This window comes from Agathobacter rectalis ATCC 33656, from assembly GCF_000020605.1.
GTDB classification, from domain to species: domain Bacteria; phylum Bacillota; class Clostridia; order Lachnospirales; family Lachnospiraceae; genus Roseburia; species Roseburia rectalis.
The window spans coordinates 2,175,171-2,232,841 of the sequence record NC_012781.1 but is presented as its reverse complement, the minus strand read 5'-3'; the positions used below and the strand labels follow the sequence as shown (position 1 = coordinate 2,232,841).

The 57,671-nt window shown below is 43.8% G+C and carries 48 protein-coding genes, 2 tRNA genes, 1 other RNA gene and 1 pseudogene (1 of these 52 only partly in view); 47 read left to right on the top strand and 5 right to left on the bottom strand.

Annotated features, from left to right (window positions below):
* The first annotated feature begins 73 nt into the window (after positions 1-73).
* The 14 genes from EUBREC_RS10690 (at position 74) to EUBREC_RS10620 (ending at position 14,008) form a co-directional block, all read left to right on the top strand.
* Complete coding sequence (locus EUBREC_RS10690) at positions 74-643, top strand: NYN domain-containing protein (protein ID WP_015517414.1); 570 nt, start codon at positions 74-76, stop codon at positions 641-643.
* Between the two features lie 194 nt (positions 644-837).
* On the top strand, positions 838-1,143 hold the full coding sequence (locus tag EUBREC_RS10685) for a helix-turn-helix domain-containing protein (protein WP_012743193.1): 306 nt from the start codon (positions 838-840) through the stop codon (positions 1,141-1,143).
* Positions 1,144-1,308: 165 nt separating this feature from the next.
* The gene (locus EUBREC_RS10680) at positions 1,309-2,286 is read left to right on the top strand and encodes an Abi family protein (protein WP_012743192.1); all 978 of its coding nucleotides are present in this window, start codon (positions 1,309-1,311) and stop codon (positions 2,284-2,286) included.
* Between the two features lie 180 nt (positions 2,287-2,466).
* Entirely contained in the window at positions 2,467-3,075 is a 609-nt protein-coding gene (locus EUBREC_RS10675) for a GNAT family N-acetyltransferase (protein ID WP_012743191.1), read from the top strand.
* A 97-nt stretch (positions 3,076-3,172) separates the two neighbouring features.
* Positions 3,173-3,257, top strand: a tRNA-Leu gene (locus EUBREC_RS10670).
* Positions 3,258-3,685: 428 nt separating this feature from the next.
* Positions 3,686-4,720 (top strand): threonine aldolase family protein, encoded by a 1,035-nt coding sequence (locus EUBREC_RS10660; RefSeq protein WP_012743189.1) that lies wholly within the window; start codon positions 3,686-3,688, stop codon positions 4,718-4,720.
* 91 nt (positions 4,721-4,811) lie between these two features.
* Positions 4,812-4,895: transfer RNA gene (locus EUBREC_RS10655), tRNA-Leu, on the top strand.
* A gap of 155 nt (positions 4,896-5,050) precedes the next feature.
* Entirely contained in the window at positions 5,051-6,424 is a 1,374-nt protein-coding gene (locus EUBREC_RS10650; protein ID WP_148207804.1) for a hypothetical protein, read from the top strand.
* A gap of 197 nt (positions 6,425-6,621) precedes the next feature.
* Positions 6,622-7,635, top strand: coding sequence for a deoxyguanosinetriphosphate triphosphohydrolase (locus tag EUBREC_RS10645; protein WP_012743187.1), 1,014 nt, complete (start codon positions 6,622-6,624; stop codon positions 7,633-7,635).
* 54 nt (positions 7,636-7,689) lie between these two features.
* Positions 7,690-9,462: a DNA primase gene (dnaG, locus tag EUBREC_RS10640; RefSeq protein ID WP_012743186.1), complete on the top strand. Its 1,773-nt coding sequence runs from the start codon at positions 7,690-7,692 to the stop codon at positions 9,460-9,462.
* Positions 9,463-9,475: 13 nt separating this feature from the next.
* Positions 9,476-10,732, top strand: coding sequence for an RNA polymerase sigma factor RpoD (gene rpoD, locus EUBREC_RS10635; RefSeq protein WP_015517421.1), 1,257 nt, complete (start codon positions 9,476-9,478; stop codon positions 10,730-10,732).
* A 1-nt stretch (position 10,733) separates the two neighbouring features.
* Positions 10,734-11,477, top strand: a complete 744-nt coding sequence (locus EUBREC_RS10630) for a tRNA (adenine(22)-N(1))-methyltransferase (protein WP_306769610.1) — start codon at positions 10,734-10,736, stop codon at positions 11,475-11,477.
* A complete protein-coding gene (locus EUBREC_RS10625) occupies positions 11,464-13,203 on the top strand; it encodes a nucleoside kinase (RefSeq protein ID WP_012743183.1) in 1,740 nt (579 codons plus the stop codon). The genes EUBREC_RS10630 and EUBREC_RS10625 overlap by 14 nt, the downstream gene beginning before the upstream one ends.
* Positions 13,196-14,008 (top strand): alpha/beta hydrolase, encoded by an 813-nt coding sequence (locus EUBREC_RS10620; protein WP_012743182.1) that lies wholly within the window; start codon positions 13,196-13,198, stop codon positions 14,006-14,008. The genes EUBREC_RS10625 and EUBREC_RS10620 overlap by 8 nt, the downstream gene beginning before the upstream one ends.
* A 159-nt stretch (positions 14,009-14,167) precedes the next feature.
* Here the strand turns inward: EUBREC_RS10620 and rnpB are convergent.
* Positions 14,168-14,513: RNase P RNA component class A (gene rnpB / locus EUBREC_RS16765), an RNA gene on the bottom strand.
* A 224-nt stretch (positions 14,514-14,737) separates the two neighbouring features.
* Between rnpB and EUBREC_RS10615 the strand changes: the two genes are divergently transcribed.
* Genes EUBREC_RS10615 through EUBREC_RS10605 form a run of 3 tightly spaced genes read left to right on the top strand, consistent with a single transcriptional unit; the run spans position 14,738 to position 16,748 of the window.
* Positions 14,738-15,133, top strand: a complete 396-nt coding sequence (locus tag EUBREC_RS10615; protein ID WP_012743181.1) for a hypothetical protein — start codon at positions 14,738-14,740, stop codon at positions 15,131-15,133.
* A 44-nt stretch (positions 15,134-15,177) separates the two neighbouring features.
* Positions 15,178-16,029, top strand: coding sequence for a DUF5685 family protein (locus EUBREC_RS10610; RefSeq protein WP_015517425.1), 852 nt, complete (start codon positions 15,178-15,180; stop codon positions 16,027-16,029).
* A complete protein-coding gene (locus EUBREC_RS10605) occupies positions 16,026-16,748 on the top strand; it encodes a DnaJ domain-containing protein (RefSeq protein WP_012743179.1) in 723 nt (240 codons plus the stop codon). Before EUBREC_RS10610 ends, EUBREC_RS10605 begins: the two co-directional genes overlap by 4 nt.
* A gap of 296 nt (positions 16,749-17,044) precedes the next feature.
* Here the strand turns inward: EUBREC_RS10605 and EUBREC_RS10600 are convergent, their stop codons facing one another.
* Positions 17,045-17,506, bottom strand: coding sequence for a PH domain-containing protein (locus EUBREC_RS10600; RefSeq protein WP_041254140.1), 462 nt, complete (start codon positions 17,504-17,506; stop codon positions 17,045-17,047).
* Positions 17,507-17,706: 200 nt separating this feature from the next.
* On the opposite strand from EUBREC_RS10600, the gene pyrB reads away from it, so the two are divergent.
* The 26 genes from pyrB (at position 17,707) to EUBREC_RS10465 (ending at position 51,268) form a co-directional block, all read left to right on the top strand.
* Entirely contained in the window at positions 17,707-18,627 is a 921-nt protein-coding gene (gene pyrB, locus EUBREC_RS10595; protein ID WP_015517428.1) for an aspartate carbamoyltransferase, read from the top strand.
* An 11-nt stretch (positions 18,628-18,638) separates the two neighbouring features.
* On the top strand, positions 18,639-19,070 hold the full coding sequence (locus tag EUBREC_RS10590) for an aspartate carbamoyltransferase regulatory subunit (RefSeq protein WP_012743176.1): 432 nt from the start codon (positions 18,639-18,641) through the stop codon (positions 19,068-19,070).
* Between the two features lie 8 nt (positions 19,071-19,078).
* Positions 19,079-21,340 (top strand): replication restart helicase PriA, encoded by a 2,262-nt coding sequence (gene priA, locus EUBREC_RS10585; RefSeq protein WP_012743175.1) that lies wholly within the window; start codon positions 19,079-19,081, stop codon positions 21,338-21,340.
* A gap of 21 nt (positions 21,341-21,361) precedes the next feature.
* On the top strand, positions 21,362-21,838 hold the full coding sequence (gene def, locus EUBREC_RS10580) for a peptide deformylase (protein ID WP_012743174.1): 477 nt from the start codon (positions 21,362-21,364) through the stop codon (positions 21,836-21,838).
* 54 nt (positions 21,839-21,892) lie between these two features.
* Positions 21,893-22,825 (top strand): methionyl-tRNA formyltransferase, encoded by a 933-nt coding sequence (fmt, locus tag EUBREC_RS10575; RefSeq protein ID WP_012743173.1) that lies wholly within the window; start codon positions 21,893-21,895, stop codon positions 22,823-22,825.
* A 465-nt stretch (positions 22,826-23,290) separates the two neighbouring features.
* Positions 23,291-23,995 (top strand): zinc metallopeptidase, encoded by a 705-nt coding sequence (locus EUBREC_RS10570; protein ID WP_012743172.1) that lies wholly within the window; start codon positions 23,291-23,293, stop codon positions 23,993-23,995.
* A gap of 105 nt (positions 23,996-24,100) precedes the next feature.
* Positions 24,101-25,510, top strand: coding sequence for a 16S rRNA (cytosine(967)-C(5))-methyltransferase RsmB (gene rsmB, locus EUBREC_RS10565; protein ID WP_012743171.1), 1,410 nt, complete (start codon positions 24,101-24,103; stop codon positions 25,508-25,510).
* Positions 25,511-25,587: 77 nt separating this feature from the next.
* Entirely contained in the window at positions 25,588-26,652 is a 1,065-nt protein-coding gene (gene rlmN / locus EUBREC_RS10560; protein WP_012743170.1) for a dual-specificity RNA methyltransferase RlmN, read from the top strand.
* Positions 26,653-27,381 (top strand): Stp1/IreP family PP2C-type Ser/Thr phosphatase, encoded by a 729-nt coding sequence (locus EUBREC_RS10555; RefSeq protein ID WP_012743169.1) that lies wholly within the window; start codon positions 26,653-26,655, stop codon positions 27,379-27,381. It abuts the gene before it with no gap.
* Between the two features lie 16 nt (positions 27,382-27,397).
* Complete coding sequence (gene pknB, locus EUBREC_RS10550; protein WP_012743168.1) at positions 27,398-29,548, top strand: Stk1 family PASTA domain-containing Ser/Thr kinase; 2,151 nt, start codon at positions 27,398-27,400, stop codon at positions 29,546-29,548.
* Between the two features lie 484 nt (positions 29,549-30,032).
* On the top strand, positions 30,033-30,941 hold the full coding sequence (gene rsgA, locus EUBREC_RS10545; RefSeq protein ID WP_012743166.1) for a ribosome small subunit-dependent GTPase A: 909 nt from the start codon (positions 30,033-30,035) through the stop codon (positions 30,939-30,941).
* 28 nt (positions 30,942-30,969) lie between these two features.
* On the top strand, positions 30,970-31,620 hold the full coding sequence (gene rpe / locus EUBREC_RS10540; protein ID WP_012743165.1) for a ribulose-phosphate 3-epimerase: 651 nt from the start codon (positions 30,970-30,972) through the stop codon (positions 31,618-31,620).
* A gap of 76 nt (positions 31,621-31,696) precedes the next feature.
* Positions 31,697-32,341 (top strand): thiamine diphosphokinase, encoded by a 645-nt coding sequence (locus EUBREC_RS10535; protein WP_012743164.1) that lies wholly within the window; start codon positions 31,697-31,699, stop codon positions 32,339-32,341.
* A 109-nt stretch (positions 32,342-32,450) separates the two neighbouring features.
* The gene (locus EUBREC_RS10530) at positions 32,451-35,771 is read left to right on the top strand and encodes a GGDEF domain-containing protein (protein WP_012743163.1); all 3,321 of its coding nucleotides are present in this window, start codon (positions 32,451-32,453) and stop codon (positions 35,769-35,771) included.
* Positions 35,758-36,984, top strand: a complete 1,227-nt coding sequence (locus tag EUBREC_RS10525; protein WP_012743162.1) for a GNAT family N-acetyltransferase — start codon at positions 35,758-35,760, stop codon at positions 36,982-36,984. Before EUBREC_RS10530 ends, EUBREC_RS10525 begins: the two co-directional genes overlap by 14 nt.
* Positions 36,984-37,904: a DegV family protein gene (locus EUBREC_RS10520; protein WP_012743161.1), complete on the top strand. Its 921-nt coding sequence runs from the start codon at positions 36,984-36,986 to the stop codon at positions 37,902-37,904. Before EUBREC_RS10525 ends, EUBREC_RS10520 begins: the two co-directional genes overlap by 1 nt.
* 168 nt (positions 37,905-38,072) lie before the next feature.
* Positions 38,073-40,067: a 2-isopropylmalate synthase gene (locus EUBREC_RS10515; RefSeq protein WP_012743160.1), complete on the top strand. Its 1,995-nt coding sequence runs from the start codon at positions 38,073-38,075 to the stop codon at positions 40,065-40,067.
* 335 nt (positions 40,068-40,402) lie between these two features.
* Complete coding sequence (locus EUBREC_RS10510; protein ID WP_012743159.1) at positions 40,403-41,374, top strand: L-lactate dehydrogenase; 972 nt, start codon at positions 40,403-40,405, stop codon at positions 41,372-41,374.
* A gap of 174 nt (positions 41,375-41,548) precedes the next feature.
* Positions 41,549-42,400, top strand: a complete 852-nt coding sequence (locus EUBREC_RS10505; protein WP_012743158.1) for a DUF3737 family protein — start codon at positions 41,549-41,551, stop codon at positions 42,398-42,400.
* Between the two features lie 3 nt (positions 42,401-42,403).
* Positions 42,404-43,552, top strand: a complete 1,149-nt coding sequence (locus EUBREC_RS10500) for a MalY/PatB family protein (RefSeq protein WP_012743157.1) — start codon at positions 42,404-42,406, stop codon at positions 43,550-43,552.
* A 305-nt stretch (positions 43,553-43,857) separates the two neighbouring features.
* Positions 43,858-44,223, top strand: coding sequence for a metal-dependent transcriptional regulator (locus tag EUBREC_RS10495; protein WP_012743156.1), 366 nt, complete (start codon positions 43,858-43,860; stop codon positions 44,221-44,223).
* 122 nt (positions 44,224-44,345) lie between these two features.
* Positions 44,346-46,094, top strand: a complete 1,749-nt coding sequence (locus EUBREC_RS10490) for an ABC transporter ATP-binding protein (RefSeq protein ID WP_012743154.1) — start codon at positions 44,346-44,348, stop codon at positions 46,092-46,094.
* 3 nt (positions 46,095-46,097) lie between these two features.
* A complete protein-coding gene (locus EUBREC_RS10485; protein ID WP_012743153.1) occupies positions 46,098-47,852 on the top strand; it encodes an ABC transporter ATP-binding protein in 1,755 nt (584 codons plus the stop codon).
* Between the two features lie 646 nt (positions 47,853-48,498).
* Positions 48,499-49,893: a group II intron reverse transcriptase/maturase gene (gene ltrA, locus EUBREC_RS10475; RefSeq protein ID WP_012743033.1), complete on the top strand. Its 1,395-nt coding sequence runs from the start codon at positions 48,499-48,501 to the stop codon at positions 49,891-49,893.
* A 377-nt stretch (positions 49,894-50,270) separates the two neighbouring features.
* Complete coding sequence (locus EUBREC_RS10470; protein WP_012743149.1) at positions 50,271-50,501, top strand: response regulator; 231 nt, start codon at positions 50,271-50,273, stop codon at positions 50,499-50,501.
* Positions 50,502-50,530: 29 nt separating this feature from the next.
* Positions 50,531-51,268 (top strand): hypothetical protein, encoded by a 738-nt coding sequence (locus EUBREC_RS10465; RefSeq protein WP_012743148.1) that lies wholly within the window; start codon positions 50,531-50,533, stop codon positions 51,266-51,268.
* A 41-nt stretch (positions 51,269-51,309) separates the two neighbouring features.
* Here EUBREC_RS10465 and EUBREC_RS10460 read toward each other — a convergent pair whose 3' ends face one another.
* A complete protein-coding gene (locus tag EUBREC_RS10460; RefSeq protein ID WP_012743147.1) occupies positions 51,310-51,699 on the bottom strand; it encodes a hypothetical protein in 390 nt (129 codons plus the stop codon).
* On the opposite strand from EUBREC_RS10460, the pseudogene EUBREC_RS17015 reads away from it, so the two are divergent.
* A pseudogene (locus EUBREC_RS17015) lies at positions 51,678-51,851 on the top strand (tyrosine-type recombinase/integrase); the annotation flags it as partial. The gene EUBREC_RS10460 and the pseudogene EUBREC_RS17015 sit on opposite strands and share 22 nt — an antisense overlap.
* A 641-nt stretch (positions 51,852-52,492) precedes the next feature.
* Here the strand turns inward: EUBREC_RS17015 and EUBREC_RS10455 are convergent.
* On the bottom strand, positions 52,493-53,935 hold the full coding sequence (locus EUBREC_RS10455) for a L,D-transpeptidase family protein (RefSeq protein WP_012743144.1): 1,443 nt from the start codon (positions 53,933-53,935) through the stop codon (positions 52,493-52,495).
* Positions 53,936-53,999: 64 nt separating this feature from the next.
* Positions 54,000-55,238 (bottom strand): 6-phosphofructokinase, encoded by a 1,239-nt coding sequence (locus EUBREC_RS10450; protein ID WP_012743143.1) that lies wholly within the window; start codon positions 55,236-55,238, stop codon positions 54,000-54,002.
* Between the two features lie 288 nt (positions 55,239-55,526).
* Between EUBREC_RS10450 and EUBREC_RS10445 the strand changes: the two genes are divergently transcribed.
* The 3 genes from EUBREC_RS10445 to EUBREC_RS10435 all read left to right on the top strand — a co-directional run.
* A complete protein-coding gene (locus EUBREC_RS10445; RefSeq protein WP_012743142.1) occupies positions 55,527-56,432 on the top strand; it encodes a radical SAM protein in 906 nt (301 codons plus the stop codon).
* Between the two features lie 210 nt (positions 56,433-56,642).
* Positions 56,643-56,942 (top strand): hypothetical protein, encoded by a 300-nt coding sequence (locus EUBREC_RS10440; RefSeq protein WP_012743141.1) that lies wholly within the window; start codon positions 56,643-56,645, stop codon positions 56,940-56,942.
* Positions 56,939-57,671 carry the 5' portion of a S66 family peptidase gene (locus tag EUBREC_RS10435; protein ID WP_012743140.1) on the top strand. The gene runs 305 nt beyond the window's last position, so 733 of the gene's 1,038 nt are visible here — the first part of the coding sequence; its start codon is at positions 56,939-56,941; its stop codon lies off the right edge, out of view. The genes EUBREC_RS10440 and EUBREC_RS10435 overlap by 4 nt, the downstream gene beginning before the upstream one ends.

Below are 57,671 nucleotides of genomic sequence, written 5' to 3'. Positions count from 1 at the left end.
AAATGTCATAAGGAAAACAAGGATGGATGTGATAAAGAAGTAAATAAATGTTTTGTATTTAGGAGGTATGGACATGGGAGACGATGCTGAATTATATTGGGAAATGGAACATAATCCTTATTTTTGGGATGAAGTAGAAAGCTGTAGCAGAAATAATTCATTCACTGAAAATAAGAGTAAGAAAAAGAAGAAAACCATTCAAACGAAAAGTAATAGTACGAGAAAAAAGGTGAATGCAGCGTTATTTATTGATGGAGAAAATATTAGTTCAAAAAAGGCAGAACAAATTCAGAAAATTGCAAATAAACAAGGAGTATTAGGAACAGAAAAAGTGTATGGATTGCAAAAAGATGAGTGTACAAAATCTTGGTCAGATAAGGCAAAAAAACTGGATATTAAAGATATTAGATTGTGTGGTAATCCAGAAAAAGATAAAGTTGATAATAAAATAAAAAAAGATGTAAACCAAGAAATAAAAAATAATAAATCGGTCGATGTGGTTTGCATTGCGACATCTGACAAAGGTTATACGGATACTGTTAAAGAATTAAGAAGACAAGGTAAGAAAGTTGTTGGAATTGGTGAAAAGAAAGCTCCAAAAGAATTAAGGGATGCTTGTAGTGAATTTTTTGAGATTAAGTAATATTACTTATTGGCGTTAGTAGAGAAAATCGGAAGTAATGGAGGGATGGCATATATAAAGATGAATTGTGTTGACACCCTATAATATAGTTGAAAAGAGAAGGGAAAATCTTACAGAGGAAGAAAAAAGCGTTTTAAAGAAATTAGTTAAATCGTTGAGAGAGGAAGCTGCTAAAAATAGGAGGTGATTTTTCTATGAGTTCATTATTTGAGGATTTAAAAGAAGGACTCGAGGAAGCTATAGCTTATGAGAAAGGATATGGAGCGGGTAGAGTAAAAACATATATGATTTTGCCGGTCAAAGAGTATAGTGGAAAAGAAATACGTGATATTAGGACAAAGGCGGGGATGACTCAAAGTGTATTTGCTTCATATATGGGGGTTTCAATTAAAACAGTGGAAGCATGGGAAGGCGGTAGAACTCATCCAACAGGACCGGTGTTCAGGCTTTTAGATATTCTTTCTAAAAACGAAGAAATGGAATATATTGTTGCTAAATGAGCATAGAAATGGGGAGTAGATTATCTGTCTGTTTTTTATAACATTACATGCAGGAGATGAAAAAAGCTTCTAACGAAGTGTAAATAATAGTTGCTATTGGTAAAATTCATTGTTATGATATTTATGGAAATGGTATAAATAATGGAAAAGGGTTGAACTTTTACGATGAAAAAGAAACTTACAATAGATGAGCAAATCGAAGATCTCAAGAAAAAAGGAGTTACTTTTGAAATAATGAGTGAAGAGGAGGCAAAAAAATTTCTTCGCTACAATAATTATTATTTTAAATTGAAATCATATGCCAAAAATTATCCTATTAATCCGAAAAATGGTAAGTATGTAAATTTAGAATTTGCATATTTAGTGGAATTGTCGAAGCTGGATATGTATCTTCGAAAAATAATTTTGGGTATGTGTTTGGACGTAGAGCATATACTAAAAACAAGGATGTTATATGATCTTAGTCGAAATGAGAAAGAAGACGGATATAATATTGTCAAAAAATATTTTTGGGCGTATCCTAATACAAAGATAGAAATACTACAGAAAGCAGATTCATATAATTTTACATCTGATTTAGCAGAAAAGCATTCGCTGGATGAGGAATATTCAGTTTGGAATTTGGTTGAATTATTATCATTTGGAAAATTTGTGGAGTTATATACCTTATATTATCAAGAGTATAATTTATCAAACTACAGTGACTATTTACAATCTATTAAATTTTTAAGAAATGCGGCAGCTCATAGCAATTGTTTGATGAGTTCAATTATGAAACCAAAGGGAGAGAAAAAATTTCGAAAGACCATCAAGTTGACAAATGCATTATCTAAGGCTCAAAAGGAAATTAGTTTACATGCTCGTAGTAAATATATGTCTTATCCTGCATTTCATGATTTTGTGGCACTTCTATTTGTTTATAATGATCTTTTAAAGGAAGCGGCTAATCGTAATATGCGTGATAAAACAATGGATGAATTGTACCATTTTTTCTGTGAAAAAGGTGGAAGAGTTTTGAAGTGCAAAGAGTATTTTGAAAAAAATCAGGTTATTGCTGAAGCGTATAGATTCATTAGTGGGGTAATACAATATATTAAGGGGCAAAATAGTAATCCAAAACATAAATGGTATTTGAAAATTTAGCAGAAAATATATTGACTTTGTGAATGAAATTAGGTAATATATGCACATAGAACAAAAACTTTCGAGGTTTTTATCAGAAATGGTGCTTGCACCAAGTCTGGGTTTGAAAAAAGTCCGTTACAATATACAGAGATGTTATGTGTATTGTAATGGACTTTTTAGTTGCGGAAGTAAGAAACGATGGGCTATGTTGCAAAGATAGTCTATGATAAAGATAATCGTGTAACAGAAGAGAATGATGCACATGGGAAAATAAAGGAAATGAGAAACAGAATGAGAAGAATAGTAGCAGCTACAGAAGAAAATAAAGAAGAAATTTTAAAATTGTATAAGATACAGCTAGGCAGGGAGTTTTGTCCATGGGACGATTCTTATCCGGGAATGAAGGAGATTGAGTTTGATCTTGGTAGAGAATCTTTGTTTGTAATGATTGATGGGCAGGAGATTAATGCTGATGCCGGAAGCAAAGAGGACAGAATTATCGCTGCAATTTCAATTGATGATGATCCACAGGTGGAGAGGCTTGATTGCTGGAGCCATAAACTGGCACCCGGGGCTGAGCTTTCAAGACTTGCGGTTCATCCGGATTTTCAGAATCAGAAAATCGCCAGACAAATGCTGGTATTTGGGATGGAAGAACTCGCAAGGAGAGGATACAAAAGTGTGCATTTTTTAGTCAACAAGCTCAATGTGAAGGCTCTGCGCTCGTATGCAGTGTTTGGATTTGATACAGTGGGTGAATGCAGCCTGTTTGGGCAGCCGTTTTTGTGCTATGAAAAGAGTCTGTAAAAAAATATGATTTTTTTGAAAAAAGTGCTTGCATTTTTGAAAACAATCTGATATTATATACGAGTCGCGTGAGACAAGCGGCGAAAACAAAATACATGCGGAAGTGTCGGAACTGGCAGACGAGCAAGACTAAGGATCTTGTGATTATTGCAATCGTGTGGGTTCAAGTCCCATCTTCCGCATTATAAAACTAAAAAGGGTTAAGCCTTAGGGCTTAGCCCTTTTTAATTTTAGAAGCGGAAGCGGACCTTGTCCCCATGGGTCCAAGGTCTCCGCTCCGCTTCGGTCGTTGCAGGACAGACGTCCCCCCGGACGTCTTGCGGTCTCCGCTCCGCTACGGTCGGCGCAGAGCAGACATCCCCCGGATGTCTTGCGCCCCATCTTCCGCATGGCTTCGGTTGTTGTGGGGCAGGCACCCATGGTTCAAGGTCTCGCCTCCGGCTCGGTCGGCTCGTGGCATGAGGTCCCCCGGACCTCACTCGGTCTCCGCTCCGCTTCGGTCGTTGCAGAACAGACGTCCCCCGGACGTCTTGCAACCCATCTTCCGCAAGGCTCCGGTTGTTGTGGGGCAGGCTCTCTATAATGATAAGACAGGAAAGGTAGGATTTTTATGATTAGATTTAATAACGATTATAACCGCGGTGCATTTGATTGCATTTTGAAGGCACTGGCGGATACAAATACAACCAGCTATCCGGGATATGGTGAGGATGAGTGGTGCGATAAGGCTGAGCAGATTATTAAGGGGCTTATTGGCAGAGATGATTCCATGATTAAATTTATTCCGGGTGCGACACAGGCCAATTATGTTGTGGTTGCGGCGGCGCTTTCACCGGTGCAGAGCGTGATTGCAGCGGATACGGGACATATCAATTGCCACGAGGCCGCTTCTATTGAGAATACAGGTCATAAGATTCTTGCACTTCCTAACACGGATGGTAAAATCAGTGCTGCGCAGATTGAGGCGTGTGCCGCAGAGTATTATGACAATGCAAAGCCTGAGTATCTGACAGAGCCAAAGATGGTTTATATTTCATTTCCTACTGAGCAGGGTACTCTTTACACGAAAAGAGAGCTTTGCGATATCAGTGCTGTCTGCAAGAAATACGGCATGTACCTGTTTGTTGATGGTGCGAGAATGGGCTATGGACTGGGCTCAGATAAAAATGACCTTACACTTTGTGATTTTGCCATGCTTTCGGATGTTTTTTATATCGGTGGCACAAAGTGTGGTGCGCTCTTTGGCGAAGCGCTGGTTATAAATGCTGAGGATATCAAGTATCGTTTTAAGGCTTATATGAAGCAAAACGGTGCAGTGCTTGCAAAGGGCTGGCTGATGGGCTTGCAGTTTGCCACTATGCTTGAGAATGGCGATTATTTTGAAAAGACAAAGCGTGCTGATGAGCTTGCCATGCAGATTAAAGAGGCATTTGAACAGAAGAAGGTACCGTTTTGGGTTGAGAGCTTTACAAATCAGCAGTTTGTGATTTTATCGGATGAGCAGAAGAAGACACTTGCCGAGAAGTACTATTTTGAAGAGATGGAAAGAGAAAAAGAGGGCACTGTAGTGCGATTCTGCACCAGCTGGGCCACAAAACAGGAGGAGGTTGATGCACTGGTTTTAGATATATCAAAGCTGGTGTAGTAACAGATTTATAGTTTTTCGTACATTTCGTATAGTTTTTTAAATTTATGCTTGCATTATTCTAAACTTTTTGGTAGAATAATGCTTGTTCGCAGGAGTGGCGGAATTGGCAGACGCGCAGGCTTCAGGTGCCTGTGGTAGCAATATCGTGTGGGTTCAAGTCCCATCTCCTGCATTAACAGGGAAGTCGGTGAACGGCTTCCTATTTTATTTTGTGCAGATAATTTTGAAAGCCTATTGGCTATTAATGGTCTGTAACCGTTGCCTGCCACACTGAGGGGTACAGCTGTCACAGGAATTTGATTATTATATTGGAGATGGGATTGCAGCGTGAAGAGATTGAATCTATCTTATATTAATGTAATATGTGTGTTTGTTTTGTCCTTTGCTGTTATGGAGTATGTAAATCTTTTGATTGGCAGAGTGGGCGGATTTCCTGTGCTTGCAGGGGTGCTTGTGTCATATTCCGTTATGAGATATGGCAGCTTTGCAAGGAAAAATATGGCATGCTACATGGGCATCTATATACTGACATGGTTTATCGGCACGGTAGTGCTCTTTATCTCAAAATACTCAGGCTGGGGCAATATCAAAAAGCTTGGTCCGGCGCAGTATTTCAAGGCACTGTACGGCTCAACCCTGTCAGAGATATGGGGATATTTTTTTGCAATTGTGCTCATGCTGACAGTGATTGTTTCACTTTTTCCGCTTACCGTAATAAAAAGCAGGAAAATATATGCACGGTATGTGTTGGGAAATACGCTTTTTTGGACGATAATACTCATACCGCTTAGGTTTATAGATAAGAAATTTGTCAATCACAAGGTGATGTGGCAGGCCGGCTGTATGATGGCCTTTGCTGTGCTTTTGCTTGTGCTGGAGCTTTTCGTTGTATACAGACTGGTAAAATACAGGTATTGCGATGAACATGCAGACAGGAAAGTGCGCATTCACAGACGCAGGGTTCGAAGGAAAACATTAAAAGCTGTAATAGTCATTGTGCCGGTCGTTGTTATTGCAATTATTGTTGTTTACACATATTTCATGTCGCCTTCAAACGAGCCGGCTGAGTATGAAAAGGTCGCAAGCTGTATCACAAATGATGACAGGCTTGGGCCTATGGTTTATGACAGTCAGGTGTATATTCCGATAACCATAGAGCTTGACTATGCAGGGACCGGCAGTCCGCTTGGCTATATTGTATACAAGGATCAGGATTATAGCAGCAGGTACTATGAGGTTGCAGCATCAAACCTCTTATATATGAATAAGAACGGTGACGATACATATTTACAGATGGCGGGCAACGCATCAAATTCATACAAGAAGCTGTCTGTAGTTGAAAAAAGCAATTCATGGAAGGACTGCAGCGTTTTTCTCATGTGGGATGAGGAGTGGCAGTCAGAGTCGCGCTACAGCAAGGATGTCACAGGCTATACGGAGTGCGATGAGGATTTCATAAAAAGTCTTGAGGATACCTTTGGTGCAGTGAAAATAAATCCGGCAGACTTCAAGGGCTATGATGCTTATTTTACAATAGAGGGCTACAAATCCATGAAGGATGCCATAGAGAGTGACAGTCATGTGGGCACCTGGGTGGGCTGCATACTGGCAAAAGACGATAAATTTTACTATGGCAGTTACGACAATGAAATCACAGGCGGACAGCTTCAGATGCTGCGCCATGTGCTCGGCGGTAATTGATATAGCATTTAATTTTTGCCGAAAGAAAATTAAAGTAAAAAGAAATAAAAAAAGGATTTTTAAAAATCACGTCGAATAATAACTAGTGTAGAGCATAATTAGTGTAGAGCACTATTAGTGGAATGTAACGCTATTTGTTACATTTGTGTGTGAATAGCAGCAGAACATAACGACTGTGACAGCGAGGAGGCAGATAAATGACTATTCGCGAGCAGATAGAAAAACGTGAGCAGGAAATACTTAGTCCGTTCGCATGCCTGAGCATAAACTCAAGAGGCAGGGACTATGATGAGCCGCAGTGCGATATCAGGCCTGTTTTTCAGCGGGACAGGGACCGGATACTGCATAGCAAGGCATTCAGGCGTCTGAAAAATAAGACACAGGTGTTTCTTACGCCAAAGGGCGACCATTACCGCACACGTATGTCGCATACGCTTGAGGTGTCGCAGAATGCCAGGACAATAGCCAAGGCACTGAGACTGAATGAGGATCTGGTGGAGGCTATAGCGCTGGGACACGACCTGGGGCATACACCGTTTGGACATGCGGGTGAGCGCATCCTCAATGAGATATACGAGGGGGGCTTTAAGCATAATGAGCAGAGTGTGCGCATAGTGGAGAAGCTCGAAAAGGACGGAGCAGGACTCAATCTGACATGGGAGGTCAGAGATGGTATGCTAAATCACCAGACCTCGCTCATGCCACACACATTAGAGGGCAAAATAGTCAGGCTTTCAGACAAGATAGCCTACATAAATTCAGACTTTGATGATGCAATCCGCGCACAGCTGCTGTGCGAGGATGATATACCGCTTGAGATAAGAAACACGCTTGGACACAGCACCAAGGCCAGGCTCAATCATATGGTGCACAATATCATCACAAACAGCATGGGAAAGGACGATATATGCATGTCAAAAGAGTCCGCGCAGGCAATGCAGGATTTGCGTAAATTCATGTTCGCAAACCTCTACAACAATCCAGTCGCAAAAAGCGAGGAGAAAAAGGCCAAGGCGATGCTCAAGCAGCTTTATTTCTATTATATGGAGCATATAGAGGAGCTGCCGCAGAAGTATCTCGTCATGCTAGAGCAGGGGGATGACAAGGGGCGTATCATATGCGACTATATATCAGGCATGACAGACCAGTATGCCACCACGAAGTTCCACGAGTATTTCGTACCGGTAGCCTGGGAAATAGATGGATATTGATTTTCGCCGGGCGACGCAAATGACAACAAAGATGAACAGTAAGGGGATGATAAAATGCCGTACTACTCTGACGAGCTTATAGAGGAGGTACGTTCGCGAAATGACATAGTCGATGTTATAGGAAGCTACGTGCATCTTCAGAAAAAGGGAAGTACCTATTTTGGATTATGCCCATTCCATAACGAAAAGACAGGATCCTTTTCCGTCTCACCGAATAAGCAGATGTACTATTGCTTCGGCTGTGGAGCCGGAGGCAATGTATTTACATTTCTCATGCAGTATGAGAACTTTACCTTCCCTGAGGCCATGCAGGAGCTTGCAGACCGTGTGGGAATTGAGCTTCCCAAGCAGGAGATGACCTCAGCACAAAGGAGGGAGGCAGACAGGCGTACACAGCTGCTTGAGATAAATAAAGAGGCTGCAAAGTATTTTTATATGCTGCTTCGTGGACCGAGAGGACAAAGGGCACATGAGTATTTCAAAAAGAGAGAGCTTTCTGATGAGACAATGCAGAAGTTCGGGCTTGGTTACTCGGACCAGTACAGTGATGATCTGTACAAGTATCTGCGCAGCAAGGGCTATGATGATGAGATACTTAAGGAGACAGGTCTTGTGACGATAGATGAGGTCAGAGGCGGGCACGATAAGTTCTGGAATCGTGCGATGTTTCCGATTATGGATGTGCACAACCGCGTCATAGGCTTTGGAGGCCGAGTGATGGGTGACGGAGAGCCAAAGTATTTAAACTCTCCGGAGACAAAGATATTTGATAAGAGCCGTAATCTTTACGGGCTTAATATAGCAAGGAGCACGAGGAAAAATCAGCTCCTTTTGTGTGAGGGCTACATGGATGTCATAGCACTGCATCAGGCGGGCTTTGACAATGCGGTGGCGTCGCTTGGCACGGCGCTCACGAGCGGACATGCCTCACTATTAAAGAGATATACCAATGAAGTGTATCTGACATATGACAGTGATGGCGCCGGGGTAAAGGCAGCGCTGCGTGCGATTCCGATACTCAAGGAGGTAGGCATCACAACAAAGGTCATTAACATGCGGCCGTACAAGGACCCGGATGAGTTTATCAAGGCGCTTGGCGCACAGGAGTATGAGGAGCGTATCAAAAAGGCTGAAAACAGCTTTATGTTTCAGATACGGATCATGCAGGCAGGCTATGATATGGACGATCCCGAGTCAAAAACCGCATTTTATAATGAAATCGCAAAGAAGCTGCTTGGGTTTACCGAGGAGCTTGAGCGGACAAACTATACGCAGGCAGTGTCCAGAGAGTACAGCATACCATACGACGACTTAAGAAAGCTCGTAAACAGTATGGCAATGAAGGGCGGTATCGTAAAGCCCCAGACAAAGCTTAAAAGTGGAATCAATGAGAAAAATAAAAAGGAGGATGGCATGAAGCAGTCGCAGAAGCTTCTCCTCACATGGCTCATAGAGGATAATTCACTTTTTGACAGGATAAAGGGGCGTATCAGTGCAGATGACTTTACCGAAGAGCTGTACCACAAGGTGGCTAAGGAGGTTTTTTCACAGTACGAGACCACGCATACAGTAAATCCGGCCAGGATAGTAAGCATGTTTACCGATGAGGACGAACAGCGCGAGGTGGCAGGGCTTTTCAATGCCACAATCCATCAGGTGGAGGGCAAAAATGACAAGGCAACCGCACTCAGGGAAACCGTTGTCCGTATCAAGCAAAACAGCATAGACTACCGCTCAAAGCATCTGGCACCTACAGATATGGAGGGCATGATGAGGATTATTGAGGATAAGCGTGCACTCGAAGAATTGCAAAAAATACCAGAATAAAGAGGAAAATAAAATGGCAAAGAAAAAGGAACAAAAAGACATGGCACAGGAGCAGGAGCAGAGACTGAATTTCCAGCAGAAGCTTATTGAGATTCTTGAGCTTGGAAAAAAGAAAAAGAATATGCTCGAATATCAGGAAATTGCAGATTTTTTCAAGGACTTAAATCTGGATCCGGAGAAGTTTGAGATGGTAATTGATTATCTCGAGCAAAACGGCATAGACGTGCTTAAAATCAGCAATGATGATGACGTGGATGATGATATCATACTCGATGATGAGGACGAGGTAGAGGTTGAAAAGATTGATCTCTCAGTACCGGAGGGAGTCAGCGTCGAGGATCCTGTCCGTATGTATCTTAAGGAAATAGGTAAGGTACCTCTTCTCTCAGCAGATGAGGAGATTGAGCTCGCTCAGAATATGGAGGACGGAGCGGTAGCAACCGAGAAGATTAATGTACTAAAGGGCCGCATTGATGGTGCATCGGAAGAGGAAAAGGCTGAGATAAAGGAAGAAATAAAGACACTGCAGAGGGATGTGGACAAGGGAGCAGATGCCAAAAAGCGTCTTGCAGAAGCAAACCTGCGTCTTGTTGTCAGCATCGCAAAGAGATATGTGGGAAGAGGAATGCTTTTCCTTGACCTGATTCAGGAGGGAAACTTAGGTCTTATCAAGGCAGTTGAGAAGTTCGACTACAAGAAGGGCTACAAATTCTCTACATATGCCACATGGTGGATTCGCCAGGCTATCACAAGAGCCATAGCTGATCAGGCCAGAACAATCCGTATTCCTGTGCATATGGTTGAGACAATCAACAAGCTCATCCGTGTGTCAAGACAGCTCCTTCAGGAGCTTGGCAGAGAGCCTTCACCGGAGGAAATTGCCAAGGAGATGAACATGCCGGTAGAGCGTGTGCGTGAGATACTCAAGATATCGCAGGAGCCTGTTTCACTTGAGACTCCAATCGGTGAGGAGGAGGATTCACATCTTGGTGATTTCATCAAGGATGATAATGTACCGGTTCCTGCTGATGCGGCAGCATTCACACTTCTTAAGGAGCAGCTTGAGGAGGTGCTTGGCACTCTTACAGAGAGAGAGCAGAAGGTACTCACACTCCGCTTTGGCTTAGAGGACGGCAGAGCCAGAACACTTGAAGAAGTAGGTAAGGAGTTCAACGTCACTCGTGAGCGTATCCGCCAGATTGAGGCAAAGGCGCTAAGAAAGCTTCGTCATCCAAGCAGAAGTAGAAAGCTTAAGGACTACTTAGAGTAAGATGATTAGGCTATCCAGAAGAATGAAGGCAGTGGCATCAATGGTCACGGCCGGCTACACGCTGTGTGATGTGGGAACCGACCATGGCTATGTGCCTATTGCCCTGGTGCAGAGTAATATAATACCGAAAGCAATTGCTGTTGATATAAATAAGGGACCGCTTGAGCGCGCCAATGAGCATATACGGGCAAACGGTCTGACAGAGCAGATTACCACAAGGCTTTCCAATGGGCTTGAAGCGATACACGACGGAGAGGTTGACTCTATTGTCATAGCAGGAATGGGAGGAGAGCTTGTTATTCACATTTTAACCGCAGGGGAGACAGTGTGCAGGTCGGCAAAGGAGCTGATTCTGCAGCCACAGTCGGAAGTGAGCAAAGTCCGTGAATATGTAAGGAACACAGGCTATAAGATAGTTGATGAGGATATGATTTTGGAGGACGGAAAATACTATCCGATGTTCAGATGTGTGCCGTGTGCGGACAATTCCGCATGGGACAATATGGACGAGACGACGGTTACTGTATGCGATTTGTACGGACCGGTACTTATCAAAAACGGTAATCCGGTGCTTCGTAAGTTCCTTGTCAGGGAACACCACAAGCTGGCTGCCATCATGCAGCAGCTAAGGACACAGGATATGAGTGATTCCATCATGGACAGAATCGAGCAGATAAACGAGATGATGGCATACAATGAGGCAGCATATTCGACTATGGGGGCAATAAGAAATGCAGGAATATAGTGTGAAGGTGACCTTGCCGGATGGACAGGTCATGGCAGTGACAGCATCAGAAAGTGATACTTTAGAAGCCGTAGCAGACAGATTCAAGGATTATTATGAGGATGACATAATCCTTGGAATTGTAAACGGCAGGCTTCGTGAACTGAATAAGAAAATAAAAAGTGACTGTGAGCTTAGCTTTGTGACGACAGCTGACAGGGATGGCAGGCGTACATACAGAAGAAGTGTTGTGCTGCTTTTGCAGAGGGCTATATACGATGTATATGGCAGCATGACACAGCTTCATGTGATGCATTCGCTCGGAGAAGGCTATTATTGTCAGCTTGAGAAAGCAGTGGAGTGTGCGGACAGCCAACAGGAAAAATATAATGAAGATACAGACCAAGGCAGCAGAGAAAACAGTGAGAAAAGCGTGACAGAGCATGATATCGACAGGATAGTATGCAGCATGTACACATTTGTGGAAAAAGACCTCACGATTACCAAGCACAGTGCAAAAACACAGTATGCGGAGCAGCTTTTCAAGGAAAAAGGGCTGCATGATAAGGAGAGGCTATTGCACTACAGGAGAAGCTCCAGAGTCAATCTCTATGAGCTGGATGGTGTGGTGGATTATTTCTACGGATTTATGGCACCCTCGACAGGCATGCTCAAATACTTTGATATAGTGCCGTATGAGAGTGGCTTCGTGCTTCTTTTTCCGGGTGCTCACAGCAGGAGTGTTGAGCCGCTTGTGACATCAAATAAGCTGTTTCACACGCTGGATGATTCCAGGGAATGGAGCAAGATGCTTGGAATAGGCACGATAGGCTCACTAAATGATGCGATTGCAGCAGGCAGGGGACAGGAAATCATGCTGCTTCAGGAGGCACTGATGGAGCAGAAGATAGGAAATCTTGCAGCGCAGATTGCTTCGGATGACAAAAAGAAATTTGTCATGATAGCAGGTCCTTCATCATCAGGCAAGACATCGTTTGCCAACAGACTGTCAATCCAGCTTATCGCAAAGGGCAGAAAGCCACATCCGTTAAGTCTGGATGACTACTATGTGGACAGGGAGTTTTGCCCGAAGCATCCGGACGGAAGCTTTGATTTTGAGTGCCTTGAATCTATTGATGTGAAGCTGTTCAATGAGGATATGAACAGGCTTCTTAAAGGAGAGGCTGTTGATATGCCTTCCTTCAATTTCAAGACAGGAAAGAGAGAGTACCGCGGAAGAAAGCTGACGCTGGGAGTTGATGATATACTTGTCATAGAAGGAATCCACGGCCTAAATGACAGGCTTTCACAGCTTATCCCGCCTGAGCACAAGTTCAAAATCTATATTTCAGCGCTTACACAGCTCAATATTGACGAGCACAATCCTCTTTCCACCACAGATGAAAGACTTATACGCCGGATTGTGCGTGATGCGCGTACACGAGGTACCAATGCCATGGAGACAATCGCTATGTGGCCGTCTGTCAGAAAGGGTGAAAGGGAGAATATCTTTCCTTTCCAGGAACAGGCGGATGTGATGTTCAACTCTGCACTTGTGTATGAGCTTGCGGTACTCAAGGTGTATGCGGAGCCGTTGCTTTTTGGCATAGAAAGAGACTGCCCGGAGTATCTCGAGGCAAAGAGGCTGCTTAAGCTCTTAGACTACTTTCTTCCGATGCCGGCTGACGGCATACCAAACAATTCACTGCTTCGTGAGTTTGTAGGAGGAAGCTGCTTTAATGTTTAAAACTAAAAAATCCCGCATTCCGGCTGTGTATAGAATACTGCTTGTGGCAATTGCAGTCATGGCTATTGGCGGTATTGCCGTAAATTGTTATGTGGGAAATTATTATCGCGCAGATTCAATTGCGGAGGCTGCAATCGATTCAGACAGAGAGGTTGCTGTTACCATAGAAAAGAAGGACAAGCGTATACAGGCCACCCAGTACGACTTAAAGCTTAAGAATTATACGATAACCTTTGCACCGCAGGATAAGGAAAAAGCCACAAAGGCATTGATTTTTTATCCGGGAGGCAGGGTACAGTATACGGCGTATGCGCCGCTGATGCATGAGCTTGCAAAGAATAATTTCGTGTGCATACTTGTACATATGCCGGGCAACCTAGCAGTATTGGACCAGAATGCAGCAGACGGTATCATTGAAAAATACAAGGAAATATACCCATCCATACAGGAATGGTACATGGGAGGCCACTCCTTAGGCGGAGCCATGGCTGCGGAATATGTGGCAAAGCATGTAGATGAGTTTGACGGACTATATCTTTTTGCAGCATATTCGACCGCTGACCTGTCGGATTCAGATCTGAGGGTTTTTAGTGTGTATGGCTCAGAGGATGGAGTGCTTGATATGGACAAATACCGCAAATACCGCTCGAACCTGCCGGAGGATACATATGAGTATGTCATTGATGGAGGGTGCCATTCTTATTTTGGAAGCTATGGTCTACAAAAGGGAGACGGTACACCTGATGTGGCTTTCGAGGAGCAGATAGAGATGACGGTAGACTTTATTACATACAACAGCAAATAATAATTACCGGTAGACTGCATCATATACAACAGCAAATGATAGTTACCGGGAAATAACAAAATGCAACTGAGATATCTCAGTTGCATTTTTAATGGTGCACCTTGCGGCGCACGTTACTAATAAGTTATTTTACGAAACGCCAATAGGCTTTAGATTATTAAAATACGCAGGACGATAAGCCGGGTTATGTCGTTGAGTGATCATCTATCTAGGACGCCTGTTGCCAGACGCCTCAAGCGACCTACCTAAAGCTGGCGGGCCACGTCAAAGCTTTGTTTCGGTCTTGCTTCGGATGGGGTTTACATGTGCCCTCCCTGTTACCAGTGAGGCGGTAGTCTCTTACACTGCCATTCCACCCTTACCACAAAAGTGGCGGTATATTTCTGTTGCACTGTCCTTAGAGTTTCCTCCACCGGCCGTTAACCGGCATCCTGCCCTATGAAGCCCGGACTTTCCTCACCTGCGGTCTTTCGACACCTGCAGCCGCGATCACCTGTCCTGCATATTTATTTAATATACCAAGCATTTTTCCAAAAATCAAGCCCTTTTACCAACTTTAATAAACGAAATATAAAATGTTTCTTAAAAGACGATAGGTCTATTGACGGTTTTTATCTTCAATATTATCTTAATAAATGTAAAGAACGATTTAAAACCTCAAATTCATAGCGTGGACACTGTATGAGGTAAGAATTTGGCTATAATGAAAATATAGGGCGAGGCGGTAATATGAGAGAAAAATTTATCAGATTTATGAATGGAAGAAACGGGATGGACGAGCTTGCAAGGGCTGAGTCATGGGTAGTAATGATATTACTTGTGGTTTCAATATTTACAAGGTCGGCGATACTTGATATACTGGCTATAGGACTGATGATACATATGTATTTTCGTGTATTTTCGAGAAATGTAAACAAGCGCTATGCAGAGAATCAGAAGTTTTTAAATGCCAGGTATGAGTGGACCGTAAAGGCAGAGCGCAGGAAAAAGCGCTTTGCACAGAGGAAGCAGTACAAGTTCTTCAAGTGTCCTATGTGCAAGCAGGAGGTCAGGGTGCCAAGAGGACATGGCAAGATCTGTATTACCTGTCCGAAGTGCCGGGAGCAGTTCGTGAGACGCAGCTAGTATGTCAATATATATACCTGTACATAAGAGCATGGAGAAGAGAAATGTTTGGATATATAACTGTCAATAAGGACACCTTGTCCGAGGAAAATAAAAAAATATATCAAAGCTATTATTGCGGGCTGTGCCAGACAATGAAGTCGCAGTATGGCAGGCGTGCACAGATGGCACTAAACTATGACATGACTTTTCTCATAGTGCTTCTGACAGGCTTGTACGAGCCGGATAGTGTGACGCGTGATGGATTTGTATGCAGCGTGCACCCTACGAAGAAGCGTACACTTCGCACCAATGAGATTACAGAGTATGCTGCAGCTATGAACATACTGCTTGCATACTACAATCTGATAGATGACTGGAAGGACGATAAAAGCCTGACGAAGAAGACATACGCAGAGATGCTGAAAAAGGACTTTGAGAAGGCAAAAAAAGGCTATCCGATACAGGCTAAGGCGATAGAAGACTACATTGCAAGGCTTGCAGAGTGCGAGAAGAGCAATGATACCAATATTGATGCAGTTGCGGGGCTGACAGGAGAGATGCTCGGCATACTTTTTGCGTGGAAGCAGGATGAGTGGCAGAAGGATCTGAAGGAATTTGGCTGCTATATGGGCAAATTTATTTATATAATGGATGCGTATGAGGATATTGGGGATGATGTGAAAAAGAAGTCATATAATCCACTTATACAGCTCATGCATTGCTGCAATAATGATCAGGAAAAATTTGACAAATCCTGTCGGCTTATGATGACATCTATGCTTTCAGAGGCAGCAAAAATATTTGAGAGGTTGCCAATTCTCTTACATGCGGATATAATCAGAAATGTTCTATACTCCGGTGTGTGGAGCAAGTATGAGTATATTCAGATGAAGAAAAGGAAGAAACATAAATGATAGATCCATATCAGGTGCTCGGTGTCAGCCGCAGTGCAAGTGACGATGAAATAAAAAAGGCCTACAGGAGCTTAAGCAGAAAATATCATCCTGATGCCAATATCAACAATCCTAACAAGGATCAGGCTGAGGAGAAGTTTAAGCAGGTGCAGCAGGCATATGACCAGATAATGAAGGAAAAGCAGTCCGGTGCTGCCGGAACCGGTGGATATGGCGGTGCGGGAAGCAGCAGCTCATACGGCGGCAGCTCCTATGGTGGAGCATATGGTAGTGGACCGGGAGCAGGTGATCCATTTGGAGCAGGTGGACCGTTTGGTGGTTTCTATGGCCGCTATACCTACAATAATGCAGGCAGCAGTGCACAGGATGACAATCCAAAGGTGCGTGCAGCAGGCAATTTCATCAGCAACGGCTACTACAATGAGGCACTGAAGGTGCTTGAGGAGGTACCTTTTGCTGAGAGACGCGGAAGGTGGTACTACTACAGTGCTATCGCAAACCAAAAGCTCGGCAACACAGCGACAGCCATAGAACACATACAGCGAGCAGTGTCGCTTGAGCCAAACAACATGCAGTACCGCCAGTTTATGCAGATAATTGAAAATGGTGGCTCGTGGTATTCGGATATGGGAGACATATACGGACGCCCTAGTGGCAGGGGCAGCGAGTGCTGCAGCCTGCTAGCCACATTCCTTTGCTGGCAGATGTTCTGCTGCTAGATGTCAAGCTTTTCTGATGTTACAGATGGAAATTCATGCAAATTATTGGGCTGGTTATTTGAAGAACGATGGACGTCTATATTAATCTGTGAATTATTCTGAATAGTTACCTGAAAAATAAGGGGATGTGAAAAAACTCGATTGAGTTTTTTCGCATCTCCCTTTTTGTACCTGTTGTGTATAAATGACTGAAATCATGCGCAAAGAAAGCGCACTTCCACTTTTGTTTATGGACATAAGTAACTATTCAGATCCACACATATATGAGCAAAATCAGCTGCGCAGCAACGGCTGTATTATTCCAGCGAATCCGGAATACCATCATGATCCAAATCTGCCATGTCTGCTCCGTGCGCACCGATATCCACAGTGTTTAAGGTGCGTCTTTTAAGTCTTGCGGCCTCAGACTGCTTGAGCAGATAGCTCTTTATCTCGCGTGAGTGCTTTACGTGAACGAGCTTAAGCTCAGGGTTTGTGACGTCGCCTGTGTAGCAGACTATGGTGCCGAGCTTAAAAATGCGCTCCATCAGTGATGTGGTGAGCTTTACATCAGCTACCTTATACATGTAGCAGTCATCCTCTGTGGTGCTTAAGAGTCCGGACTCTACAGTGATAAAGGACGGTGTGACGGTATATTTTGTGAAAGTCCACGGCAGACCGAGAAACAGCAGTCTCTTTCTCTCCTTAAAGATTACAGCATCGTCATCATCGATTGCGCCGGCTGTGGTGTTTTTGATTTGTGATTCATTTACAGACATATTATTCTCCTTTTTGATGTTGAAATTGTCGTAATTGTATGAAAACTTCAATACAATTGCTAAACGTTCAGAACAGTTATATTCTGTCATATATTCTACAACAAAAAAGTGTAAAAGCCAACTTGAATATTGCGCCAAGTTATTATATGATAGAAAAAATGTAATAAAAATTGTTACGCGAAAAAGAATGGAGGCAAATTATGCGTCACTTAATGAGTCCGTTGGATTTTTCTGTAGAAGAGTTGGACAAGCTTCTGGATCTTGCAAATGATATAGAGGCTCATCCTGAGAAATATGCACACAAGTGCGATGGAAAGAAGCTTGCAACCTGTTTTTATGAGCCAAGCACGAGAACCAGGCTTAGCTTTGAGGCTGCCATGCTTAATTTGGGAGGCTCGGTGTTAGGTTTCCACAGTGCTGATTCGTCATCTGCGTCAAAGGGCGAGAGCGTTTCAGATACTATCAGGGTTATTTCCTGCTATGCGGATATCTGTGCCATGCGTCATCCTAAGGAGGGTGCACCGCTTGTGGCTTCAGAGAAATCGCGTATCCCTGTAATCAATGCAGGCGATGGAGGTCATCAGCATCCTACCCAGACACTTGCTGATCTCCTTACAATCCGTTCCATCAAGGGCAGATTGAATAATATCACAATCGGCTTTTGCGGAGATTTAAAGTTTGGACGTACAGTGCATTCACTGATCAATGCACTTATCAGATATGACAATGTGAAGATTGTGCTTATCTCGCCAGAGGAGCTTAAGGTGCCTGACTATGTGCGCGATGATGTGCTTCGTGCCAACAATATCGAGTTCAAGGAGGTAGAAAAGCTCGAGGATGCCATGGGAGAGCTTGATGTGCTCTACATGACACGTGTCCAGAAGGAGCGTTTCTTCAATGAGGAGGACTATGTGCGTCTGAAGGATTTCTACATTCTGACAAAGGAGAAGATGGAGCTTGCAAAGGATGATATGATTGTACTTCATCCGCTCCCACGTGTGAATGAGATTTCTGTTGATGTGGATGATGACCCGAGAGCATGCTATTTCAGGCAGGCACAGTATGCGGTTTACGTGCGTATGGCGCTTATTCTGACATTGCTTGGACTGGCTGAGGACTAAAGGAGGATAATATGCTGAATATTAGTGGAATACATGAGGGCTTTGTGCTCGATCATATCAAGGCAGGTATGAGTCTTCAGATTTACAGGGATTTAAAGCTTGACAAGCTCGACTGCACAGTTGCAATCATAAAGAATGCAAAGAGCAGCAAGATGGGCAAGAAGGATATCATCAAGGTAGAGTGTCCGATAGAGTCATTAGACCTCGATATCCTTGGATTTATTGACCACAATATCACTGTAAATGTGATAAAGGGTGATAAGATTGTGGACAAGATGGAGCTTAAGCTGCCTCATCAGGTGAAAAATGTCATCAAGTGCAAAAACCCAAGATGCATCACTTCAATTGAGCAGGAGCTTGACCAGATTTTCGTGCTTTCCGATGAGAAAAACGAAATCTACCGCTGCAAGTACTGCGAGGAGAAATACGAAGGAGTTAAATAGTATCAGTTATGTATGCCAACGTGATTGTGGATATATCCCACGAAAAACTGGATAAGACATTTCAGTACAGCATCCCGGATGAGCTTTTATGCGACATCCGTCCGGGTGTGTGCGTGGATATTCCATTTGGCAGCCGCACTATCACAGGCTATGTGATTGAGGTCACGGATAAGCCTGAGTACGACCCGGCAAGGACAAAGCCTCTTATCGGGATAAAGGCAGACTCTGTGGCTGTGGAGGCAAAGCTCATCGCACTTGCGGCATGGATACGGCGCAATTACGGCTCTACCATGAATCAGGCGCTTAAGACTGTTATACCTGTAAAGAAGCAGGCTAAGGAGCAGGTGAGCCGCAGTATTGCACTGAAAATAGACAAGGTAAAGGCAAGGGCGCAGCTTGCGCTTTGCGAGGCAAAAAAACAAAAGGCAAAGGCCAGGCTTTTTCGTGCGCTGATTGATGCTGATGATGGGGCGCGCCTTGAGTATTCCTTTGTGACAGGCAAGCTGTCGGTGTCGGCTGCCACTATAAGAGCGCTTGAGCAGAGCGGCTTTATCGAGGTCATCACACAGAGCGGTTACAGAAATCCTGTGGAGCATATGAGTGTGGACACCTATGATAAGGTACTGAATGCCGCGCAGCAGAGTGTGGTTGATGCGATAGAAGGCGACATTGCCGCCGGTCTTAGAAATACTTATCTGATTAAGGGTGTCACCGGAAGCGGCAAGACAGAGGTGTACATGGAGCTTATCGCACACTGTATACAGTCCGGGCGTCAGGCGATTGTGCTGATTCCCGAGATTGCCCTTACTTACCAGACCGTGATGCGTTTTTTTGCAAGATTTGGGAACAGGGTTTCGATAATCAATTCAAGACTTTCAAATGGTGAGCGTTATGACCAGTTTGAGAGAGCTAAGAATGGTGATATTGACATCATGATTGGCCCGCGGTCGGCGTTGTTCACACCTTTTTCAAATTTAGGACTTATCATAATAGATGAAGAGCACGAGAATTCATACAAGAGCGAGTCGGTGCCACGCTATCATGCCAGGGAGGTGGCGATAGAGTACGCGCGCATGTCCGATGCCATTGTGGTACTTGGCTCTGCAACACCGTCGGTGGATAGCTATTACAAGGCAAAGACAGGCGTTTACAGGCTTTTGGAGCTGGATAAGCGTGTGGACGACAGACCTCTTCCAAAGTGTGAGGTTGTCGATTTGAGGCAGGAGCTTCGTGAGGGAAACCGCTCGATTCTTTCCACCAGGCTTCAGGAGCTTATGGAGGAGCGGCTTCTAAATGGCCAGCAGACCATGCTTTTTTTAAATAGAAGGGGCAAATCGGCATTTATGTCGTGCAGAGCGTGCGGTTTTGTGGTAAAATGTCCTCATTGCGATGTATCACTCAGTGAACATAGCGGCGGAGTGATGGTCTGTCACTACTGCGGCTACAGACAGCCGGTGCCTAAGGTGTGTCCGAGCTGTGGCTCGAAGTACATTAGCGGCTTTAAGGCCGGCACACAGAAGATAGAAGCGATGGTGGCAAAGCGTTTTCCACAGGCGCGTATACTGCGCATGGATTATGACACCACGAGGGCGAAGGATGCGTATGAGAAGATTCTGCAGGCATTTTCCAATCATGAAGCCGATATACTTATCGGTACGCAGATGATTGTAAAGGGGCATGATTTTTCAAATGTCACGCTGGTTGGTGTGCTGGCGGCGGATATGTCACTGCATGTGAATGATTTTCATGCGGCGGAGCGCACCTTTGCTCTGCTGACCCAGGCGGCAGGGCGCGCCGGCAGAGGAAAGCTGCCCGGCAATGTGGTTATCCAGACCTACGACCCTGACCACTATGCCATCCGGACTGCCAAAGAGCAGGATTATGAGGCTTTTTACGATAAGGAGATAGAGTACAGGAGGCTTATGAACTATCCACCTGTATGGAATATGCTTTTAGTCCATGTCACATCACCTGATGAGAGTGAGTGCAGCAGCATGGCACAGCAAGTGTACGATATAGCGTTGCAGATGATATCGCATACAGATGAAAATCAAAGCCCTGATGATAGGCATCTGATTCAGCTCATCGGTCCTGCGGATGCGACCATCGCCAAGGTAAATGACATATACCGCAAGGTGATTTACATGAAGACATCTGACTATGCGGCGCTCATTTCAATAAAGGATGTCATAGAGCAGGCTGTGAAAGCTGATACGGCAATGAAACATGCTAATATCTCATTTGATTTCAATCCGATGAGTGGATTTTGATAGATATAGAAGGAGGCAATTATGGCACTTAGAACTATTAGAGTGGAGGGAGACCCTGTACTTGGCAAGGTCTGCAGAGAGGTTACGGAGGTGACTCCAAAGATAGTAACACTTATTGATGATATGCTTGAGACTATGTATGAGGCTAATGGTGTAGGACTTGCCGCACCACAGGTTGGCATATTAAAGAGAATCGTTGTTATCGATGTGGGCGAGGGTCCAATCGTGATGATTAATCCTGAAATTATCGAGTCTGACGGAGAGCAGACCGGCGATGAGGGCTGTCTTTCAGTACCGGGAAAGGCCGGACAGGTGACCCGCCCGAATTATGTAAAGGCTCGCTTCATGGGCGAGGATATGAATGAGTATGAGATAGAGGGAGAAGAGCTTTTGGCCAGATGTATCTGCCACGAGCTTGACCATCTCGACGGACATCTCTATGTGGAGAAGGTTGAGGGCGCACTTCACGATGTGACATATGAGGATACACAGGAGTAATCATTAGGATGACATTTGTTATCTGAGCTTGGAAAATATCTGGGAGGCAGTAAGATGAGAGTAATTTTCATGGGAACACCGGACTTTTCGGTGGGAACACTTGAGGCAATTATAGAGGCAGGGCACGAGGTGGCACTGGTTGTCACACAGCCCGACAAGCCAAAGGGCCGCGGCAAGACAATGCAGTATACACCGGTCAAGGAGTGTGCGCTTTCGCACGGTATTGAGGTATTCCAGCCGGTTAAAATAAGAGAGACTGCTAATATAGAGTATCTCAGAAAGTTTAATGCAGATATAATAATCGTGGTTGCTTTCGGACAGATTCTGTCAAAGAGTATTCTTGATATGCCTCGATACGGCTGTATCAATGTGCATGCTTCACTTTTGCCAAAGTACAGAGGTGCGGCTCCTATCCAGTGGGCTGTGATTAACGGTGACGAGTTTACAGGTGTCACTACCATGAGGATGGATGAGGGCGTCGATACCGGCGATATGATTGCAAAGAGTACAGTCAGACTCGCACCTGATGAGACCGGCGGCAGCCTGTTTGATAAGCTCTCAGCAGAGGGAGCAAAGCTGTGTGTGGAGACCATGAAGATGATAGAGGATGGCACTGCAGAGTATACTCCTCAAAACAGCGAGGAGGCCACACATACATCAATGATCAGTAAGGAGCTTGGCTTTATCGACTGGACAAAGCCGGCTGTTGAGATTGAGAGGCTTATAAGGGGGCTTAATCCATGGCCGAGCGCATACACCCACCTGAATGGTAAGACATTTAAGGTGTGGAGTGCAAAGGTGATTGACGGCAGCGATGATTATGAGCCGGGCTGTATTTATCATATCGGAAAAAATGATATGTATGTACAGACAGGAAAAGGAGCATTATCTTTAGTAGAGGTACAGCTCCAGGGCAAGAAGCGCATGGATACAGGTTCATTTTTGAGAGGCTGTCATGTGGAAGAGGGCTCGTTTTTCACGTTATAGTTATTCATTATAAGTAACTAAAAACATAATTAAATGTGAGTCAATGTTCTCAAAGATACTCAAAATCCAGAGTATTCGTTTGTGCTAACGTCAAAGCAGTCGGAAACGTTGAGAAGTAGCCAGTGCAAGTTGAAACAGTCTTGCTAATTATAGGATAGAACCTTGATGGTAGCGTTTAGACAATGGTAGAAGCCTACGAAAACCAAGTAGCGAAACATAAAATATTAAGAAAGGAAAAGCTATTTAGATGAAAACCTATATCTAATCAATTTAAAGAATTTATAGGTATGTACCGATGGCTTAGTCGGGAATTTACGACTGTGGAGTGTACAAGAACTTGTGAGTAGCGTATTGTTTATAATCGCCAAAGCATACACATTGAAGCAGTAACTACAAATCGTGAGATTGTAGCGAATCATCTAGCATATACACATTTGTATATGTTTTTAGTAGCAGAGATGATACATGGGATATTATTACTGGGATCCGACATATATACTCGTTGTGATAGGTGCAGTGATATGTATGATTGCATCGGCAAGAGTTAAAGGTACATTTAATAAATACTCACAGCTAAGAAGCATGTCAGGCATGAATGGTGCGCAGGTGGCTCAGAGAGTGCTTCAGGCGGCAGGCATATATGATGTGCAGGTGCGTCATGTGTCAGGTAGTCTGACGGACCACTACGATCCGCGCACCAAAACAGTGAATTTATCTGATCCTGTGTACAATGCCACATCGGTCGCAGCACTTGGCGTAGCAGCCCATGAGTGTGGACACGCTATACAGCATGCAAAAAGCTATGCACCTCTTTCAATCAGGAGTGCACTTGTGCCTATAGCTAATTTTGGCTCAATGCTTGCATGGCCGGTCATACTTATCGGCTTATTATTTAACACACGCTCGTCAGGGCTTATTATTGATATAGGCATATTGCTGTTTTCGGCAGCAGTGCTTTTCCAGCTCGTGACATTGCCGGTAGAGTTTGATGCTTCAAGACGTGCGCTTGTCATGCTTCGTACACAGGGCATACTTGCAGATGACGAGCTTAGGTACACAAGAAGGGTGCTCAAGTCAGCGGCACTTACCTATGTAGCCAGTGCGGCGGCTGCTATTTTACAGCTCCTTCGTATAATACTTATCACAAACGGACGCAGACGGGACGACTGATATTGTTTTAGCTGCTGTTTGCCTGTGATTTTACAGGGTGGCAGTTCAAATTGGATATATTAGTTAGAAAATTAAATGTATATGTAACTATTCGGAAACATCATCATGATAAATAATCATAGTAAAAATAATCATAATAATAAAAATAGCCAAATAAACAAAAATAATATACCGGGCAGACCGGCAAAATCAAACGTGACAGCGCATAATGAGCACTCTGTAGATACGCGTGAGCTTGCCCTTGAGATGCTTATTGAGATTAATGAGCGTGGAGCATTTTCACATATCGTGCTTCGTAGTGTGCTTGACAAGTATCAGTATCTGTCAAAGCAGGACAGAGCCTTTATGACGAGGCTTGTTGACGGCACTATCGAGTATATGCTGCAGCTTGACTACATCATAGACTCTTTTTCAAAGACAAAGGTAAGGAAGATGAAGCCCTTCATCAGAAACCTTCTTCGCATGAGCGTTTACCAGATAAAGTACATGGACGCGGTGCCGGATTCGGCCGTATGCAATGAGGCGGTGAAGCTTGCAAAGAGGCATAAGTTTGCACAGCTTTCGGGCTTTGTAAACGGTGTACTCAGAAATATTGCAAGAAATATAGATTCAGTACAGTTTGATACCTTAAGCATCCGATACTCTATGCCACAGTGGATAGTGGACAGATTTGTTGCGGCATACGGAGAGAAGAAGGCAGAGGAGATTTTCAAGGCCTTTCACAATAAGAGCACAATTAGCATCAGGACAAACCTGACCAGGTGTACTCCGGATGAGCTTCGCGCGACGCTTGAGGCAGAGGGTGTGACGGTCACAGCGGTTGATGAACTTAATTATGCATTTGTTATATCTGGATTTGATTATTTGAATGGCTTGCAGAGCTTCAGAGACGGACTTTTCTATGTGCAGGATATAAGCTCAATGCTTGTCGCACAGACGGCTGCTCCAAAGAAGGGCGACTATGTGATAGATGTATGCGCAGCACCGGGCGGCAAGAGCACCCATATAGCTGAGCTTTTGCAGGGAAGCGGCCATGTGTTCGCGCGTGACCTGACCGATAACAAGGTCGATATGATTGAGGAAAATATAGACAGGCATGGTCTTAACAATATGTCGGCAGAGGTGTGGGATGCCACAGTATTTGATGCTGATTCGGCGGGAAAGGCAGATATACTGATCTGTGATCTGCCGTGCTCAGGGCTTGGAGTGCTCGGCAGAAAGAAGGACATCCGCTACAAGATGACACCTGGGTCTGTAGATGAGCTTGTCGTTCTTCAAAGACAGATACTTGATACCGTGCATACATACGTGAAGCCAAACGGAGTGCTCGTGTACAGTACATGTACGATAGATGAGGCTGAGAATGAGGACAATGTGAGGTGGTTTATTGAAAAGCATCCGGAGTTTGAGCTGGATAAGAGCTTTGCTGAGGGCACCGGAATGAAACAGATACTGCCCGGTGAGCATGGAAGTGACGGATTCTTTATTGCAAGATTCATAAAAAGTAAATTATGATATTAAAATAAATCATGAATTAATAAATATAAATTGGTTTAAAAACAATAGTTAAATGCAGATTTAATAAAAATAATATGGAACAGATAAAAGAACAACTAACTGACATCAAATCAATGAATATGGACGAGCTCACAGAGTTTATCATATCGCTCGGAGAAAAGAAATTCCGTGCGAAGCAGATATATGAGTGGATTCATGTGAAGCATGTGGACAGCTTTGATGAGATGACCAATATTTCAAAAAAGTTCATACAGGTATTAAAGGACAATGCAATACTCATCTCGCTAAAAAAAGAGGAGGTGCAGGTGTCAAAGCTCGATGGCACGAGAAAATATCTCTTTGCACTCGACGATGGCAATGTCATAGAGAGTGTGCTTATGAAGTACAAGCATGGAAACTCTGTATGCATATCTTCGCAGGTTGGCTGCAGGATGGGGTGCAGATTCTGTGCATCCACTCTTGACGGTCTCGTCAGGGGGCTTAGGCCGTCTGAGATGATTGACCAGATTTATCAGATAGGCAAGGACATAGGAGAGCGCATCTCAAATGTAGTTGTCATGGGCACAGGTGAGCCGCTTGACAATTACGACAATCTGCTGCGCTTTATAGAGCTTCTCACTGATGAAAACGGAATCAATATCAGCCAGCGCAATCTGACAGTTTCCACATGTGGTCTCGTACCGCGCATGAGACAGCTTGCAGATGAAAAGCTTGCTATCACGCTGGCGCTTTCACTGCATGCCTCCAACCAGGAAAAGAGAAAAGCTCTCATGCCGGTTGCAAACAGCTATGATATACATGATGTGGTTGATGCATGCAAATATTATTTTGCACAGACCGGCCGCAGAGTCACCTTTGAGTATAGCCTGGTAGGCGGAGTGAACGATACAGCCGAGGATGCAGCAGAGCTTTCGGCACTCGTACATGGCATGAACTGCCATATAAATCTGATTCCGGTAAACCCGATAAAGGAGCGCGATTACGTGCAGTCCAATAAGGGTGTTATAGAGGCTTTTAAAAATAGGCTTGAAAAAAACGGAATTAATGTTACTATTAGAAGGGAAATGGGCAGAGATATAGACGGTGCCTGTGGACAGCTTCGCAAGAAGCATATAGATAAAGAGAGAGGAATAAACTAGATGAAGACGTTTTCCATTACGGATGCAGGTGCTATTCGTGAGATGAATCAGGATTTTTATTTCTCGTCTGACACTGCAGTAGGAAATCTTCCGAATCTTTTCATCGTAGCAGATGGAATGGGAGGACACAAAGCCGGTGACTATGCTTCCAGATACACTATAGAGCGTGTGGTTGCATCGGTATCGAGAAATGCCGGGGATGAACCGGTATCCATCATCAAAGAGGCTATCAACAAGGCAAATGAGCTTTTGGTGGCTGAGTCTCGTGAGGATGAAGCTAAGCGTGGAATGGGTACCACCTTAGTCGTAGGAACTATTATAGGAAACAAGCTTTTTGTGGCCAATATAGGTGACAGTAGGCTTTATATTGTAGGTGGCACAGAGCAGATCAGACAAATTACCAGGGATCATTCACTGGTTGATGAGATGGTCAGGATGGGTGAGATAAATGCCGACGAGGCGAGAGTTCATCCGGACAAGAATATCATCACGAGAGCTGTCGGGGCAGCAGATCATGTGGAGGCAGATTTCTTTGAGGTCGAGCTATGTGAGGACGACAGGATTCTTCTGTGTACAGACGGACTTACCAATATGGTGAGAGATAAAGAAATATGCGATACTATTAGGCAAAATGATAATATCGAGACAGCAGCGTCACAGCTTGTCGCCATGGCCAATGCAAACGGTGGCCGCGATAATATCACGGTAATGATTATTAAACCATTTTAAGACGAGGTAATAACAGATGTTAGAGATAGGAAGTTTTTTATCGGATCGATATGAGATCCTAAGCAAGGTTGGCGCAGGCGGCATGTCTGATGTATACAAGGCAAAAGACCATATACTGAGCCGTTTTGTAGCTATAAAGGTTTTAAAGCAGGAGTTTTCGGAGGATAGTTCATTTGTGACCAAGTTCCGTGCTGAGGCACAGTCAGCAGCAGGACTTGAGCATCCAAATATCGTAAATATCTATGATGTAGGCAGCGAGAATGGTCTGTACTACATTGTCATGGAGTATGTCGAGGGTATCACACTTAAGACTTATATCGAGAAAAAGGGCCAGCTGTCATTCAAGGAGTCTGCAAGTATTGCAATCCAGGTGGCAAGGGGCATAGAGGCCGCTCACAATAAAAATATCATCCACCGTGATATCAAGCCGCAGAATATCATTATTTCTACAGATGGCAAGGTAAAGGTGACAGACTTTGGAATTGCAAAGGCTACATCTTCAAATACAATAAGCTCAGATGTGATGGGCTCAGTACACTATGCATCTCCGGAGCAGGCAAGAAACGGCTTCGTCGATGGCAGAAGTGATATTTACTCATTGGGAATCGTAATGTTTGAGATGGTTACAGGCCGTGTGCCGTTTGACGGTGATACCACAGTGGCAGTTGCACTGCAGCACTTACAGGAGGAGATTGCAAGGCCAAGCATCTACGCACCGGATCTGCCAATCAGCTTTGAGAAAATCATCTTAAAGTGTACACAAAAGACACCGGACCGCAGATACCAGACTATTGAGGAGCTTCTCACAGACATAAGGCGCTCTCTTGCGCATCCTGATGAGGATTTCGTCACAATAGCACCACTCGTTGACGGTGGCAAGACCAAGGTTATAAGCCCGGAGGAGCTTGACAAGATAAAAGAGGGCAGAGGTGTCGCAGAGGACTTAAACGATGATGATACCGATGCAGATAATGGTGATGAGTATGCTGACGATGAAGACGATGATGATGAATATGATGAGTCACTCTTAGACGACGATGATGACGACGAAGACGAAGACGATGATGATGACGGCAAGCTTTTAAATCCAAAGATGGATAAAGCAATCACAATCATGGGTATAGTAACAGCTGTAATCATTGTAATAGTTATCATATATCTTGCACTTTCAGTGGCAGGAGTGTTTAAGTTTGGCGGCAAAAAGAACTCAGAGTCACAGCAGACAGAGTCACAGACACAGACCGAGTCTGAATCAGAGTCAGAGACACAGACTGAGACAGAGGGCCAGATGATTGACATCAGAGGCATGTCAGTGGAGGATGCTCAGAAGGCAGTAGACCGCTTAAAGCTTGACCTCACAGTATTTGCATTTGAGACAAAGCAGTCAGATGAAAAGGACGGCACAATCCTTGAGCAGGATGTCAAGGCCGGAGATACAGTAAAGCGTGGTTCACAGATTAATGTAGTTATCGCAGGAAAAGGTGATAGTACATCAGAGATGGTCAAGATACCAAGTGTAATCGGAAAGACCAAGAGCTCAGCAAAGAGCACACTCGAGTCAGCAGGCTTTAGTGTCACCTTCGAGTATGGAGATTACAATGACAGTGTAGCAGCAGATGTAGTAACAGCACAGTCACCATCAGCAAAGAAACAGGCCGCAAAGGGCAGCACAGTAACAGTCACCCTCTCACCGGGCCAGAAGCCAATCACCGTGCCAAACGTAGTAGGCGCCTCACAGTCACATGCAGAAAGCGCCCTCGCAGGAGCAGGGCTCAAGTACACCTATGCCGACTCCCAGTACAGCGACACAGTACCCGCCGGCAACGTAATCAGCCAGACCAAATCCGGTGAAACCGTAGCCGCGGGCACCACAATCACACTTACACTCAGTAAGGGTAAGCAGGAGATATCGACTAACGTAAGTAAAGGAATTAGTTATAGTGGAGAGGGAACTGTAGTAAAAGCAGAGTATAAGCTTGTAGGTAAAAGTGGAACTGTATACGATAAGGGTTCATATGAAAATACGTCATCATTTACAGTTTCCGGAACAATGAAAGAAGCTACAGGAAGTATTGTGGTTACTTGGACAGTTCAGACAGGGGAAACAGATGAAGCAGGAAATCCTGCAACTGTCACACTTGATCCAGTAACGTATAGCGTGCCATAAGCATAAGAGACGCTAAATAATTATTATAAACCGGAATAGCTAAAAAGAGGTAGATATTGCCATTGCGTGGGGTACAAGGAAAACGAGCAGTAGCGTAGCTACGTCAAGTTTTCCACATAGCAATAGTATTTGTATACACACTCTATAGCAACCACCGGATAGCACCCACAAAGTGGGTGCTATCCGCACCCCACTACCGCATCAACCCGCGGACGAAAACCTGAACTCGCGGAGAGAAACTAAGGAAGCGGGGCAGGCATGTGTTCCGAGGAAAAAATATGAAATGCCCCGGGGTGTCATAAACCTACCGAGGAAAGAACAGGGCAGAGCAAGCCATAGCCTGTCCGTAGGAGAGCCCGGGGCTGGCTTCATATTTTTTTAGAGGAATATATGCCTGCCACCGCCACCCACACAACCTCAAAGCGCGGCATGCACCCCGCCGAAAGCGTGACTCCTGCAAATACAAAAGCACACAAGGAAAACCATGACAGGAAAAATTATTAAAGGAATTGCCGGCTTCTACTACGTCTACGTAGAAGAAACCAAAGAAGCAAAAGAAACTGCCACAGGCGGCACTCTCTACGAGTGCAAAGCAAAAGGCACCTTCAGAAAACAAAAGATAAAGCCACTGGTAGGCGATACAGTCGATATAGCAGTCCTCGACGAGGAAAAGCACATAGGCAATGTCGAGCGTATACTGCCACGGAAAAACGAACTTATCAGGCCGGCTGTGTCCAATATAGACATGGCCCTGGTTATTTTTGCATCCGCAAAGCCGGATCCCAATTTCAACCTGCTTGATAGGTTTTTGTGTATGATGGAGTACCAGCATGTGCCGGTCACCATATGCTTCAACAAAAAGGATCTAATCACGCCCCAAAAGCAGCAGGAGCTTAAAAGCATATACGAGCCGGCAGGCTACAGAGTGATGTTTACCAGCACGAAAACCGGCGAGGGTATAGATGAGATAAAGCACGTTTTAGAGGGAAGGACAACCACGGTTGCAGGCCCCTCAGGTGTTGGCAAGTCATCTATCATCAACTGTCTGCAGGATGATGTGCAGATGGAGACAGGGCACATAAGTGAGAAAATAGAGCGCGGAAAGCACACGACCAGACATTCTGAGATTATTCCGATAAAGGATGGCACGTATATCATGGATACACCGGGCTTTAGCTCGATGGATGTGCCGGGCTTTGAAAAGGAGGATCTGTGGACCTGTTATCCGGAGTTTGTAGAATATGAGCCGTATTGCAGGTTTCAGGGCTGCAGTCATATAAATGAGCCGGACTGCGGTGTCAAGGAGGCTCTTTCAGAAGGGAAAATATCGCAGGTGCGGTATGATAACTATAAGCTTCTGTATGAGGAGCTGAAAAACAGACAAAAGTATTAATTTAAAGCATAATCAAACGGAGGAAAACATGAACTGTTTATCACCATCAATTTTATCAGCGGATTATTCAATACTCGGAGAGCAGCTTAAGCAGCTTGATGAGGCCGGAGCACAATATGTACATATAGATGTTATGGACGGCAGCTTCGTTCCAAGCATATCAATAGGACTGCCGGTCATAAAGACAATCAGAAAGTGCACAGAGCGCATGTTTGATGTGCATCTGATGATAGATGAGCCGGTCAGATACATAGATGATTTTGCGGCGGCAGGCGCTGACATCATCACAGTCCATGCGGAGGCATGCAAGCATCTTGACAGAACAATCGAGGCAATAAAGGAAAAGGGCATACTGGCAGGTGTAGCATTAAATCCGGCTACTCCGCTTTCTGCTATAGAGTATGTGCTCCCTAAGGTGGATATGGTGCTTATCATGACGGTAAATCCGGGCTTTGGAGGACAAAAGCTTATTCCGTACACTGTAGACAAGGTGCGCGACCTAAAGGCGCTTCTTGAGAAAACCGCAAACAAGGCTGATATAGAGGTGGACGGTGGTGTCAATCTGGAGAATGTTGAGACACTGCTTGCGGCAGGAGCCAATATCATTGTTGCGGGAAGTGCGGTGTTTAGCGGAGATATAGAAGAAAATGTAAAGGGTTTTCTGAATATCATGATGTAACAGATGCAGGTTAAAACGGAAATGCTTCCGGGGCTTAAGCAAATGTGGATATGTTATTAAGGAGAGGGTGGATAAAATGCGGTATTTGATTGTATGTGGTGGAAAAATAGATAAGGAATTTGGCTTAAACGAGATAAAGACTGACGGAATAGATGCTATCATTGCGGCTGACAGCGGAATGGATTTTCTGTACGAAAACGGTGTCACACCTGATATAATTGTAGGTGATTTCGATTCGACTACGACAAATGCATTGGAGTATTTTGAGAGAAAGGGACAGACTGAGATACGCAGGCTCAATCCCATAAAGGATGATACCGATACAGAGTATGCCATAAGACTGGCAATAAGCGAGGGAGCACGAAGCATAGTGCTGCTTGGAGCAACAGGCAGCAGAATAGACCATGTGCTTGGAAATATTTCACTTTTGGGAATAGGCCTGGAAAGTGGAACTGATATCAGCATTATCGATACAAACAACCGCATAAGGATGGCAGATAAGCCGGTAACCATTGAAAAATCAGCACAGTATGGCAGGTTTGTATCTCTTATAGCACTGACAGACGACAATGAGGTAAGCCTTAAGGGCTTTAAGTATCCTGTTACTGATTATTCCTTTGACAGGTTTACATCGCTTGGCATATCCAATGAAATAGTCGATGATCATGCACTGATTGATATCCATAGAGGAAAATTTATCATTATTGAGTCAAAAGATTGACTTTTTAGGAGTTTTGGTCTACTATGGTTTTAGGATTATTTCGGAAAAGCCTGATTACAGGAGGATTGATATACACTGTGTCGGCTTTGGAACATGATGGGGTAATTAGATGATAGAGAAGTATTATAGCGGGGTAATCGAGCAGATTTACAATCGCATAGGAAAAGAGACTCGAAATATCGTAATGGCGAATTATAGCAATGATTTTTCGATTGAAAATCTTGAGGTTATAAGACGTTATCAAAGCAATGAGGATAACGTCTTTTTTGCATACAGTGAGTTCTCTTACAATACGCTGGTCGGAGCTTATGAGCCATTTTTGGACATCATATGCAATATGCACAGGCGCTTTATAGGCGGAAGCTTTGATGATTTCCAGAAGGAGTGCGGTGTGTACTATCTGCACAGACAGGTGTTAAACAGCTATTATGAGACAGGTGAGTGCTTCAGAGAGGAGACAGTGCTGTTAAATGAGGTGGCATATGAGCAGAGACGCATGACGATGGCCATAGCTGACATGCTCAAGAAGCTTTCTGAGGTGAAGCCTTTGATGATTGTGATAAACAGATTCCAGATGGCGTCTAAGAGTTCAATTGAGACCATCAAGTATCTGATTGACAATCCATGCGCCAATATCGGTATCGTGTTAGGTGTCAATGCCATAGTCAAGGGTACTGACAGTACTGTTGAGGTGTGGGATCGTATAGTTGAGTCGCTTGAGGACAGGAGCGCCATATACTATATAGGCAGTGCCGGACCGCTTAAAAATAACGTAAAAACTACAAATGATGATGAGCTGTATATCACTATGAACTTTGAGCAGAGCATCCAGGAAGCATCAAATATCATGGAGTTTCTGGATTTTGAGCAGGCAAGGAGAGGCTGCCGCATTATAGAGCATAAGCTTAAGTTTGAGGATGCATGGATTGATGAGAAAAGCCTGCGCCGCTTTTATATGGTCTATGCAAGGACGTCTGTTTTACTTGGAGAGATGTCCAAAGCGATTGAGCTCACGAATGAATACAAGGCGCTGATACCGGAAAATGACAGTGAGCATTATCTTTCGCTGTATTATTTCATGAAGGGCACCTGCTATATGTATCAGGGCAAGCTTGAGAAGGCCGGAAACAGTGCAAAGAGTGCCTATGACTATGCAGTTTTGGCAGAGGATGACACACTGATATTTAAGGCAGAGCTTTTGTCAGTCATGATAAAGATGTCAGGCTGGTACAATATATTCTTCTGTGTACAGGATATACCTGTCAGTGATGAAATTATAGAAAAGCTCATAAAGCACGGCTACAGGAATCATTTGGCACATATATATATTTACGCATACGACAATAGCCGGGATGTGGTGAAGCAGTCCTTTTATGATGAATCATTACTAAAGCATTTTACGAAGGGGCTTGAGCTTGCGAAGGAGATAGGAAATGAGCAGCTTGTGTATGATGCATATCAGAAGACTATTATGCTTGCCAGCACAAGCGGTCTCAATGAGATAGCCTTTTTATATGTTATCCGTACATACGAGTTCATGAAGGGGCACGGCAATATATATGTTGCGAGAGTGCTTACGTCTATAGGCTACAATTTAAGTGCCATGGGTAAAAATGAGCTGGTTGACAATTATTACAATGCTGCAATCAATATGTTATATTACCTGAAGATGCCGGAGGATATAGCTGAGGTGTATTATAACAAGTCTCTTAACTATATCATGCAGGGCAATTATAAGGAGGCTGTCCATGCACTTTTAGTTGCCATGAAGACTATTATAAAGCTTCATCTAAACAGCTTAAGAGTGTGCAACACGAGTAAGGTATATGCGCTTCTTGCGCTTGCATCTATATTTTCGGGTGACAGATTCAGCTGTGAGCGTTATCTGCTCAGCTGCAAGCAGTTTCTTAATTATGTCATCTACAGAGTAATTGACACCACAAGAACTGAGGCAGTCCATGACTATTCCAGATGCGATGATGAGATGTTCCTTTACTCCTTTGCATCAGCCATGCTCTTGTGGCACGATGGTGAAAAGGAAGAAGCCTTTTTACGTTTTGAGGATGCGGAGAGATATCTCGTTAATGCGGAGGGAAACGAATTTTTTGCATATTCGATATACAGGGAAAGCAGGATGAAGCTGTTTGAGCTGCTCGGCAAAAATGAGCTTATAGAGCATGAGAGAATACTTTTAGAGGCACACAATAAAAGGATGCATGAAATAGCAGAGGCAGCTCCGCTTGACATGTTAAAAAATATCAACCTAGAGTCACTGAGTGATGGCCATATCAATGAGCGGCAGATTAATATGCTTGTAAAGCAGCATGGGCTCGAAAAGGATTATCAGGGCTCAAAGCGTCAGATGGAGTTTATTTCCATATGGCAGACCATTATCGATGTCAATGACCAGAAGAAGGACACCATGATTGAAAATGCCATGAGCAATTTCATCAATCATTTCAGTCTTGACTGTGCGCTGATCATAGATCTGCACGCGAAGGAGCCGCAGGTGCTTTATAATGATACGGGCTGTGATATGACAGATGAGGTTATAAAGGGTATATGTGATATCATGATAGACTATCCGGAGGGCATTGCCACATCAAAGATTGCAGAGGGCTTCTACGAGTATGAAAATGTCATCTCGTACTTCGGCGTGGATGATGTATGCTCATTTGTCGCAGTGCCTTTTATCAAGAATGATGCACTTTCAAGTGTACTCATAGCATATGTGCGCATGAAGGACAACTGGCATGGCTCAATCGAGCGATACATGCTCAATGAGGATGATCTGAGCATTTTCAAGCTGTTGTTCAGAGAGCTTGAGTATTCCATTGCCCGTATTGAGGCCAATGAGAAGGCCAATGAGATGAACAAGAGGCTGAAGCAGGCAGCTATCACTGACATGCTTACCGGTATCTATAACAGAGCAGGTATGTATCAGGAGATTGAAAAGCTTGAAAAGCGCATAAGTGTTACATCCGGTGGCATGGATGTGGGTCTTATGTTTATTGACCTGGACAATTTCAAGCATTATAATGATACATATGGTCATGATGTGGGAGATCTGATACTTAAGGAGATGGCCTTTGTGTTCAAGGAAGTTGCTAAGGACAGAGGCTTTGTGAGCAGATATGGCGGTGATGAGTTTATCATAGTTATTGAGTCCTGTGCCAGATACGAGCTTGAGAATATTGCGAAGGACATCTATGCGAGGATTGCAGAGGCTGATGGCTTCAGAAGCCAGATAAAGAAATACCTGAATCATGATGTAGAGTTTAATGAGGAGAAGAATATCACTTGTTCTATTGGTATTTCATATGAGAGAAATGTCACCAGTGAGAGTCAGATTACGGAGCTGATTAAGAAGGCGGACGATCTGATGTATACAGTAAAGACAGGCGAGAAAGGACACTATGCATTCTTTTAAATCAGATGAATTTAAGATAAGAGTATTGACAAAGGACGATGCGGAGGAATACAATGCACTGCTTCGTTATGCTTTTCAGGTGACGGAGGCAGATCTTGCCGAGACCGGTTGGAAGGATGATGAAATCAAGCAGTCGAAGTTTCCGGTGCTTGAGAGAGCTGATGTGCTTGGCTGCTTCAATATCATAGACAAAAAAGAGGAGCTTGTGGCTCAGTTTGCGGTATATCCGCTCGATATGAATATATATGGTGAGCGCTACGAGGTAGGCTTTGTCACAAGTGTGTGCACGTATCCTGAGTACACAGGCCATGGTCTCATGAAGAAGCTTATGAGAAAGAGTCTTACGAGGATGCGCGATAGCAACAAGTCGTTTGCCCTTTTGTATCCATACTCCATACCTCTTTACAGAGGGCTTGGCTGGGAGATTATCTCAAACAAGATGACATATGTGATAAAGGACAGACAGATTCCTACAAAGCTTAAGGAGCCGGGCTATGTGCGCCGTGTGCAGTGGGATGACGAGCAGTTTAAAAAGCTTCATACTCACTTTGCCGCGAAGACTCACGGCTGTCTGTACAGAAACAATCTGGCTTGGGAGGAGTACTTCCGCTGGGATGAGGACGATACGATGGTCGCCATCTACTATAACGAGGATGATGAACCGTGTGGCTATATGGTGTATCTTATCAGCTCCGATGTCATGCACATCAAGGAGCTCATCTACTTAAACCGTGAGGCGCAGCTTGGTCTGTGGGAGTACATTCATGCGCACGATTCCATGATTGATGAGGTCAGAGGCAACAACTATTACAGCGAGCCCATCGCTTTTGAGCTCGATGACAGTGATATAAAGGAGACAATAAGACCATACGCCATGGGCAGAATCATCGACGTGGCGCAGTTTATATCACAGTATAACTGTGACCCGGATGGCCCGGGCGGCTGCTTTAGCTTTGAGATAGCAGATGACCTTCTTCCGTGGAACAATGGCACATTTGTCATTGATTTTGAGAAGGGGCACTGTGCTCTCACCGACAAAAATCCACAGTATCACCTAAGCATATCTATTGGCACGTTTACCACACTGCTTTTAGGCTACAAGAGTGCTGAGAAGCTTTTGCAGATGGGCAAAATACAGACTACGTACGATGCTGTTGCAAAGCTTGACGATATTTTATATCATGAGATACCATATGTATCTGACTACATATAATGATAAAAGGTCAAAAGGTAAAGGAAAATAATATGTCAAATTATGTGATTAGCTGCTGTTCAACAGCAGATCTTACCAGGGAGCATATGCTCGAGAGAAATATTAAGTACGCATGCTTTCACTATGAGCTTGACGGTAAAGAGTATATGGATGATTTAGGACAGTCCATGCCATTGCCGGATTTCTACAAGGCAATGGAGGCAGGTGCCATGACAAAGACCTCGCAGATCAATCAGGAGGAGTACATGGAGTACTTCAGACAGTTTCTGGATGAGGGATATGATGTGCTTCACTGTGCACTAAGCTCCGGCATATCAGGTACAGTCAACTCAGCAAGGCTTGCAAAGGAGGCTTTGGAAGAGGAATACCCTGACAGAAAGATATATGTGATTGATTCGCTGGCAGCATCGTCTGGCTTTGGTCTTTTGATGGATAAGCTTGCTGACCTTAGGGATAGTGGCATGGATATTGATACACTGGCTAATTGGACCATGGAGCACAGACTTGAGGTGAATCACTGGTTCTTCTCATCAGACCTTACATTTTTTATCAGGGGAGGCCGTATCTCAAAGACCGCGGGCTTCGTGGGAAATGTGCTGAATATCTGCCCTTTCATGAATGTGAGCAATGAGGGAAAGCTTATTGTGCGTGAGAAAATCCGCACCAAAAAGAAGGCGATAAAGGAGATGCTTGTGAAGATGCAGGCGCTCTGCAAGGACGGTGCCGATTATTCAGATAAGGTATACATATCAAATTCCGCATGCTATGAGGATGCTAGAGCCGTAGCTGATCTGATAGAGGCTGCTTTTCCTAAGATGAAGGGCAAGGTAGAGATAAATGATATCGGTACGACTATAGGAAGCCACACCGGTCCCGGAACAGTTGCATTGTTTTTCTGGGGCAATAAGAGAGAGGATTAGTCAGATATTTTGACCAGAATATCTGATTAGAATAATCAAAATCAATAAAGTTGATTATATTTTTATAAAAAATTAAATTACATCAACCAAAGTGATTAAATATAATCATTCCAATAACTGCGCTTATGTGTTACAATTATATCAGTTCAAACGAAAAGAGGTTTTAAGATGAAAGGATATGAAAAATACGAGCGCAGTTATTTTCTGCCTCCTGAATGCACTTATGACTGGGTTAAGAAGGATTATATAGATAAAGCACCACTGTGGTGTTCGGTTGATTTACGTGATGGCAACCAGGCTCTTATAGAGCCGATGAGCCTTGAGGAGAAGCTTGACTTCTTTAAGATGCTTGTAGATATAGGCTTTAAGGAAATCGAGGTAGGTTTCCCGGCAGCCTCTGAGACAGAGTTCAATTTTACAAGAGCTCTTATTGAGAGGGATATGATTCCGGATGATGTCACTATACATGTGCTGACACAGGCCAGAGAGCATATCATCAAGAAGACCTTCAAGGCACTTGAGGGAGCACCGAGAGCGGTTGTACATCTGTACAATTCCACATCTGTTGCACAGCGTGAGCAGGTGTTTAAGAAGTCAAAGGAAGAGATAAAGCAGCTTGCGGTTGACGGCGCCATCTTACTCAGAGACCTTGCGGCTGCGACTGACGGTAATTTCCGCTTCCAGTATTCACCGGAGAGCTTTTCGGGCACTGAGGTGGATTATGCGGTTGATGTGTGCAACGCAGTGCTTGATGTATGGCAGCCAAAGGCTGATAACAAGGCCATTATCAATATCCCTACCACAGTAGAGAATGCTATGCCACATGTTTTTGCCACACAGATAGAGTATATCGACAAGCATCTTAAGTACAGAGACGGAGTAGTGCTGTGCTTACATCCTCATAATGACAGAGGCTGCGGTGTTGCCACATCAGAGCTTGGCGTGCTTGCAGGAGCTGAGGAGATAGAGGGTACACTGTTTGGAAACGGTGAGAGAACAGGAAATGTCGATATCGTGACACTTGCTATGAATCTCTACTCACACGGAGTGGATCCGCAGCTTGATTTTTCAAATCTGCCTGAGATCAGGGAGAAGTATGAGACATATACCAGAATGAAGGTAGGCGAGAGACAGCCATATGCGGGAGACCTCGTATTCTCTGCATTTTCAGGCTCTCATCAGGATGCTATTTCAAAGGGCATGGCATGGAGAGAGGAAAAGAAGCTTGATAAGTGGACAGTTCCATATCTGCCTATAGATCCAAAGGATGTCGGCAGGACATACGAGGCTGATGTTATCCGTATCAACAGCCAGTCAGGAAAGGGCGGAGTGGCTTATATCCTTAAGCAGAGCTTCGGTATCAATGTGCCACAGCAGATGAGAGAGCAGGTCGGATACATGGTCAAGCAGGTATCTGACGAGGAGCACAAGGAGCTTTCACCTGATTGGGTACACAGCATCTTTACAGACAATTATGTGGATTTCCATCCATATTTTACTATACCGGAGTGCCACTTTAAGCAGGTGAACGGTATTTTCGCAGAGGCAGTTATTTTGCACAATGACAGCACCAGAAAGGTAGATGCCAACGGAAACGGCCGTCTCGATGCAGTCAGCAATATAATAAAGCAGTATTTTGACATCAGCTTTGAGCTTACCGTATACGAGGAGCATGCGCTTTCACACGGCTCTTCATCAAAGGCTATGGCATACGTGGGTATCACAGTTGACGGCAAGATGTTCTGGGGCGCAGGTGTGGATGAGGATATCATCAAGGCATCAATCGGAGCTCTTGTTGTTGCGGTAAACCATTACCTTGCCACAAAGGCTGACAGCCATGTGAAGGATGAGCGTTATATCGCCATGCTTAACTTCATCCAGGCCAACTACAAGACGGTATCGCTTGCAGATATGGCTGCACAGTTCAATCTGACAGAGCCTTATATCTCAAAGTACATAAAGGAGAAGTCAGGCAAGACCTTCGGAGAGCTGGTCACCAATGCCAAGATGAAAAAGGCACGCACACTGCTTAGAAACAGCATTACAACTGTTGAGAATATCGCAATCGAGGCAGGATATCAGAATGTGGAGCATTTTAACAGACAGTTCAAGAAACTGTATGGAATGACACCGCTTGAGTACAGAAATTCAAGCACAAAATAAGCGGATACAGCATTTTAATATAACCGGATCAATATGCCAAATGACAATTCATTCAGCTGTATTGGTCCGGTTTGCTTTTTAGTACTGCACTTTTTATGTAAAAATCTGCATTAAAATTGTATAAAAATGGGAACAATGGGCTATTGATTGTATTTTATCAAGTAATTTGTTGTTTTTACAACGGATTATATGTACAATGCGGGTATAATATAAATAAAAGATAATTATTCAGAACTACTGATAACAAAGCAGATATTGAGAATTTGTGTTTGGGATGAATAGTTATAATAAAAAGCAACTATTTGAATTATAGTTTAAGAAAGAGAGGAACGTACATGAGCAATAAAACTAGCGCAGTTGTTAAGACAAACCCAAGAAAGGCTGTCATGATCGGATGTGGATTCGTTGGTTCGGCATCAGTTTTTGCACTTATGCAGAGCGGTCTTTTTTCTGAGATAGTTCTCATTGACGCTGATAAGGACAAGGCTGAGGGAGAGGCGATGGATATAAGCCACGGTATTCCTTTTGCCAGACCTATGAAGATATATGCAGGTGGTTATGATGATGTGGCAGATGCTGCTATCATTGTTGTTTCTGCAGGTGCAGGCCAAAAGCCGGGCGAGACAAGACTTGATCTGGTAAATAAAAATGTTGCAATCTTCAAGAGCATCATTCCGGAGATTGCAAAGAGAAATTTCGGTGGAATCTTACTTATCGTTGCAAATCCTGTAGATATTTTAACACAGGTGGCACAGAAGCTTTCAGGACTTCCTGAGGAGCGTGTCATCGGTTCAGGTACCGTGCTTGACAGTGCAAGACTTAAGTACGCGCTTGGAGAGCATCTTGAGGTGGACAGCCGAAGCGTACATGCATTTATAGTAGGTGAGCATGGAGACAGTGAGGTGGTTGCATGGTCATCAGCCAATGTTTCCGGAGTGGAGCTTCACAAGATGTGCGAGATGAGAGGTCACTACAAGCACAAGGAGAATACAGAGGAAATCGCTGCAAACGTAAAGAACAGTGCTTACGAGATAATCAACCGAAAGCATGCGACATATTATGGTATCGCTATGTCGGTCAGACGTATCTGCGAGGTAATCATGCGTGATGAGAAGTCTATTCTTCCTGTTTCACACATGATGCACGGACAGTACGGCATCGACGGTGTGGTTCTCTCAATGCCTGCAATCGTTGGAGCAAACGGAGTGGAGAGCGATATCCCGATCGAGTTAAACGGTGAGGAAGCTTTAAAGCTCAAGGAGTCTGCTGATGCACTTAAGAGCATACTTGACGGGCTTGAGCTGTAAATATCAGGCTCTTAATATTAATTTTGTAATATTAAACTTATATAAAATACTATAAATTCAGTAGGGTTTGGGGTATAATGATAACTGTCGGGATGCATATATTATGTGCTCGGCGGTTATTTGATTTTATGGCAGATAATTATTTAGAATTACCGGGAAAAAGGAGTATATATAATGAGCGAAAGAAAACAAATCCATCAGGAGTTTCTGACAGGCGAAAGAGCCCTGTTTGCAAGCAACGACCTGGATATATATGATACAATTTTTGATGACGGAGAGTCACCTCTTAAGGAGAGCCATGGCATTAGCCTGACAGGCTGTTTTTTTAGATGGAAATATCCGCTATGGTACTGTAGTGACATAGCTGTAAAGGACTGTACATGGTTTGACATGGCGCGTGCGGGTGTCTGGTATACAGACAATATCTCTGTCACTGATTCAATAGTTGAGGCACCTAAGAACTTCAGGCGATGCAATAACCTAAAGCTTAAAAATGTGACATTTCCAAATGCCCAGGAGACCCTCTGGAGCTGTGATCATGTCGATATCGAGAATGTTTCGGCAAAGGGAGATTATTTTGGCATGAATACAAATAATCTTATCATGAAGAATTTCCAGCTGGTCGGCAACTATTCGTTTGACGGCTCAAGAAATGTAGAGGTGCACGATTCAAAGCTTATCTCAAAGGATGCCTTCTGGAATACGGAAAATGTCACAGTCTATGATTCATTTATTACAGGTGAATACCTTGGCTGGAACGCAAAGAATCTGACACTTATAAACTGCACAATCGAAAGCTTGCAGGGGCTTTGCTACATCGACAACCTCGTTATGAAAAACTGTAAGCTCATAAACACTACATTGGCATTTGAGTATTCTTCGGTAGATGCAGAGATTTGCAGTAAAGTGGATAGTGTTTTAAATCCGACAAGCGGAGTGATAAGGGCAAAAGAGATTGGCACACTGACTATCGAAAGGGACAGAGTTGACCCATCAAAGACTAAGATAATATGTGAGGGAAAATAATCTATGTATGATTTTGACACCGTTGTAGACAGAAGAAATACAGGCTCACTAAAGTGGGATGTGGCAGAAAATGAGCTCCCGATGTGGGTAGCAGATATGGATTTTAAGACAGCTCCACAGATAATAGAGGCAATATCAGAGCGTGTTTCTCACGGAGTGTTTGGCTATTCCATCATTCCGGATGAGTGGAATGATGCGTATATTTCGTGGTGGGACAGACGCCATGGGCTTAAAATCGAAAGAGACAGCCTGATTTTTTGCACAGGGGTCGTACCGGCCATATCATCTACAGTTCGAAAGCTCACAACACCCGGTGAAAATGTGCTTATCATGACGCCGGTATACAATATATTTTTTAATTCCATATTTAATAACGGCGTAAATGTGCAGGAAAGCCCGCTTGGATACGAAAACGGCAGATATTTTGTGGACTATGACAGGTTGGAGCATGACCTTTCCAATCCACAGACCTCGCTTATGATATTTTGCAACCCTCACAATCCGTGCGGTATCATCTGGACAAAGGATGAGCTTGCGAAAATAGGTGCACTCTGCAGGAAGTACAATGTGACGGTCATATCAGACGAGATACACTGCGACATCACAGCACCGGGAAAATCATACGTGCCGTTTGCGGCAGCATCGGAGGACTGCGCCGATATAAGCATCACCTGTATTGCACCGACCAAGTGCTTTAATATGGCTGGCTTACAGACTGCGGCAGTGATGGTGCCAAATAAATTTTTGCGTCACAAGGTATGGCGCGCATTAAATACAGACGAGGTGGCGGAGCCAAACGCATTTGCCATCACTGCAGCAGTTGCAGCGTTCACAAAGGGTGAGCCGTGGCTTGAGGAGCTCAGAAAATATCTCTGGGAAAACCGCAAAACAGTCTGTGACTTCGTGGCAGAAAACCTGCCGCAGATACACATAGTGGATGCCGATGCGACATACCTCATGTGGCTTGACTGCAGTGCACTCACAGATGATTCTGTGGCATTTACGCAGATGATTCGCGAAAAAACAGGACTTTATCTGTCGGAGGGAGCTGAGTTTGGAGGCAATGGACGCTACTTTGTGAGATTGAATATCGCATGCCCCGGGGCAGTGCTTATGGAAGGTCTGGAAAGGTTAAAAAGAGCTCTCGTTTAAGCTGAATATGTACATTTTTTAAAATAAATAAGACCGGTGATCGGCCGGTCTTATTTGATATAATTAAACATTTATGGCATACAAGATTTAGAAATATATCATGCATACGTTTGTTTTCTGATTCGATAGTTAGTATACACTAACGCGAATTAGAAGTCAATAACAAATATGGGATTTTGATATTTTTTTGGATTTTTATAAATCACGTACAAATCAAAAGAAAAGTTTTGCAAACAATAAAATGTATGTTATAATAATATAACTGAATTAAAACGAACGAAAATAAACTCACGGGGGTATTCGAAATGCGAAACAATGAATCATCAGAAAACTATTTAGAGACCATACTTATTCTCAGCAAGAAGCTTCCTGTGGTACGCTCAGTTGATATAGCAAATGAGCTTGGATATAAGAAATCCAGCGTGAGTATAGCCATGAAAAACCTTAGAGAGAAGAACAATATCACAGTTAGTGATGCAGGCTTTATCACACTCACAGAGTCAGGAAGACAGATAGCAGAGATGATATACGAAAGACATGAGCTTTTGTCAGAGTGTCTTGAGAAGCTTGGTGTTGATAAGGAGATTGCAGCAGAGGACGCATGCCGTATAGAGCATGTCATCAGTCCTGAGAGCTTTGAAGCAATCAAGAAGCATATACATAAGAGCTGATATATGAAACCAGTACCGCAGGGTACTGGTTTTTTAGTGTATCGTTTTTCTTGTATATATGAGAAAAATCATCTATAATAGTGAAGCTGTAATCGGCGACATAAAATCTGAAAGGGGAAAAGATGAAACAGATATTAAAATATTTGAAGGAGTACAAAAAGGAATGCATCTGTGCTCCGTTATTTAAGCTGCTGGAAGCATCCTTTGAGCTTATAGTACCGCTTGTCATGGCGGCAATCATTGATAACGGAATTACGGCTTCGGACAAGCCATATATATGGAAGATGGGAGGTGTGCTGGTGCTGCTTGCGGCAGTTGGTCTGGTAAGTTCGGTCACAGCACAGTATTTTGCGGCAAAGGCGGCAGTCGGTTTTTCCACAAAGCTTCGCCATATATTGTTTGAAAAGATAGAGTCACTGTCATTCTCAAAGATGGATACAGTGGGCACATCGACACTTATCACGAGGATGACAAGCGATATAAACCAGGTGCAGTCAGGAGTCAATCTGGTGCTTCGACTCTTCCTTCGCTCGCCATTTATTGTATTCGGAGCTATGGCGATGGCTTTTACAGTAAATGTAAGAGCGGCAATGGTTTTTGCAGTTACCATACCTCTGCTTTCAATAGTGGTATTCTCAGTTATGGCTGCAAGCCTTCCGCTTTACAAAAAGGTGCAGAGCTCTCTTGACACAGTGCTTTCACATACCAGGGAGAATTTAGAGGGAACCAGAGTTATAAGAGCTTTCAATAAGCAAAATGATGAGATTGACAGCTTCAACAGGGACAACGAATTTTTAACCAATATGCAGCAGGTTGTAGGACGAATCTCAGCACTCACCAATCCTCTGACCTTTATCATTATAAATATCGCAACAATCGCAGTTATCGTATCAGGCGGCAAGCAGGTATACGCAGGAATCCTCACACAGGGTGAGGTTGTGGCACTTGTAAACTACATGTCACAGATACTTGTCGAGCTGATAAAGCTTGCAAACCTCATCGTACAGGTGACAAAGGCAGTGGCGTGCGGTAATCGTATAGCGGATGTGCTTTCTATTCCATCAAAGCTTCCTGATAAAAATCCTAAGCTCATTGATGCAAAGGCAGGGGCACCTGAGGTTGAGTTTGACCATGTCTGCATGACCTATGAGGGAGCGGCCGATGAGACACTTACAGATATAAGCTTTACAGTGCAAAAGGGGCAGACAATCGGAATCATCGGTGGTACAGGCTCAGGAAAATCAAGCCTTGTAAACCTTATTCCGAGGTTTTATGATGCCACAAAGGGCACTATAAGGATTCAGGGAAATGATATAAATGACTACGATGCAGTGCAGCTTCGAGATAAAATCGGTGTTGTAATGCAAAAGGCAGTGCTTTTTGCAGGAACGATAGCCGATAACCTGCGCTGGGGCAAAAATGATGCCACAGAGGAGGAAATGTGGAGGGCGCTTGATATAGCACAGGCCACAGAGGTTGTAAAGGGCAAAGAGGGAGGACTTGACTACATGATAGAGCAGGGCGGCAAGAACCTATCAGGCGGTCAGAAGCAGCGTCTTACAATTGCCAGGGCGGTTGTAAAGGATCCTGACATACTGATACTAGACGACAGTGCATCGGCGCTTGATTTTGCTACAGATGCGAGCCTTCGCGCGGCATTAAAGGGCATGCATGGTGACAAGACAATATTTATCGTGTCACAGCGTACCTCATCTATCCAGTTTGCGGACAATATCATAGTACTCGACGACGGACAGATGGTTGGCTTCGGACCTCATGAAAAGCTGCTTGAGACATGCGAGACCTACAAAGAGATATATGATTCACAGTTTAAAAAAGAGTCGGATATGACCAGACAAAAGGAGGTGTAGAGTATGGCTATGGATAATGCGAAGATGAATAAAGCAGGCACAATCCGCAAGGTATTAAGCTACATGAAGAGATATATTCCTTTGCTTGTAATTTCACTTGCCCTGTCTGTTGTTACAGTGGCGCTTACGCTCTATTTTCCAATTCTCACAGGACGCGCAATTGATTTGATTGTAGGAAAAGGAAAGGTTGATTTTACGGCTATGACAGCCATCCTCACGAGAGCTGCAATAATAGTCGTCATAGCGGCAGCAGCCCAGTGGCTTACAAATATCTGCAACAACAGGATGACCTACAACATAGTGAGGGATATAAGGCGTGATGCATTTTTAAATATTGAGAAAATGCCGCTGTCCTATATTGACAGCCACTCACACGGTGATATGGTCAGCCGTATCATCGCCGATGTAGATACATTTTCAGAGGGACTTTTGATGGGCTTCACACAGCTCTTTACAGGAATTGCAACAATAGCAGGCACGCTTATTTTCATGCTTACAATAGATGTGAAGATATCATGCATTGTAGTGCTCATCACACCTTTGTCACTTTTTGTGGCAAGCTTTATCACTAAAAAGACTTATTCCATGTTCCAGCTACAGACAAGAACAAGGGGAGAGCAGACAGCACTCATCGATGAGATAGTAGGAAATGAAAAGGTCGTACAGGCCTTCAACCATGAGGATGAGGCTCTTTGGCAGTTTGATGAGATAAATGACAGATTACAGAAATGCTCACTGCGGGCAACATTTTTCTCGAGTCTTACAAATCCGAGTACACGTTTTGTTAACAGTCTCGTGTATGCCGGAGTCGGAATCTTCGGCGCCATGAGTGCACTCACAGGCGGAATCACAGTAGGACAGCTTTCATGCTTCTTATCATATGCCAACCAGTACACCAAGCCGTTCAATGAGATATCAGGTGTCATCACAGAGCTTCAGAACGCACTTGCCTGTGCTGCTCGTATCTTCGAGCTGATTGAGGAGAAAAAGGAGATACCGGATGCTTCGGATGCGGTAATACTTGAAGAGGCTGACGGACGTGTGGACATAGAGGATGTTTATTTCTCATATGTGCCGGATAAAAAGCTTATCGAGGATTTCAATCTCCATGTAAAGCCTGGACAGCGCGTGGCTATCGTAGGTCCGACAGGCTGTGGAAAGACGACTATTATCAATCTGCTTATGAGATTTTATGATGTAAACAGTGGAACAATTAAGGTGAGCGGACATGATATCAGAAAAATCACGCGCGAGAGTCTTCGTGACAACTATGGTATGGTGCTTCAGGAGACATGGCTCAAGAAGGGCACAATCCGTGACAATATCATAATGGGAAAGCCTGATGCCACAGATGAGGAAATCATTGCAGCAGCAAAGGCATCTCATGCCCACAGCTTTATCAGACGTCTGCCGAAGGGCTATGACACTGAAATCGGTGAGGACGGCGGCAGCCTGTCACAGGGACAGAAGCAGCTATTATGCATCACAAGAGTTATGCTCTGCTTACCGCCTATGCTGATATTGGATGAGGCTACATCATCGATTGATACACGAACAGAGATTAAGATTCAAAAAGCGTTCCTTACCATGATGCAGGGAAGAACCAGCTTTATAGTGGCTCATCGTCTGTCTACCATCAGGGAAGCGGATATTATCCTTGTTATGAAAGACGGAAAGATTATAGAGCAGGGCAATCATGAGAGCCTGCTTGCAGCGGACGGATTTTATGCGAATCTCTATAATAGCCAGTTTGCATAGCATAGGGCTATAGAAATACGGGGCGTAAGCCGCCGGAGTGACTGTCCCTGCAGCAGAGGCGTTCTCTCGTTCGCTACGCTATGCTGCCAAGATACTGTACGAATTATGCTTTTTAGGTTTTCTATGCTTGACGAAACCGTCGAAACGCGCCGTCCATGGCGCGGTTTCTCCTTGCCCCGACGTCCATGCCGGGGCATTTCTGCGTTGTGCGCCTAGCGGCGCACGTTTCTAACGGGTTAAAGTCCCGAATCCGCCCGGTAGTGGGAAGGATATAGCCGAAGGCAAGGGTGTCCATCGTGAGATGGAATCTGAAGGAAGCTGGATGTGAGGAATATACCAACTCACGGGCAAATCTCTGGTCTGACGAACAGAAATCTCATATGAGGTCATGCATGTGGGTAAGACAGCAACCCATGTTAAAGCCCAATAACTACACGGAATCATGCATGATAAATGAGGCAGATGGATGGAGAGGAAGAAACGTGTGGTACCTAGGGAGGTCTGTGCGGTATGCCTTGAAAGAGGTAACCATTGCATAAAGCAATGCTGAACGCATAGAAGTCAGCAGAGGTCATAGTAGCCGAGAGGTGAAGGACCGAATCAGTAGGAGTCTTGAGTATGACCGAGAAAGGAGGAATGACCGTCTATGGCAGAAAACATTGAAAACAATGGCTGTTCGCAAAGAGATAATGCGGAACATGAAGGGTATGTGAAAGCGTCCAGGTCATTCAATCGGATATGGAAAGAAAGAGACAGTGCACAGCCGAGACTTTTGGAAACGATACTGTATAAAGACAACTTTAACAGAGCGTATAAGAGAGTTAAGGCAAACAAGGGAGCGCCGGGAATTGATGGCATGACCATTGAAGAGGCTCTTCCATATCTAAAGGAACATCAACAAGAGATAACTGACCGCATTTATCGTGGAAAGTATACTCCGTCTCCAGTAAGACGAGTTGAAATTCCCAAACCAGATGGTGGTGTGCGAAAGCTTGGCATACCAACAGTGATAGACCGTACACTTCAACAGGCAATAACCCAACAGTTAGTGCCAATCTATGAACCGCTGTTTGCAGATGGTAGCTATGGCTATCGTCCGAACAGAAGTGCAAAAGATGCAATACTTAAGGTTAAGGAGTATGCAGAACAAGGCTATACATTCGCTGTAGTCCTTGACTTGTCAAAGTACTTCGATACTCTTAATCACGAAATTCTCATCAATCTTCTACGAAAGAATGTAAAAGATGAACGTGTAGTACAGTTGATAAAGCGCTATCTGAAAAGCGGTGTAATGGAAAACGGAGTGGTCATTGACACAGAGGAAGGCTCACCACAAGGTGGAAATCTATCACCATTGCTGGCAAACATCTACCTCAATGAGTTCGACCAGGAATACCTGAAAAGAGGTGTTCCATGCATAAGATATGCAGATGACATCGTGCTTCTTGCAAAGAGCAAGCGAGCATCAGAGAGACTCTTGGAAAGCAGTACAAAATATCTTGAGGAGAGGCTGAAACTTACAGTCAACCGAGAAAAGAGCCGTACAGTCAGCGTGTTTGCAATCCGAAATTTTAAATTCCTTGGCTTTGCATTGGGAAGGAACGGAAAAGGCATATATGTCCGAGTTCATCCGAAGTCATGGAAGAAGTTTAAGTCCAGACTGAAGGAGTTATCTTCCCGTAAGCGATGTCAGTCAATCAAGCCAAGCCTTGAGAAAATCAAAGTATATGCAAGGGGATGGCTTAACTACTACGGAATTGCAAGTATGAAGAGCAACATAGATGACATCAACGGATGGCTCTATCACAGAATACGCATGTGTATATGGAAACAGTGGAAGAAACCTAGAACGAAATATAAAAATCTAGTCAAACTTGGAATCCCAGAACACTATGCGTCAACAATAGCAAACAGTCGCAGAAAGTATTGGTATATCAGCAATAACAAAGCTGTGATTTGGGCGCTGAATAAAGAAAGACTGATAAACAGTGGCTTTTACGATTTAGCCACAGCCTATCAGTCTGTGCACGTCAACTATTGAAAGCGCCGTATACCGAACGGTACGTACGGTGCTGTGAGAGGACGGCGGTTAGTCACCGCCTCCTACTCGATTCATGGGCATAATTCTACAGTATCTAGGCAGCTTCGCTATGCGCTTACGAGAGAACGCCTCTGCTGCAGGGCAGTCGCTCCGGCGGCTTACGCCCCTCGGTCTGATGCGTGACCCGGACGATAATGGGCATCTGATCCTTGACCCGGAGACTGCGCCGGTGATCCGCAAAATCTATAACCTTTAAAGTGAAGTTAATTGTTGTTTTATTACTCGGGATTGAGAATAATAAACGAATACGATATAATATGAGTTGCTTGAATACTAACTAGCAGTATTGTAACAGCGGATAGGAGATTTGGCATGATATGGAAACATTTACAGCACAGATTTTAATCGTGGAAGATGATGAGAATATAGCGAAGATGATAAAGGTTTCCCTTTCATTGGGAAATTATAAGGGAACGATTTGCAGTGACGGGAACCAGGTCATGGATTATTTGAGGGCTGGAGACTACCAGCTGATTTTGCTGGACATTATGCTGCCCGGAAAAGATGGATTTCAGCTTATGGAGGAAATTATCTTGCATACAGGTTGATGTTTGGACTATAACAAAGGAGATTTTTTATGTCGTTTAATTCACAGTTTAAACTTATTTTTGGTGAAACATTTCAAACAGAGGGTTTTCGATATTGCTCAAAATTGAATGTTTTTGTTAAAATGCTCAACGAAGATTTGATGGCTTTTTTTGGAGTAAAAACAGCTCCGGCATGGAATAAAGGGGCAAAAGGATTTTTCCTTACTGCAGGAATTATTTCTACATATCATTCTTCTATCGATAAAAAATCAATATTGTATGCTGGACAGGATTTAAATTCATTCCTTCCACGAAATGAAGCAAGAGTAAGTTTTGAATATACCGAAGATACAATGGAAGAGATTATTTCAGCGACGGCTTTATATGTGAAGGAACGTTTGATGCCTATATTCAATCGAGTTTATGATTTAGATTCTTTTATTGATTTTTTAAAGGAATATTCGATTAATAAATTGCGCGCATGTGATACTTTTGAAGGGGAATCTCTTGTCTTGATTAAAACAGATAACCATGATGATTTTCAAACGTATTTCCAGCAGCATCTGGATGAATTATACGCACAAATTGATGCAGGAAATGTTGGTGATGGCTATACGAAAGAAATGGCTTATGATGATTTGTTTCATGGTATTATCGAAAGTATTGTATATTCTCGGGATAAAGTATATTCTGACAAGAGTTTATATAATGAGGCGCTGGAAGAGGCTGAGAGAAGAAAAAGTGAAAATATGAAAAAATTATATAGCTATCAAATATTGAAGAGCTGATTACTATAGCAATTAATCAAATTGATTTCAATAATGGAAGTTTAGTGTGATTCCTTGATGATGAGTGTTCTGAACTTCATTTTTGAAAAAATTAAGCAATGAAATTGAGGGGCGATTATCTCGCCCCCTTTATCTTTGCTTTGATAAGGTCGATTGGCGTTCTGGTTGTCAGACTTTTCCTGATACCTTTTTATTTTGTCGTGTATGGTTTCGAACTTTGGAGTAACTATCTCTCCGTATGCTTCTTCCCACTTAGAACGTTCTTTCTGATATGCGTCAAAGGCACGCTGTGCAGTATAGAATGTTGTGTAGAAGTCTTGTACTGTTGCAAATTCATGCTGTCTGACGATATTGGATAATCTGGCTTTGAGAGTTCGGATCTCTTCCTCTTTGGTGGTAATCTTGCTTTCTAAGGCATACCTACACGACAAACCTCTTATCCAACGGGGCTCAGCCTAAGGATGTGCAGGAACTGTCAGGACACTCAGACGTGAGTACCACCATGAATGTCTATGCCCATGCTACAAGGGAAGCAAAGCGGACTTCCGCAAGACTTCTTGATAAAGTGGCAGGCAATGATTAAACAACTGAATAATGAATTTTCCCTTGTGATTATCCCATAAGGGCAAAAACAAGGGAAAAGGATACATATATAGAATTTTCAATGGCAGAAAGCTTTGAAAATAGGGGAAAGTTAAGAGAGTTAATAGATAAACCCCAGTTTGTAGAATTCAAAAATTTAATATGAAATGTGAGATAGAGCGTATGGAAATAATCGATACGTTCTATTTTTTTGCCTTTTTGAAAAAAGTGATTAAAAAACTATTGACATTTTGTTACTGGAGTAGTGGAAAATACTTCAATGTAAGCAGATTTTAACACACTTTCAGATGGAAAAATCGCATGAATATAGCGAAAGAGTAAGGGAAAACGACTGGCACATAGGGATTGGCCCGCTCGGCAGAGGTGCTCCCGAAAGAGCGACTAGCGTAGCGGCTTAGATACTGTAGAATTATGCCCATGAAACGCAGAAATGCCCCGGCATGGACGTCGGGGCAAGGAGAAACCGCGCCATGGACGGCGCGTTTCGACGGTTTCGTCAAGCATAGAAACCCTAAAAAGCATAATTCGTACAGTACCTTAGCTGCGTAGCGTTAGCTCGTCGGGAGCACCTCTGCCGAGCGGGCCAATCCCTATGTGCCGGTCGCTTTCCCGTATTATTAATTATTGTGCAGCATCAGGAGCCACATACGAGTATGCATTGGACATCTTTGCAGCATTGTTTGTCAGAGTGACAGCCTCTCTGTAGTAGGCAACGACAGGAGTGCCTTTATCCACAGCGTTGAACAGCTGCTCTGCAAAAGCAGGCGGCACATTGATACATCCGTGTGAGCCGGAGGTTTTGTAAATTGTTCCTCCGAAGGTATCACGCCAGCTGGCATCATGGATACCTATATTGTAGGCAAACGGCATGAAATAGCTGACAGGAGAAGAGTATCCCTCGCCGACAAGAGTAGCATTTCTCTGTTTGTAAACAATCTTGTATACACCATCTACGGAACCATTCTGACGGGCGAGATTACCTGATACGAAATCAGACTCCATCTGGAGAGCACCATCCTTGTAATACCACATGTGCTGCTTTGTGTAGTCAATCTCTATGTATGTATTACCTATGTCGTCAGCGCCTCGGTAGAGTGCTGTCTGCTCGTAAACAGGCTCTCTTTCCACTGGCTTGCCGCCCTCTAAATCTGAAAGGAGCTGGGCTTTCTCATTTTTCTTGCTGACTACCCATCCGTAGTCTCCACCACCTATTTCAATAGTGTCACCGGACGATGTTTTGAACGAGCGCTTGCGGCCGAAGGTATTGTACTTGGAAGCAAGCTGCTGGACATATTTAGTGACCTTGGCATCATCTATGCTCACGCTGCCGTCATCTGAGATGCTTAGCATATCAAGGATTTTGGCTGAGTCAAGCTTCTCGTCGGCACCTTCAATTTTGTAGGTGACGGTTGAAGCAGTGTATTTGTCGAGGGCTTCTTTTTCATTTTTGATTGTATCGCTTTCCTTTGTGATTTTTGGAGCTTCATAACAGTCATCGTTTAAGCTAAGCTTTGGAAGCTCATTGTCCAGGGCATCCTTTACCTCGGCAAGGATGCTGTCATATATCGGATTGCAGCCTTTTTTCTCTTCAATCACATCGTATTTGCCGTCTTTTATCTCGATGTGGGCATCCTCCGGATTCTCAATGTAGTCATCACTGAAAATATCAAGAGCCTTGAGCTTTTCCGCCAAAGCGGCATCGTCATATTTGGACGAACCCTTTAGAGTATAGTTTTGAGCTTTGAAGAGACTGACAGGCCATGTAAAAGCATTCTGGCTTTTTAGGATTTGCTCCTCGTCACCGTTTGAGACATATTCATAGGAAAAATCAGGTCCCTTAAGTGAAAAGCTGTTGCCTTTTCTATCAGTGATTGTGAGCAGATAGTCGCGGCTTAGGGCTGTATTTTTTTCTAATGCCTCTTTTGCAGTTTTCCCTGCGTATTTTACAGAGTTAATCTTTGTGTTGAACAGATAGTGGCTGCTAAAATAAAAGGCAAAGCCAAGATAAACAGCCAAAAGCACACCAAGCACAACGGCGCAGGTTATAAGCACTTTTTTCTTCATGTAAATCGACCTCCTTGGAGATATGCTGTTGCTGCCCACACCGGGGTGTAGACAGCAGCTAAAATCAGTTACATTTGTGAAGATGTGACACATCCATATAGTCAGGCAGACCATTCTTGTAGGCTACAGCGGTTTCTCCCTGAATAAGTGGCTTTAAGTATTCGATAAGTTCAGGTTTCACATCATTGCCAGCATCATTGATCCACTCTCTTGGCACAGACTTGGCCTCGTTTGCGATATCCTTGATAGCAGAATATGTGTATTCCACCTGATAAGGCTTATTTGAGATGCGCTTTAAGCATACCATTGATGCGGTCACACCCTCTGCTGCAATAGTGACACCCTTTTTACCCTGAGCAAAAGATTCCTCGATATCGGTTAATGATGCAAGATGTGAGGCACAGCGCTGGAGCACATTTACCTCTACAGAGCGCACCTTGACACCGATGTTTTCCTTTACGATGAACTCAAGAGCTTTTCCGGCACCGCTTAGCTGCTGGTGTCCGAACTGGTCACATGCGGCCTTTGATGATGTAATGTATGAGCCGTCTGCGTCATGTATTCCTTCGGATACGGCGACTATTACATTGTTAGTGTGCGCAAGGGCTTCTTTTATATCGGCAACAAATTTGTCCTTGTCGAAATTCACCTCAGGCAGATAGATGAACTGAGGCGCTGTATTGTACTCATTACGTGCGAGAGCGGAAGCGGCAGTGAGCCATCCTGCGTCACGTCCCATGATTTCAACGATTGTCACACTCTTAACAGCATAGATAAAGGTATCATGGGCTATCTCAAGCATGCTTGATGCGATATATTTGGCGGCAGAGCCAAAGCCAGGAGTGTGGTCTGTCATGCACAGATCATTGTCGATGGTTTTTGGAATCCCTATAATTTTCACATCACTGTTGATTTTTTTTGCATAATCGGATAACTTTAATACGGTATCCATCGAATCATTTCCACCGATGTAAAAGAAAGCTTTTATGGAAAGCTTATCGAACTGGTGGAAGATGTATACATATGGTGAATCATCATCCTTGTAATCAGGGAGTTTGTGGCGGCATGAGCCAAGATACATGGCAGGTGTGGTCTTAAGCTTTTCAAGATTAGCATCATCTGCAAAAATATCTGACAGATTGAGATAATTCTCATTTAATATGCCGAGTATTCCGTTTACGGCGCCATAGCAGATATCGTATTTCTCAGAGCTTTTTACTCCTGCGATGACTCCTGCAAGGCTTGCGTTGATTGCAACAGTTGGGCCGCCTGACTGGGCGACGATACAGTTTGACTGATTCATTGTAATCTCCTTATTGTGTATTTTAACTATTCTCTTCTGTAAGAATAGTTATGATATAATTTAAAATGATGATTAATCAGATTACTACATGCTACGCATTCCCGTAATCTGACTACACCTCGAAATCCGTTAATTTCCTGCGTCCCCGCAGCAAATTGCTACTTTCTCGGTGTAGTGCGGGTCACTAAGGTGTACATCGAATTGCATGCAAGAATGCATCGATGATACCTTTTGACCCTTTAATCATATAGATTGTAGTATCAAACATTATTTTTAGCAAGGGTTAAAATGAAAAATATGAATAAATACGAGAATTGCTTATTGTGTCCCAGAAAATGTGGCATAAACAGAAGCACCGGACAAACAGGCGTATGTGGCGTTTCATCTGAAATAAAGGTGGCGCGAGCAGCGCTTCATTACTGGGAGGAGCCGTGCATATCAGGAAAAAGAGGAAGCGGGGCAGTTTTTTTCTCAGGCTGCAGCCTGCACTGCGTGTTCTGCCAGAACAGGGAGATTTCTGACGGAAAAGCGGGAAAGGTGATCAGTAAAGAGAGGCTGAGTGATATCTTTATGGAACTTGCTGACAAAGGCGCAAATAATATCAATCTGGTCACACCGGGGCAGTATATCCCTGATATAGTGTGGGCGGTAAACGATGCAAAAAGCCGCGGCATGAAGCTTCCTATTATATACAATACGAGCGGATATGAAAATGTGACAGAGCTAAAGCTGCTTGAGGGTATAGTGGATGTGTATCTTCCGGATTTTAAATATATGGACAGTACGCTTTCGGCAAGGTATTCAAGGGCAAAAGATTATCCGTCTGTCGCAAAGCAGGCGCTTTCAGAGATGGTCAGGCAGCAGCCGGATGTCGTGATTGACGATGCGACAGGACTCATACAAAAGGGAGTTATTGTGCGACAGCTTCTACTGCCGGGACATGTGAATGATGCAAAGGCTGTACTTAAGTACCTGTATGATACATATCATGATCACGTATATATAAGCATGATGAGCCAGTTTACGCCGATTGCACTAAAGGATTATCCTGAGATAAACCGCACAGTGACAAGGAGAGAGTATGAAAGGCTTGTTGACTATGCCCTCGAAATAGGAATCACGAATGCATTTATACAGGAGGGTGACGTGGCAAAGGACAGCTTCATTCCGGCATTTGACTGTGAGGGAGTATAATATTTACCGTTTTTCTTAATAAAATAGTAAGAATTGGCAGGCAAAAATGACTGGATTTTGTGACGCCGGTGTAGTACTATGGTTATGTGATATTTTTTAGCTGTGAAGGTACTGAACAGTTACGATATTTTGTTATTACTCACATCCCGGTGTGACAGACGATAATGTTTTTAATCACACAGGATACATCATTCAATAGAGGATACAGTGATGAAAAATATAGAAGAACAGCAGATAATAATTGAATGTCCGAATACTATCTTTCATCTATACATTGACAGTGAGGATGAGCTTTCAAAGGTTAAGGTGTTTATGAACAATATGAAGAATGTTGATTCGATAAGTCTGCATGATATATACAACTGGTGCAACAGACAGCATGTGCAGTACACGACGACATTTAATTATGACAGTAAAATGACCTTGACAGAAATGATAAAATCCTACATATTTTACTTCAGACAGAAGCTTAGATATGTAAATAATAGTGATAGGATGATAGAAACATGAGATACCCTGAATTTCTAAAGGATAGAGGAACAATAGGCTTTGTGGCGCCTTCGATGGGCTGTACAACAGAGCCGTACAGGAGTGCCTTTGACAATGCCATTAAAAGGTTTCACAGCATGGGTTATAAGACGATAGAGGGACCTAACTGCAGGTGCGACAGTGGCATAGGTATCAGCAATACACCTAAGAAGTGCGCAGAAGAGCTGAACGAGAGCTATGTTTCTGCTGACAGTGATGTGCTTATATCCTGTGGTGGTGGCGAGCTGATGTGCGAGGTAGTGCCTTATATTGATTTTGAGCGCGTGAAGCAGTCAAAGCCTAAATGGTACATGGGCTATTCCGACAACACGAATTTCACATTTTTGGAGGCTACTATTGCAGATACAGCAGGTATTTACGGGCCGTGTGCGGGCAGCTTTGGCATGGAGGTGTGGCATGAGTCACTTACCGATGCATTTAATCTGCTTTGTGGCAGGAAGCTTTCATTTACCAATTACCCTATGTGGGAGAAGGAATCGATAAAGGATGAGAATGCTCCGTTTGTGGGCTACAACCTGACTGAAAAGTCGTGCATCAGCTCTATTCCCACGGTGGCAAAGGAAAGCAGGCTTACCATGAGAGGCAGGCTGCTTGGTGGCTGCATGGATTGTCTTATCAATCTGCTTGGTACATCGTTTGACCATGTAAGGGAATTTAATGAGCGCTACAGTGATGATGGTATCATATGGT

Excerpts from the sequence above, each read along its gene's own strand:
- EUBREC_RS10690 (WP_015517414.1), top strand. The coding sequence starts at position 74 with ATGGGAGACGATGCTGAATTATATTGGGAAATGGAACATAATCCTTAT.
- EUBREC_RS10685 (WP_012743193.1), top strand. The coding sequence starts at position 838 with ATGAGTTCATTATTTGAGGATTTAAAAGAAGGACTCGAGGAAGCTATA.
- EUBREC_RS10680 (WP_012743192.1), top strand. The coding sequence starts at position 1,309 with ATGAAAAAGAAACTTACAATAGATGAGCAAATCGAAGATCTCAAGAAA.
- EUBREC_RS10675 (WP_012743191.1), top strand. The coding sequence starts at position 2,467 with ATGGGCTATGTTGCAAAGATAGTCTATGATAAAGATAATCGTGTAACA.
- EUBREC_RS10660 (WP_012743189.1), top strand. The coding sequence starts at position 3,686 with ATGATTAGATTTAATAACGATTATAACCGCGGTGCATTTGATTGCATT.
- EUBREC_RS10645 (WP_012743187.1), top strand. The coding sequence starts at position 6,622 with ATGACTATTCGCGAGCAGATAGAAAAACGTGAGCAGGAAATACTTAGT.
- dnaG (WP_012743186.1), top strand. The coding sequence starts at position 7,690 with ATGCCGTACTACTCTGACGAGCTTATAGAGGAGGTACGTTCGCGAAAT.
- rpoD (WP_015517421.1), top strand. The coding sequence starts at position 9,476 with ATGGCAAAGAAAAAGGAACAAAAAGACATGGCACAGGAGCAGGAGCAG.
- EUBREC_RS10630 (WP_306769610.1), top strand. The coding sequence starts at position 10,734 with ATGATTAGGCTATCCAGAAGAATGAAGGCAGTGGCATCAATGGTCACG.
- EUBREC_RS10625 (WP_012743183.1), top strand. The coding sequence starts at position 11,464 with ATGCAGGAATATAGTGTGAAGGTGACCTTGCCGGATGGACAGGTCATG.
- EUBREC_RS10620 (WP_012743182.1), top strand. The coding sequence starts at position 13,196 with ATGTTTAAAACTAAAAAATCCCGCATTCCGGCTGTGTATAGAATACTG.
- EUBREC_RS10615 (WP_012743181.1), top strand. The coding sequence starts at position 14,738 with ATGAGAGAAAAATTTATCAGATTTATGAATGGAAGAAACGGGATGGAC.
- EUBREC_RS10610 (WP_015517425.1), top strand. The coding sequence starts at position 15,178 with ATGTTTGGATATATAACTGTCAATAAGGACACCTTGTCCGAGGAAAAT.
- EUBREC_RS10605 (WP_012743179.1), top strand. The coding sequence starts at position 16,026 with ATGATAGATCCATATCAGGTGCTCGGTGTCAGCCGCAGTGCAAGTGAC.
- EUBREC_RS10600 (WP_041254140.1), bottom strand. The coding sequence starts at position 17,506 with ATGTCTGTAAATGAATCACAAATCAAAAACACCACAGCCGGCGCAATC.
- pyrB (WP_015517428.1), top strand. The coding sequence starts at position 17,707 with ATGCGTCACTTAATGAGTCCGTTGGATTTTTCTGTAGAAGAGTTGGAC.
- EUBREC_RS10590 (WP_012743176.1), top strand. The coding sequence starts at position 18,639 with ATGCTGAATATTAGTGGAATACATGAGGGCTTTGTGCTCGATCATATC.
- priA (WP_012743175.1), top strand. The coding sequence starts at position 19,079 with ATGTATGCCAACGTGATTGTGGATATATCCCACGAAAAACTGGATAAG.
- def (WP_012743174.1), top strand. The coding sequence starts at position 21,362 with ATGGCACTTAGAACTATTAGAGTGGAGGGAGACCCTGTACTTGGCAAG.
- fmt (WP_012743173.1), top strand. The coding sequence starts at position 21,893 with ATGAGAGTAATTTTCATGGGAACACCGGACTTTTCGGTGGGAACACTT.
- EUBREC_RS10570 (WP_012743172.1), top strand. The coding sequence starts at position 23,291 with ATGGGATATTATTACTGGGATCCGACATATATACTCGTTGTGATAGGT.
- rsmB (WP_012743171.1), top strand. The coding sequence starts at position 24,101 with ATGATAAATAATCATAGTAAAAATAATCATAATAATAAAAATAGCCAA.
- rlmN (WP_012743170.1), top strand. The coding sequence starts at position 25,588 with ATGGAACAGATAAAAGAACAACTAACTGACATCAAATCAATGAATATG.
- EUBREC_RS10555 (WP_012743169.1), top strand. The coding sequence starts at position 26,653 with ATGAAGACGTTTTCCATTACGGATGCAGGTGCTATTCGTGAGATGAAT.
- pknB (WP_012743168.1), top strand. The coding sequence starts at position 27,398 with ATGTTAGAGATAGGAAGTTTTTTATCGGATCGATATGAGATCCTAAGC.
- rsgA (WP_012743166.1), top strand. The coding sequence starts at position 30,033 with ATGACAGGAAAAATTATTAAAGGAATTGCCGGCTTCTACTACGTCTAC.
- rpe (WP_012743165.1), top strand. The coding sequence starts at position 30,970 with ATGAACTGTTTATCACCATCAATTTTATCAGCGGATTATTCAATACTC.
- EUBREC_RS10535 (WP_012743164.1), top strand. The coding sequence starts at position 31,697 with ATGCGGTATTTGATTGTATGTGGTGGAAAAATAGATAAGGAATTTGGC.
- EUBREC_RS10530 (WP_012743163.1), top strand. The coding sequence starts at position 32,451 with ATGATAGAGAAGTATTATAGCGGGGTAATCGAGCAGATTTACAATCGC.
- EUBREC_RS10525 (WP_012743162.1), top strand. The coding sequence starts at position 35,758 with ATGCATTCTTTTAAATCAGATGAATTTAAGATAAGAGTATTGACAAAG.
- EUBREC_RS10520 (WP_012743161.1), top strand. The coding sequence starts at position 36,984 with ATGATAAAAGGTCAAAAGGTAAAGGAAAATAATATGTCAAATTATGTG.
- EUBREC_RS10515 (WP_012743160.1), top strand. The coding sequence starts at position 38,073 with ATGAAAGGATATGAAAAATACGAGCGCAGTTATTTTCTGCCTCCTGAA.
- EUBREC_RS10510 (WP_012743159.1), top strand. The coding sequence starts at position 40,403 with ATGAGCAATAAAACTAGCGCAGTTGTTAAGACAAACCCAAGAAAGGCT.
- EUBREC_RS10505 (WP_012743158.1), top strand. The coding sequence starts at position 41,549 with ATGAGCGAAAGAAAACAAATCCATCAGGAGTTTCTGACAGGCGAAAGA.
- EUBREC_RS10500 (WP_012743157.1), top strand. The coding sequence starts at position 42,404 with ATGTATGATTTTGACACCGTTGTAGACAGAAGAAATACAGGCTCACTA.
- EUBREC_RS10495 (WP_012743156.1), top strand. The coding sequence starts at position 43,858 with ATGCGAAACAATGAATCATCAGAAAACTATTTAGAGACCATACTTATT.
- EUBREC_RS10490 (WP_012743154.1), top strand. The coding sequence starts at position 44,346 with ATGAAACAGATATTAAAATATTTGAAGGAGTACAAAAAGGAATGCATC.
- EUBREC_RS10485 (WP_012743153.1), top strand. The coding sequence starts at position 46,098 with ATGGCTATGGATAATGCGAAGATGAATAAAGCAGGCACAATCCGCAAG.
- ltrA (WP_012743033.1), top strand. The coding sequence starts at position 48,499 with ATGGCAGAAAACATTGAAAACAATGGCTGTTCGCAAAGAGATAATGCG.
- EUBREC_RS10470 (WP_012743149.1), top strand. The coding sequence starts at position 50,271 with ATGGAAACATTTACAGCACAGATTTTAATCGTGGAAGATGATGAGAAT.
- EUBREC_RS10465 (WP_012743148.1), top strand. The coding sequence starts at position 50,531 with ATGTCGTTTAATTCACAGTTTAAACTTATTTTTGGTGAAACATTTCAA.
- EUBREC_RS10455 (WP_012743144.1), bottom strand. The coding sequence starts at position 53,935 with ATGAAGAAAAAAGTGCTTATAACCTGCGCCGTTGTGCTTGGTGTGCTT.
- EUBREC_RS10450 (WP_012743143.1), bottom strand. The coding sequence starts at position 55,238 with ATGAATCAGTCAAACTGTATCGTCGCCCAGTCAGGCGGCCCAACTGTT.
- EUBREC_RS10445 (WP_012743142.1), top strand. The coding sequence starts at position 55,527 with ATGAAAAATATGAATAAATACGAGAATTGCTTATTGTGTCCCAGAAAA.
- EUBREC_RS10440 (WP_012743141.1), top strand. The coding sequence starts at position 56,643 with ATGAAAAATATAGAAGAACAGCAGATAATAATTGAATGTCCGAATACT.